This is a genomic window from Nocardioides sp. LML1-1-1.1 (assembly GCF_040676175.1).
Lineage (GTDB): Bacteria > Actinomycetota > Actinomycetes > Propionibacteriales > Nocardioidaceae > Nocardioides.
The window spans coordinates 720,575-775,825 of the sequence record NZ_JBEGHK010000002.1 but is presented as its reverse complement, the minus strand read 5'-3'; the positions used below and the strand labels follow the sequence as shown (position 1 = coordinate 775,825).

The 55,251-nt window shown below is 71.8% G+C and carries 56 protein-coding genes (2 of these 56 only partly in view); 35 read left to right on the top strand and 21 right to left on the bottom strand.

Features of this window, described 5'->3' with window-relative positions; translation table 11 throughout:
- Positions 1–291: the end of a tRNA (adenosine(37)-N6)-dimethylallyltransferase MiaA gene (miaA, locus tag MRBLML1_RS10540; protein WP_364515313.1), read on the top strand. Its footprint begins 645 nt before the window's first position; the window shows 291 of its 936 coding nt (coding positions 646–936); its start codon lies beyond the left edge, outside the window; it ends in the stop codon at positions 289–291.
- Here the strand turns inward: miaA and MRBLML1_RS10535 are convergent.
- A complete protein-coding gene (locus MRBLML1_RS10535) occupies positions 288–1,715 on the bottom strand; it encodes a phytoene desaturase family protein (protein WP_364515310.1) in 1,428 nt (475 codons plus the stop codon). The two genes, miaA and MRBLML1_RS10535, sit on opposite strands and share 4 nt — an antisense overlap.
- Before the next feature lie 30 nt (positions 1,716–1,745).
- A complete protein-coding gene (locus MRBLML1_RS10530) occupies positions 1,746–3,080 on the bottom strand; it encodes a hypothetical protein (protein ID WP_364515307.1) in 1,335 nt (444 codons plus the stop codon).
- 97 nt (positions 3,081–3,177) lie between these two features.
- Here MRBLML1_RS10530 and MRBLML1_RS10525 point away from each other — a divergent pair, with 97 nt between their 5' ends.
- From MRBLML1_RS10525 to MRBLML1_RS10510, 4 genes are read left to right on the top strand one after another with little or no spacing between them, the layout of a single operon-like run.
- Positions 3,178–4,092, top strand: a complete 915-nt coding sequence (locus MRBLML1_RS10525) for a helix-turn-helix domain-containing protein (RefSeq protein ID WP_364515304.1) — start codon at positions 3,178–3,180, stop codon at positions 4,090–4,092.
- On the top strand, positions 4,089–4,646 hold the full coding sequence (locus tag MRBLML1_RS10520) for a dihydrofolate reductase family protein (protein WP_364515301.1): 558 nt from the start codon (positions 4,089–4,091) through the stop codon (positions 4,644–4,646). Before MRBLML1_RS10525 ends, MRBLML1_RS10520 begins: the two co-directional genes overlap by 4 nt.
- 45 nt (positions 4,647–4,691) lie before the next feature.
- Positions 4,692–6,515 carry a gamma-glutamyltransferase gene (gene ggt, locus MRBLML1_RS10515; protein WP_364515299.1) on the top strand — a complete coding sequence of 608 codons (1,824 nt, stop codon included), beginning with the start codon at positions 4,692–4,694 and terminating at the stop codon, positions 6,513–6,515.
- The gene (locus tag MRBLML1_RS10510) at positions 6,512–7,138 is read left to right on the top strand and encodes an MSMEG_1061 family FMN-dependent PPOX-type flavoprotein (protein WP_364515297.1); all 627 of its coding nucleotides are present in this window, start codon (positions 6,512–6,514) and stop codon (positions 7,136–7,138) included. Before ggt ends, MRBLML1_RS10510 begins: the two co-directional genes overlap by 4 nt.
- Here the strand turns inward: MRBLML1_RS10510 and MRBLML1_RS10505 are convergent.
- Positions 7,129–7,758, bottom strand: a complete 630-nt coding sequence (locus tag MRBLML1_RS10505; protein WP_364515295.1) for a hypothetical protein — start codon at positions 7,756–7,758, stop codon at positions 7,129–7,131. The two genes, MRBLML1_RS10510 and MRBLML1_RS10505, sit on opposite strands and share 10 nt — an antisense overlap.
- 91 nt (positions 7,759–7,849) lie before the next feature.
- Here MRBLML1_RS10505 and dapF point away from each other — a divergent pair, with 91 nt between their 5' ends.
- The 4 genes from dapF to MRBLML1_RS10485 all read left to right on the top strand — a co-directional run bounded on the left by dapF (position 7,850) and on the right by MRBLML1_RS10485 (position 12,313).
- A complete protein-coding gene (gene dapF, locus MRBLML1_RS10500; protein WP_364515292.1) occupies positions 7,850–8,677 on the top strand; it encodes a diaminopimelate epimerase in 828 nt (275 codons plus the stop codon).
- A 50-nt stretch (positions 8,678–8,727) separates the two neighbouring features.
- Complete coding sequence (locus tag MRBLML1_RS10495) at positions 8,728–9,504, top strand: SDR family NAD(P)-dependent oxidoreductase (protein ID WP_364515289.1); 777 nt, start codon at positions 8,728–8,730, stop codon at positions 9,502–9,504.
- Positions 9,505–9,586: 82 nt separating this feature from the next.
- Positions 9,587–11,197 (top strand): alkaline phosphatase D family protein, encoded by a 1,611-nt coding sequence (locus MRBLML1_RS10490; protein WP_364515286.1) that lies wholly within the window; start codon positions 9,587–9,589, stop codon positions 11,195–11,197.
- Positions 11,198–11,647: 450 nt separating this feature from the next.
- Entirely contained in the window at positions 11,648–12,313 is a 666-nt protein-coding gene (locus MRBLML1_RS10485; protein WP_364515283.1) for a hypothetical protein, read from the top strand.
- An 11-nt stretch (positions 12,314–12,324) separates the two neighbouring features.
- Here MRBLML1_RS10485 and MRBLML1_RS10480 read toward each other — a convergent pair whose 3' ends face one another.
- Positions 12,325–12,918 (bottom strand): hypothetical protein, encoded by a 594-nt coding sequence (locus tag MRBLML1_RS10480; protein WP_364515281.1) that lies wholly within the window; start codon positions 12,916–12,918, stop codon positions 12,325–12,327.
- Between the two features lie 93 nt (positions 12,919–13,011).
- Between MRBLML1_RS10480 and hflX the strand changes: the two genes are divergently transcribed.
- Positions 13,012–14,532: a GTPase HflX gene (gene hflX / locus MRBLML1_RS10475; RefSeq protein WP_364515278.1), complete on the top strand. Its 1,521-nt coding sequence runs from the start codon at positions 13,012–13,014 to the stop codon at positions 14,530–14,532.
- Between the two features lie 49 nt (positions 14,533–14,581).
- Entirely contained in the window at positions 14,582–15,283 is a 702-nt protein-coding gene (locus MRBLML1_RS10470; RefSeq protein ID WP_364515275.1) for an SGNH/GDSL hydrolase family protein, read from the top strand.
- Here the strand turns inward: MRBLML1_RS10470 and MRBLML1_RS10465 are convergent.
- Entirely contained in the window at positions 15,255–16,157 is a 903-nt protein-coding gene (locus MRBLML1_RS10465; protein WP_364515272.1) for a LysR family transcriptional regulator, read from the bottom strand. The two genes, MRBLML1_RS10470 and MRBLML1_RS10465, sit on opposite strands and share 29 nt — an antisense overlap.
- Positions 16,158–16,228: 71 nt before the next feature.
- On the opposite strand from MRBLML1_RS10465, the gene MRBLML1_RS10460 reads away from it, so the two are divergent.
- The 3 genes from MRBLML1_RS10460 (at position 16,229) to MRBLML1_RS10450 (ending at position 19,894) form a co-directional block, all read left to right on the top strand.
- Positions 16,229–17,047 (top strand): alpha/beta fold hydrolase, encoded by an 819-nt coding sequence (locus MRBLML1_RS10460; RefSeq protein WP_364515269.1) that lies wholly within the window; start codon positions 16,229–16,231, stop codon positions 17,045–17,047.
- On the top strand, positions 17,044–17,847 hold the full coding sequence (locus tag MRBLML1_RS10455) for an LLM class flavin-dependent oxidoreductase (protein ID WP_364515266.1): 804 nt from the start codon (positions 17,044–17,046) through the stop codon (positions 17,845–17,847). The genes MRBLML1_RS10460 and MRBLML1_RS10455 overlap by 4 nt, the downstream gene beginning before the upstream one ends.
- An 82-nt stretch (positions 17,848–17,929) precedes the next feature.
- Positions 17,930–19,894, top strand: a complete 1,965-nt coding sequence (locus MRBLML1_RS10450; protein ID WP_364515263.1) for an ATP-dependent DNA helicase — start codon at positions 17,930–17,932, stop codon at positions 19,892–19,894.
- Here the strand turns inward: MRBLML1_RS10450 and MRBLML1_RS10445 are convergent.
- Together MRBLML1_RS10445 and lexA are read right to left on the bottom strand one after the other, a co-directional pair.
- Entirely contained in the window at positions 19,875–21,503 is a 1,629-nt protein-coding gene (locus MRBLML1_RS10445; RefSeq protein ID WP_364515260.1) for an MXAN_6640 family putative metalloprotease, read from the bottom strand. The two genes, MRBLML1_RS10450 and MRBLML1_RS10445, sit on opposite strands and share 20 nt — an antisense overlap.
- A 70-nt stretch (positions 21,504–21,573) precedes the next feature.
- Positions 21,574–22,299, bottom strand: coding sequence for a transcriptional repressor LexA (gene lexA / locus MRBLML1_RS10440; protein WP_364515257.1), 726 nt, complete (start codon positions 22,297–22,299; stop codon positions 21,574–21,576).
- 283 nt (positions 22,300–22,582) lie between these two features.
- Between lexA and MRBLML1_RS10435 the strand changes: the two genes are divergently transcribed.
- Complete coding sequence (locus MRBLML1_RS10435; protein WP_364515254.1) at positions 22,583–22,969, top strand: LysM peptidoglycan-binding domain-containing protein; 387 nt, start codon at positions 22,583–22,585, stop codon at positions 22,967–22,969.
- 154 nt (positions 22,970–23,123) lie between these two features.
- Here MRBLML1_RS10435 and MRBLML1_RS10430 read toward each other — a convergent pair whose 3' ends face one another.
- The gene (locus MRBLML1_RS10430) at positions 23,124–23,453 is read right to left on the bottom strand and encodes a hypothetical protein (RefSeq protein WP_364515251.1); all 330 of its coding nucleotides are present in this window, start codon (positions 23,451–23,453) and stop codon (positions 23,124–23,126) included.
- A gap of 389 nt (positions 23,454–23,842) precedes the next feature.
- On the opposite strand from MRBLML1_RS10430, the gene nrdR reads away from it, so the two are divergent.
- The 4 genes from nrdR to MRBLML1_RS10410 all read left to right on the top strand — a co-directional run bounded on the left by nrdR (position 23,843) and on the right by MRBLML1_RS10410 (position 30,385).
- On the top strand, positions 23,843–24,325 hold the full coding sequence (gene nrdR / locus MRBLML1_RS10425; protein WP_364515248.1) for a transcriptional regulator NrdR: 483 nt from the start codon (positions 23,843–23,845) through the stop codon (positions 24,323–24,325).
- 124 nt (positions 24,326–24,449) lie between these two features.
- Complete coding sequence (locus tag MRBLML1_RS10420; protein ID WP_364515246.1) at positions 24,450–27,338, top strand: vitamin B12-dependent ribonucleotide reductase; 2,889 nt, start codon at positions 24,450–24,452, stop codon at positions 27,336–27,338.
- A gap of 103 nt (positions 27,339–27,441) precedes the next feature.
- Positions 27,442–28,884, top strand: coding sequence for a DNA (cytosine-5-)-methyltransferase (gene dcm / locus MRBLML1_RS10415; RefSeq protein ID WP_364515243.1), 1,443 nt, complete (start codon positions 27,442–27,444; stop codon positions 28,882–28,884).
- A 34-nt stretch (positions 28,885–28,918) separates the two neighbouring features.
- Positions 28,919–30,385: a hypothetical protein gene (locus tag MRBLML1_RS10410; RefSeq protein ID WP_364515240.1), complete on the top strand. Its 1,467-nt coding sequence runs from the start codon at positions 28,919–28,921 to the stop codon at positions 30,383–30,385.
- A gap of 5 nt (positions 30,386–30,390) precedes the next feature.
- Here MRBLML1_RS10410 and MRBLML1_RS10405 read toward each other — a convergent pair whose 3' ends face one another.
- The 4 genes from MRBLML1_RS10405 to MRBLML1_RS10390 form a co-directional block, all read right to left on the bottom strand.
- Positions 30,391–30,828, bottom strand: coding sequence for a very short patch repair endonuclease (locus tag MRBLML1_RS10405; protein WP_364515237.1), 438 nt, complete (start codon positions 30,826–30,828; stop codon positions 30,391–30,393).
- A gap of 53 nt (positions 30,829–30,881) precedes the next feature.
- Positions 30,882–31,997, bottom strand: coding sequence for a hypothetical protein (locus tag MRBLML1_RS10400; protein ID WP_364515234.1), 1,116 nt, complete (start codon positions 31,995–31,997; stop codon positions 30,882–30,884).
- Positions 31,998–32,095: 98 nt separating this feature from the next.
- Positions 32,096–32,512, bottom strand: a complete 417-nt coding sequence (locus MRBLML1_RS10395) for a (deoxy)nucleoside triphosphate pyrophosphohydrolase (RefSeq protein ID WP_364515231.1) — start codon at positions 32,510–32,512, stop codon at positions 32,096–32,098.
- 23 nt (positions 32,513–32,535) lie between these two features.
- Positions 32,536–34,749, bottom strand: a complete 2,214-nt coding sequence (locus MRBLML1_RS10390; RefSeq protein WP_364515228.1) for a hypothetical protein — start codon at positions 34,747–34,749, stop codon at positions 32,536–32,538.
- 155 nt (positions 34,750–34,904) lie between these two features.
- Here MRBLML1_RS10390 and MRBLML1_RS10385 point away from each other — a divergent pair, with 155 nt between their 5' ends.
- The 3 genes from MRBLML1_RS10385 to MRBLML1_RS10375 are packed head-to-tail and all read left to right on the top strand — an operon-like array spanning position 34,905 to position 35,855.
- On the top strand, positions 34,905–35,534 hold the full coding sequence (locus tag MRBLML1_RS10385) for a DNA-3-methyladenine glycosylase (protein ID WP_364515225.1): 630 nt from the start codon (positions 34,905–34,907) through the stop codon (positions 35,532–35,534).
- Positions 35,524–35,658: a hypothetical protein gene (locus MRBLML1_RS10380; RefSeq protein WP_364515223.1), complete on the top strand. Its 135-nt coding sequence runs from the start codon at positions 35,524–35,526 to the stop codon at positions 35,656–35,658. The genes MRBLML1_RS10385 and MRBLML1_RS10380 overlap by 11 nt, the downstream gene beginning before the upstream one ends.
- Positions 35,655–35,855 carry a pyrimidine/purine nucleoside phosphorylase gene (locus tag MRBLML1_RS10375; protein ID WP_364515220.1) on the top strand — a complete coding sequence of 67 codons (201 nt, stop codon included), beginning with the start codon at positions 35,655–35,657 and terminating at the stop codon, positions 35,853–35,855. Before MRBLML1_RS10380 ends, MRBLML1_RS10375 begins: the two co-directional genes overlap by 4 nt.
- Positions 35,856–35,873: 18 nt before the next feature.
- On the opposite strand, the gene MRBLML1_RS10370 is transcribed toward MRBLML1_RS10375, so the two are convergent.
- Positions 35,874–37,322 carry an MFS transporter gene (locus tag MRBLML1_RS10370; RefSeq protein WP_364515217.1) on the bottom strand — a complete coding sequence of 483 codons (1,449 nt, stop codon included), beginning with the start codon at positions 37,320–37,322 and terminating at the stop codon, positions 35,874–35,876.
- A gap of 86 nt (positions 37,323–37,408) precedes the next feature.
- Here MRBLML1_RS10370 and MRBLML1_RS10365 point away from each other — a divergent pair, with 86 nt between their 5' ends.
- On the top strand, positions 37,409–37,792 hold the full coding sequence (locus MRBLML1_RS10365) for a MarR family winged helix-turn-helix transcriptional regulator (RefSeq protein WP_364515215.1): 384 nt from the start codon (positions 37,409–37,411) through the stop codon (positions 37,790–37,792).
- A gap of 9 nt (positions 37,793–37,801) precedes the next feature.
- Here MRBLML1_RS10365 and MRBLML1_RS10360 read toward each other — a convergent pair whose 3' ends face one another.
- From MRBLML1_RS10360 to MRBLML1_RS10340, 5 genes are all read right to left on the bottom strand, one after another.
- The gene (locus MRBLML1_RS10360) at positions 37,802–38,587 is read right to left on the bottom strand and encodes a cutinase family protein (protein WP_364515212.1); all 786 of its coding nucleotides are present in this window, start codon (positions 38,585–38,587) and stop codon (positions 37,802–37,804) included.
- Positions 38,588–38,628: 41 nt separating this feature from the next.
- Positions 38,629–39,024 (bottom strand): DUF2237 family protein, encoded by a 396-nt coding sequence (locus MRBLML1_RS10355; RefSeq protein WP_364515209.1) that lies wholly within the window; start codon positions 39,022–39,024, stop codon positions 38,629–38,631.
- Between the two features lie 3 nt (positions 39,025–39,027).
- The gene (locus MRBLML1_RS10350) at positions 39,028–40,116 is read right to left on the bottom strand and encodes an ABC transporter permease (RefSeq protein ID WP_364515206.1); all 1,089 of its coding nucleotides are present in this window, start codon (positions 40,114–40,116) and stop codon (positions 39,028–39,030) included.
- A 93-nt stretch (positions 40,117–40,209) separates the two neighbouring features.
- Positions 40,210–40,827: a hypothetical protein gene (locus tag MRBLML1_RS10345; protein ID WP_364515203.1), complete on the bottom strand. Its 618-nt coding sequence runs from the start codon at positions 40,825–40,827 to the stop codon at positions 40,210–40,212.
- A gap of 2 nt (positions 40,828–40,829) precedes the next feature.
- On the bottom strand, positions 40,830–41,534 hold the full coding sequence (locus tag MRBLML1_RS10340; RefSeq protein WP_364515200.1) for a FadR/GntR family transcriptional regulator: 705 nt from the start codon (positions 41,532–41,534) through the stop codon (positions 40,830–40,832).
- Between the two features lie 98 nt (positions 41,535–41,632).
- On the opposite strand from MRBLML1_RS10340, the gene MRBLML1_RS10335 reads away from it, so the two are divergent.
- Positions 41,633–42,151 (top strand): gluconokinase, encoded by a 519-nt coding sequence (locus tag MRBLML1_RS10335; protein ID WP_364515197.1) that lies wholly within the window; start codon positions 41,633–41,635, stop codon positions 42,149–42,151.
- Positions 42,152–42,161: 10 nt separating this feature from the next.
- A complete protein-coding gene (locus MRBLML1_RS10330) occupies positions 42,162–43,538 on the top strand; it encodes a GntP family permease (RefSeq protein ID WP_364515194.1) in 1,377 nt (458 codons plus the stop codon).
- Between the two features lie 18 nt (positions 43,539–43,556).
- Here the strand turns inward: MRBLML1_RS10330 and MRBLML1_RS10325 are convergent, their stop codons facing one another.
- Complete coding sequence (locus tag MRBLML1_RS10325) at positions 43,557–43,925, bottom strand: DUF427 domain-containing protein (protein WP_364515191.1); 369 nt, start codon at positions 43,923–43,925, stop codon at positions 43,557–43,559.
- Positions 43,926–43,972: 47 nt separating this feature from the next.
- On the opposite strand from MRBLML1_RS10325, the gene MRBLML1_RS10320 reads away from it, so the two are divergent.
- From MRBLML1_RS10320 to MRBLML1_RS10310, 3 genes are read left to right on the top strand one after another with little or no spacing between them, the layout of a single operon-like run.
- Entirely contained in the window at positions 43,973–45,685 is a 1,713-nt protein-coding gene (locus MRBLML1_RS10320; RefSeq protein WP_364515189.1) for an FAD-dependent oxidoreductase, read from the top strand.
- A complete protein-coding gene (locus tag MRBLML1_RS10315) occupies positions 45,682–46,233 on the top strand; it encodes a hemerythrin domain-containing protein (protein ID WP_364515186.1) in 552 nt (183 codons plus the stop codon). The genes MRBLML1_RS10320 and MRBLML1_RS10315 overlap by 4 nt, the downstream gene beginning before the upstream one ends.
- Before the next feature lie 51 nt (positions 46,234–46,284).
- Positions 46,285–47,166: an SCO6745 family protein gene (locus tag MRBLML1_RS10310; RefSeq protein ID WP_364515183.1), complete on the top strand. Its 882-nt coding sequence runs from the start codon at positions 46,285–46,287 to the stop codon at positions 47,164–47,166.
- Here MRBLML1_RS10310 and MRBLML1_RS10305 read toward each other — a convergent pair.
- Positions 47,141–48,139 carry an HAD family hydrolase gene (locus MRBLML1_RS10305; protein WP_364515180.1) on the bottom strand — a complete coding sequence of 333 codons (999 nt, stop codon included), beginning with the start codon at positions 48,137–48,139 and terminating at the stop codon, positions 47,141–47,143. The genes MRBLML1_RS10310 and MRBLML1_RS10305 overlap by 26 nt on opposite strands.
- Positions 48,139–49,323, bottom strand: coding sequence for a helix-turn-helix domain-containing protein (locus MRBLML1_RS10300; protein ID WP_364515178.1), 1,185 nt, complete (start codon positions 49,321–49,323; stop codon positions 48,139–48,141). The genes MRBLML1_RS10305 and MRBLML1_RS10300 overlap by 1 nt, the downstream gene beginning before the upstream one ends.
- A gap of 450 nt (positions 49,324–49,773) precedes the next feature.
- Here MRBLML1_RS10300 and MRBLML1_RS10295 point away from each other — a divergent pair, with 450 nt between their 5' ends.
- The 7 genes from MRBLML1_RS10295 to MRBLML1_RS10265 all read left to right on the top strand — a co-directional run.
- The gene (locus tag MRBLML1_RS10295) at positions 49,774–50,901 is read left to right on the top strand and encodes a helix-turn-helix domain-containing protein (RefSeq protein WP_364515175.1); all 1,128 of its coding nucleotides are present in this window, start codon (positions 49,774–49,776) and stop codon (positions 50,899–50,901) included.
- Positions 50,902–51,063: 162 nt separating this feature from the next.
- Positions 51,064–51,810, top strand: coding sequence for a hypothetical protein (locus MRBLML1_RS10290; protein WP_364515173.1), 747 nt, complete (start codon positions 51,064–51,066; stop codon positions 51,808–51,810).
- Between the two features lie 74 nt (positions 51,811–51,884).
- A complete protein-coding gene (locus MRBLML1_RS10285; RefSeq protein ID WP_364515170.1) occupies positions 51,885–52,523 on the top strand; it encodes a hypothetical protein in 639 nt (212 codons plus the stop codon).
- Between the two features lie 170 nt (positions 52,524–52,693).
- The gene (locus MRBLML1_RS10280; protein ID WP_364515168.1) at positions 52,694–53,770 is read left to right on the top strand and encodes a hypothetical protein; all 1,077 of its coding nucleotides are present in this window, start codon (positions 52,694–52,696) and stop codon (positions 53,768–53,770) included.
- Entirely contained in the window at positions 53,767–54,408 is a 642-nt protein-coding gene (locus MRBLML1_RS10275) for a hypothetical protein (RefSeq protein ID WP_364515165.1), read from the top strand. Before MRBLML1_RS10280 ends, MRBLML1_RS10275 begins: the two co-directional genes overlap by 4 nt.
- Before the next feature lie 134 nt (positions 54,409–54,542).
- Complete coding sequence (locus MRBLML1_RS10270) at positions 54,543–55,214, top strand: hypothetical protein (protein ID WP_364515162.1); 672 nt, start codon at positions 54,543–54,545, stop codon at positions 55,212–55,214.
- Positions 55,215–55,233: 19 nt separating this feature from the next.
- Positions 55,234–55,251: the 5' portion of a hypothetical protein gene (locus tag MRBLML1_RS10265; RefSeq protein WP_364515160.1), read on the top strand. It continues 594 nt past the right edge of the window; 18 of the gene's 612 nt are visible here — the first part of the coding sequence; its start codon is at positions 55,234–55,236; its stop codon lies beyond the right edge, outside the window.

Below are 55,251 nucleotides of genomic sequence, written 5' to 3'. Positions count from 1 at the left end.
CGGCAGATGTTCGACGGCGGGCTGCTCGACGAGGTGGTGGCGCTGCGCGCCGACGGCCTCGCCGAGGGGCGCACGGCGTCCGCCGCGATCGGCTACCGCCAGGCCGCGGCGGTGCTCGACGGCGAGATGACCGTGGCCGAGGCGATCGAGCGGACGGTGATCGCGACCCGACAGTTCGCCCGGCGCCAGATGGCGTGGTGGAAGGACGACCCCCGCATCACCTGGGTGCGGTACGACGACCCGGACCGGGTCGCGCAGGCGCTGGCCGCGGTCGGACGGGTCGCCGGCTAGCGCAGCCGGCGGAGGGCTGCCTCCGCGGCATGGAAACCGCCCATCCCGTGCACGCCCGCGCCGGGCGGGGTCGCCGCCGAGCAGAGGTAGACCCCGTCGACGCCGAGCGCGTAGGGATCCAGCGCCGGACGCGGCCGGAAGGCGACCTGCAGCGCGGTGTTGGCGCCGGCGGCGATGTCGCCACCGACGTAGTTGGGGTTGTAGGCCTCCCAGTCGCCGGGCCGGCGGGTGGAGACGGCGAGGATCCGGTCGCGGAAGCCGGGGGCGAAGCGCTCGACCTGGTCGACCACGGCGTCGGTGGCGTCGCCGTCGTAGCCGCGGGGCACGTGCGCGTAGGCGTAGACCGGGTTGGCAGCCGCGGAGGAGCGGGTCGGGTCGGCGAGGTACTGCTGCCCGAGCAGGACGAAGGGTCGCTCGGGCATCTGCCCGCGGTAGGTCGCGAGCTCGACCGCGGCGACCTGTGCGGCGGTGCCGCCGAGGTGGACGGTGCCGGCGCGGCCGACGTCCGGGTTGGTCCACGGGATGTCGCCCTCGATGGCGAGGTCGACCTTGAACGCGGCGGGTCCGTAGGAGTAGCGCTCCAGCGCCCGTCGTACCCGCGCGGGCAGACGGTCGCCGACGATCTGCAGCGCGCCCTTCGGTGCGGTGTCGAGGAGCACCACGTCCGGGGCGCCTCCGACGTGCTCGCGCAGCTCGTCGAGCGAGCGCACGTGGACCCCCGTGCGCACGGTGCCGCCGTGCTCGGCGAGCTCGGCCACCAGGGCCCGGGTGATCGACTCCGAGCCACCCTCGGCGACCGGCCAGCCGACGGCGTGCGCGGTGCCGGTGAGCATCAGCCCGACCGCGCTGCTGAGCGGGGTGTCGAGGCGGTGGAAGGCGTGCGCGGCGACGCCGGTGAAGAGCGCGCGGGCCGGGTCGTCGTGGAAGCGGAGCGCGCCCCAGGTGGCGGGCAGCAGTGCCTTCACCCCGAACCGGCCGAGAACGAGCGGGTGCCGCGGCAGGTGGACGACGGGCTGGAGGACCTCGTCCATGAGCTCGTCGAAGCGCCGCACGATCGGGGAGAAGATCCGCTCCCAGCGCGCCCCGTCGCGGCCGAGGGAGGCCACGGTGGCGGCCATGTCGCGGGTGGCGACCCCGGCCCGGCCGTCGTCCAGCGGATGGGCGAGGTCGATCTCGGGCCAGCGCCAGTGCAGGCCGTGCCGCTCCAGCCCGAGCGCGGCGAACCACGGCGAGGCGACGCCGGTCGGGTGGAAGGCGGCGCAGTCGTCGTGGAGCACGCCGGGCAGCGTGAGCTCACTGGTGCGGGTGCCGCCGCCGGGCCGGTCGTAGGCCTCCAGGACGGTCACCTCGAGCCCGGCTCGGGCGAGCCGGATGGCCCCGGCGAGTCCGTTGGGGCCGCTGCCGACGACGACGGCGGTGGTCACGCCAGCGACGTTACCCGGCGGGTCGGGTCCTCAACGCTTGACCTGGGTCGACCACAGCTGCGTCTCGTACGGCATGCCGCCGCCCTCCTGCTCGGGCTGGTTGGCATGCGGGCTGTAGGTCACCAGGAGCTGGTGCCCGTCGGTGGCGTTCCAGCCGTCCCACCAGATGCCGAGACCCTCCTCCGGGTAGCCCGCGGGCTCGCCGGCGACCCGGAACGGCGCCCGCATCCCGGAGTCGGTGAACGAGCGGGCCCACACGGTGTCGATGTCGTCCAGCGGCTGACCCGGCTCGACCCGGTCGTCGCGCCCGGAGAGGATCACCCCGCGGCCGTGGGCGTCCATGAAGGGCCGGGCCACGTAGACCTCGCCCAGTGCGACGGCCGGCCCGGGCCGGGGGCGCACCACCTGGGTCCACGCCGCGCTGGTGCCGCTCTCGGTCCACCTCTGCCGCACCAGACGGAGGCGACCGCCGCCGACGGCCGCGCGGACCCAGGCGTACGGCTCGCTCCAGACCGTGACGAGCGGCCCGCCGAGTGTCTCCTGGCGCAGCACCCGCGCCGGCCGCTCGTGGTCGTTGACGACCAGGGTCTGCCGGCCGGTCCGCTCGACGAGGTAGGTCCAGTACCGGGACCCCCGGGTGGGCAGGACCACCGCCGCGCCGGGCGCCCGCCCGGGACGCTTGACCCTGCGCACGACCGACGTGGGGTCGTTCCCGGGCCCGTACTCGCGGGCGACGTAGACGGCCCCGCTGGCGTCCATCGCCGCGGTGAAGCCGCCCACCAGCGGCCCGAGCGACGTCGTGCGCCAGCGGTCGCCGCGCAGGCGGATGGAGGTGTGGAGCTGCGGGCGGGAGAGGTCCGACCGGGCCCACACCACGGCGTGGTCGCCGTCCTCGTTGCTGAGGACCTGGACGTCGAAGCGGGCGCCAGAGGCCGGCTTCGTCAGTGCGTACGGCGCGGACCAGGTCCGGCTCGGGCCGCGCACCTGCGCGAGCAGGGCCCGCGGCTTGCCGTAGCCCGAGGTGCGGACGTACGCCGCGAGCGCGGTGCCGGGCCGGCCGGACGCCACCTGGAGGTCGGCGATCGTGCCGGCTCCGGGCAGAGCCCGCGGCGCGCTCCACGACCCGCCGGCGCGGCGCTCCTGGATCCGGCCGTCCTGCGAGGCGACGATCCGGGTGCCGGCGGTGTCGACGGCGACGACGCTGGGCCCGGACTCGTAGAAGCTGTTGAAGCCGGCGTCGACGAGCGTGCCGGAGCGCGCCAGCGGGACACCCGGCCCGGGCACGATGGGCTCGGCGACCGCCGGCGCCCCTCCCAGCACGAGCGCGCCCGCCAGCGGCAGGGCGAGGAGTCCGAGACGTCTCATGGTGTTCCTCCCTCGATGAGCCTTCCTGACTGTAGGACGGGTCGAGAGGCCAAGAAGGGTCAAGCGACATCGCGGCGAATCACGCGAGGATGACGTCATGACCGGCCGTGACCGCCTCCGCGAGCTCCTCGACGCGGTGCTCGCCGAGGACAACCACACGCTGGGCGCGATGGCGCAGGACGCCTACGCCTCGCCGTACCACCTGTCCCGGGTGCTCTCCCGCGACGCCGGCGAGGCGCCGGTGGCGCTACGGCGGCGGGTGCTGCTGGAACGGGCGGCGTGGCGGCTGCGCCAGGGCACGAGCGTGACGGATGCCGCCTGGGAGGCGGGCTACGAGTCCCTCGAAGGCTTCAGCCGCGCGTTCAGCCGGGCCTACGGGCACCCGCCGAGCGAGACGTCGGGCCAGGACACGCACACCTGGCTGCCGGCCGCGAACGGCATCCACTTCCATCCGCCCACCAGCCTGTGGGTGCACAGCACGGAGCAGACGATGAGCCCGCTGACCGACCAGCTCGTCCGGCACGACCTCGACGACACCCGGGTCCTGCTGGACCTGGCGAAAGGGCTCAGCCGCGAGGACTTCCTCGCGCCCCGGCTGCCCGGGCACGAGGTGACTTCCTGGGAGGGGCCCGAGGAGTCCGTGGCCGCGGTCCTGGAGCACCACGTCGGCACCAAGGAGGTGTGGCTCGCGGCGATCGAGGGCGGGGCCGCCCCCGAGCGCCCGGCGGACGTGACGGTCGCCGACCTCGTCGCCCGGCACGAGGCGGTCGCGCCGCGCTGGCTGGCGTTCGTGCGCGACGTGGACCGCCGCGGTGGCTGGGACGACCTGCTCGTCGACGCGCTGTGCGAGCCGCCGGAGAGCTTCCAGCTCGGCAGCGTGATCACCCACGTGCTGACCTACGCCGCCCACCGGCGCCAGCTCGCCCGCCACCTGCTGCGCCTGGCCGGCGTGAGTGCCGACGACGGCGACCCGATCAACTGGCTGCACGAGCAACGAGGAGAGGCCCGATGACCACGACCTACTACACCGCGACCACGCTCGACGGCTTCATCGCCGACCCCGACGACTCGCTCGCCTGGCTGCTGCGCCAGCCCCAGGACAAGGGCGGGGCGCAGGACTACGACGCCTTCTACGGCGGCATCGGCGCGCTGGTGATGGGCTCGACCACCTACGAGTGGGTGCTCGCGCACCTCGCGGAGACCGGCGAGGCCTGGTTCTACGACGTGCCGACCTGGGTGCTGACCACCCGCACCCTCCCGTCGTACGACGGCGCGGACGTCCGCTTCGCCACGGGCCCGGTCGCCGACCTCGCCCCGGAGCTGACGGCTGCGGCGGGGGAACGGGGCCTGTGGGTGGTCGGTGGCGGCGACCTCGCCGGGCAGTTCGCCGACGCGGGCCTGCTCGACGAGGTGGTCGTCTCGATCGCCCCGGTCACCCTGGGCGCCGGCCGCCCGCTGCTGCCGCGCCGTCTGGAGCTGCGGCTGCTGGAGACCGCGCCCAACGGCGCCTTCGTGACCGCGCGCTACGCCGTGGACGGACCGTTGCTGGAGGATCGGATCGCTTGACAGGGGGTACAGGGTGGAGGAATCGGACTGTCTCGGGAGGACATCGTGCGCCGTACCCTCACCCTCGTCGTGGTCGCCACGACCGCCACCGCGCTGACCGCGGGACCCGCTCCCGCGAAGCCCCGCCCCCACCCGCACGGCCCGCCGGCGAAGACCGCCACCGCGACCGGCTACGGCGGCGCCGTCACCTCGGTCGACGCGGACGCGACCGCGGTCGGCCTCGAGGTGCTGCGCCGTGGCGGCAACGCGGTGGACGCGGCGGTCGCGACGGGCGCTGCCCTCGGCGTGACCGAGCCCTACAGCGCGGGCGTGGGGGGTGGCGGCTACTTCGTCGTCTACGACGCCCGCAGCCGCAAGGTGAGCACCATCGACGGCCGCGAGACCGCGCCGGCGGGCGTCACCCCCGACTCCTTCGTCGACCCGGCGACCGGCAAGCCCTACCCCTTCACACCGGACCTGGTCACCAGCGGCGTCTCCGTCGGCGTCCCCGGCACGCCGGCCACCTGGGAGACCGCGCTCGACCGCTGGGGCACGCTCTCGCTCGCCGAGGCCCTGCGGCCGGCCGCGCGGCTGGCCCAGCGCGGCTTCCGCGTCGACGACACGTTCGCCCTGCAGACCCGGGAGAACGCCGAACGGTTCCGCACCTTCACCAGCTCCGCCGACCTGTTCCTGCGCGGCGGTGTGCCGGCCGTCGGCAGCACCTTCCGCAACCCGGACCTGGCCCGCACCTACCGCCAGCTCGGGGCGCGTGGCACCGGCTGGCTCTACCGCGGCCGGCTCGGCGCGGAGGTCGCCGCGACCGTCCAGCGCCCGCCGCTGAGCGGTGCCACCGACCTGCCGGTGCCGGTCGGCACGATGACCACCGCCGACCTCGCGCGCTACCGCGCGCTCGTGCAGAAGCCGACCCGTACGGGCTACCGCGGCTACGACGTCTACGGCATGGCACCCTCGTCCTCCGGCGGCACGACGGTCGGGGAGGCGCTCAACATCCTCGAGCAGCTGCCGGCGGCGGCCACGCCGATCGCCGCGCTGCACCAGTACCTCGAGGCCTCCGCGCTCGCCTTCGCCGACCGGGGCGCGTACGTCGGTGACCCCGCCTTCACCGACGTGCCGGTGCGGGCCCTGCTCGACGACACCTTCGCCAAGGAGCGGGCCTGCCTCGTCGACCCGGCGAAGGCCGCGACCAAGCCGCTCGCACCCGGCGACGTGTCGTCGTACGACGGGGCGTGCGACGCCGCTCCCGCGCCCGGGAAGGCCGACAGCGACACCGAGAACCTCTCCACGACGCACCTGACGACGGCCGACCGCTGGGGCAACGTGGTGTCCTACACGCTGACCATCGAGCAGACCGGTGGCTCGGGCATCGTCGTCCCGGACCGGGGGTTCCTGCTCAACAACGAGCTCACCGACTTCACCACCGTCTACGACCCCGCCGACCCGAACCGGATCGAGCCGGGCAAGCGTCCGCGCAGCTCGATGTCGCCGACGATCCTGCTGCGCGGCGGCAAGCCGGTGCTGGCGCTCGGCTCGCCCGGTGGCTCCACGATCATCACCACGGTGCTGCAGGTGCTGCGCAACCGGCTCGACGGCGGCATGTCCCTGCCCGCCGCCGTGGCCGCGCCCCGCGCGTCGCAGCGCAACACCGCCGCGGTGTCGGCGGAGCAGGCGTTCATCGACACCTACGGCGCCGCGCTGGCGGCGTACGGGCACACGCTCAGCGCCGCCGGGGCGCCCGGCACGAGCGCCGCCGAGATCGGCGCGGTCGAGGCGATCGAGATCGGGCCGGGCGGCCGGCTCACGGCCGTGGCGGAGCCCACGCGCCGCGGGGGCGGCGCGGCCGGGGTGGTGCGGCCTACCCTGAGACGGTGACCTGGACCGAGATCGCCGACGAGGAGACCCTGACCGCCCTGCTCGGGGAGCCGACCGCCGCGGCGGCCGCGAAGGAGCGCGCCGCGCTCACCGACGTCGACCGCGACTGGCTCGCGGCCTCGCCGTTCTGCTTCCTCGGGACCGCCGACGCCGACGGGCGCTGCGACGTCTCCCCGAAGGGCGACCCCGCCGGGAGCCTGGTCCACGTCATCGACGAGCACACCCTCGCGATCGCCGAGCGGCCCGGCAACCGGCGAGCCGACGGCTACCGCAACATCCTCGCCAACCCCCAGGTCGGGCTGAACTTCCTCATCCCCGGCCGGGGCGACACCCTGCGCGTCAACGGCCGGGCCCGGCTGGTCAGCGACGCGCCCTTCTTCGACGCGATGGTCGTCAAGGGCCACCGGCCGCTGCTGGCGGTCGTGGTGGAGATCGAGACCGTCTTCTTCCACTGCGCGAAGGCCTTCCTGCGCTCGCAGCTGTGGCAGCCGGAGACCTGGGACCCCGACGGCCGGGTCCCGCGCCGCGCGGTGCTCGCCCACCGGCTGGAGCGGCCGGAGACGCCGGTCGAGGAGCTGGACGACTACTACGGCCCGTCCTACGCCGAGCGCCTCTACGGCTGAGCGGCGAGGAAGGCCCGCAGCGCCGGCCCCGGGTCGGCGACCGTGGTGATGTTGGCGTAGGTCACCACGACGAGCACCAGTGCGGCCACCGCGGGCACCCAGCGCCGGGTGCGCACCGCCAGCGCCGCCAGGGCGAGCGCGCTCAGGCCGGCGAGCACCACCATCGCGAGGTGGTACGTCGCGAAGTCGTCCACCAGCGCCGCGAACTCCGGCGTCCCGTCGCTCGCCAGCACGGCCCGGGCCGCCTCGCCCGGCAGCATCGAGAGCAGCGACGAGACCGGCGCGACCAGGCCCTGCAGGTTGGCGAGGACGACCACCAGCGCGAGCCCGGCGAGACCGAGGACCGCGCCGCGCGGCAGGCCGCGGGTGCGCCGGGCCGCCACCACGAGCACGGCCAGCAGGATCGCCGCGAGGAGCGCTTTCGTGCCGTGGAAGGCGGCCCACCAGTCGGCCGAGCGGTCCAGCGTCCCGTCGTGGGCGAAGGCGCCGGGCAGGCCCTCGCGCAGGGCGCCGACACCGTCGTACCCGGGGACGAGGAGGCGGGCCAGCAGGCTCGGGGCGAGGAGCACGGCGGCGATCAGGACGGTCGTGGCGGCGGCGAGGCGGCGGTGCGTGGTCATGGTCCCGACGCTAGGCGCGCGGCGGCGCGAGGGCGTCCGCCCGGCGGTTGATCCGGCCGTCCGCCCGCGGGTGGATGCGTAGGCTGGAGGTGTGTACGCCTTCCTCAAGGGCCACGGCACCGAGAACGACTTCGTCCTGCTGCCCGACCACGACGGCGCGGTCCACGGCGACCTCGGCGCCGAGCGGGTGCGCGCGCTGTGCGACCGTCGCGCCGGCATCGGTGCCGACGGCGTGCTCCGGGTGGTCCGCACCGCCGCGATCGGCGCGGGGGCGGGGCAGGACGCGGAGTGGTTCATGGACTACCGCAACGCCGACGGCTCGGTCTCGGAGATGTGCGGCAACGGCGTGCGCGTCTTCGGGCGTCACCTCGCCCAGCAGGGGCTGGTCGACGTCTCCGCGCCGGTGCCGGTCGCGACCCGCGCCGGGGTGAAGGTGCTGACCTTCGCCGGCGGCGCCGTGGACGGCGAGATCACCGTCGACATGGGCATCCCGAAGGTGCTGGAGCGGACCGAGGTCGCGGTGGGGGAGCGGACCTGGCCGGCCCTGCACGTGGACATGGGCAACCCGCACGCGGTGGCCTTCGTCGACGACCTCGCCGACGCCGGGCACCTCTACGACGCGCCCACGCACGACCCGGTGGTCTACCCGCACGGGGTCAACGTCGAGTTCGTCGTACGACGCGGGCCGCGCCACGTCGCGATGCGGGTCCATGAGCGCGGCTCCGGCGAGACCCGCTCCTGCGGCACCGGTGCCTGCGCGGTGATGGTGGCCAGCGCGCTGGCGGACGAGGCGGCGCGGGACACCGACTACCGCGTCGACCTGCCGGGCGGCACCCTGCGGATCACCTGGACGACCGACGACCGGATCCTGATGGCCGGCCCCGCCGTGGTCGTCGCGGAGGGCACCACGGATCTCTGACAGTGACACCGATGCTGTCACGGTCGGCCCCGGCGCCCTATGCTCCGAGCATGGAACTCACCGGATCCTCCGCCATCGTCACCGGCGCGGCCTCGGGCATCGGCGCCGCCGTCGCCCGCCAGCTCGCCGCCAAGGGTGCAACCGTCGTCGTCGCCGACCTCCAGGCCGACAAGGGCGAGGCCCTTGCCGCCGAGATCAACGGCGTCTTCGCCCAGGTCGACGTCACCAACACCGAGCAGATCGCCGGCGCCGTCAAGGCCGCCGCCGAGATCGCCCCGCTGCGCGCGGTCGTCAACTCCGCCGGCATCGGCTGGGCCCAGCGCACCATCGGCCGCGACGGCCAGCTCGAGTCCGCCCACTCGCTGGAGGCCTTCACCAAGGTCATCGCGATCAACCTGATCGGCACCTTCGACGTCGTCCGCCAGGCCGCCACCGTGATGAGCCAGAACGAGCCCGACGAGGACGGCGCCCGCGGTGCCATCGTCAACCTCGCCAGCGTGGCCGCCTTCGACGGCCAGATCGGCCAGGCGTCGTACTCCGCGTCCAAGGGCGGCGTCGTCGGGATGACCCTCCCGGTCGCCCGCGACCTCTCCGCCTCCGGCATCCGGCTCAACACCGTGGCCCCGGGCCTGATCGACACCCCGATCTACGGCGAGGGCGAGGCCTCGGAGGCGTTCAAGGCCAACCTCGGCCAGAACGTGCTCTTCCCCAAGCGCCTCGGCACCGGCGCCGAGCTGGCCTCGATGGTGATCGAGTGCCTGACCAACTCCTACATGAACGGCGAGGTCATCCGCGTCGACGGCGGCATCCGGATGCCCCCGAAGTAGGCAGCGAACTCGTCGCGATCGGTTCACCCGCGCGTCGACCGGCGATCCCTCGCCGGTCGGCGCGCGGCGCTTTTCTGGGGCTGTGACGCTGCTCTGGGACGACCAGACCCGGCTCGGTGAGCTCCGCGTGGGCCGCCGCTCCACCATCGTCGCCGGCCTCGCCGGCGCCTCGATCCCGGCGCTCGGGGTGATGCGCGGCTTCCCCGGCCTCGTCGAGCGGCGCCGCGACCTGACCAGCGGCGTGCGCAGCGGCGAGGTGACGACCAGCTCGGCCGTGCTGTGGTCGCGCGCCGTCGTACCGAGCCGGATGATGGTCAGCCTGCGCACCGGGCCCCGCGTGCAGGTGCTGCGCGGTCCCTGGGCGGACCCGCGCACCGACCTCACCGCACGGATGCGGCTGACCGGCCTCGGCCCGGGGCGGGAGTACGCCGCCGAGGTCTGGTTCGAGACACCGGAGGGCGAGCGCAGCGCACCCCAGTCGCTCACCTTCAGCACCGCGCCGATCCACGCGGCGGCCCAGTCGATCGTGTGGTCCGGCGACGTCAACGGCCAGGGCTGGGGGATCGACCGCTCCCGCGGCGGGATGACGGCCTTCCGGACCATGCTGGACCTGCGGCCGGACCTGTTCGTCCACGTCGGCGACACGATCTACGCCGACGAGCCGATGCCGGAGTCCCACCTGGTCGTCGAGGACGGCACCACCTGGCGCAACGAGGTCACCGAGGACGTCGTCACCCCGGCCCTCTCGCTCGCGAACTTCCGCGGCCGGCACCGCTACTCGCTGCGTGACGACAACGTGCGCGACTTCCACGCCGCCGTACCGTCGGTGGTGCAGTGGGACGACCACGAGACCTGCAACAACTGGTACCCCGGCGAGGTGGTCGACGACGACCACTACAGCGGGCAGCCGGCCGACCAGCTGGCGGTGCGCGGGCGCCGGGCCTGGCAGGAGTACCAGCCGGTGCCGGTCGAGCGGTTGGTGCCCGCCGACGGCGACGGCTTCGCACCCCTGCGGATCTACCGCAAGGTGCCCCGCGGCCAGCACCTCGACCTGTTCCTGATGGACATGCGCAGCTGGCGCGGCCCCAACCCGGACGCCGACCCCGCGCGGCGCAAGGGCGAGGCCGGGCTGCTCGGACCCACCCAGGAGGCGTGGCTGATCGAGGGCCTGCGCCGCTCGACGGCGACCTGGAAGGTGATCTCCATCGACCAGCCGTTGTCCGCCCCGGCCAGCCGGACCTTCGACCTCGACGGCGTCGCCAACGGCGACGACGGTCCGCCGCTGGGCCGCGAGCCGGAGATCGCCCGGGTGCTCTCGGCCATCAAGCGGCACCGCATCCGCAACGTCGTGTGGATCACCGCGGACGTGCACTACACCGCGGCCAACCACTACTCACCGGACCGGGCGACGTACACCGACTTCGACCCGTTCTGGGAGTTCGTCTCCGGGCCGCTGCACTGCTCGCCGTTCACGCCCAAGCCGACCGAGCTCGACCGCACCTTCGGTCCGCTCGTGCACTTCACCCACGGCAAGGACGAGCCGCTGGCGGTCAAGATCGCGCCGCGGCCCGACAACCAGCACATCGGCCAGCTCGACATCGCCGCCACCGGCCAGCTCACCGTCCGGCTGTACGACGGCCGCGGCCTCGTGCTGTGGCACACGACCCTCGAGCCGGACGAGGTGGCGGTCTAGGTCGTATGCCTCCGATCGGCGGACTGCTTTCCGCGTGTGGTCCGAAAGTCGAGGTCGAAGCCTGTGCAGGATTCGCTGACTACGTCCACGGCTCGCACCATGTCCGTGGTCGAATGAACGCGGTAGCGGCGCCGACTTGGAACAAGCCCATCTACCGAGTCGATGTCTTCGCCTCGCTCGAGAAGCGGGTCAACGGATCGTGGGTCACCGTCCCTGGGTCTCCCGCGGCGAGTGCGTTCGACAACGTCAAGCCCGGTCGCAAGCTCACCGTCTCGACAAGCGCGCCGTGCGCCAGCGAGGACTACAGGATGAAGGCGATCGTTAAGGTGAAGTCGCGATCAGGAGCCGGTCTCCAGATCTCCCCCGCTGGTTACAGCGGGAAGCTCACTCGTGATCCTTGCGGGGCTGAACAGTTCGTCGATTACTGATCGTGTGGGGGACGGTGGCTTGATGCTCGAATCGACCATTGACACCGCAGCTGCTGACTGGCTCGTGTCCTCGGCGTCCACCACCTCGGGACCGGGGCTTCGCCGGTTGGTACCGGCGCGATTCGAAGCGATCCTGCGTGTCTTTCATCCTTTCGGTAATGGCGCCGAGCCGGTCTCGTGGGAGACCCAGGCGAGCGAGCGAGACATCGACCTCCAGTGGAACACGCCCAGTGCTTCGCTGCGTGACGGCATCCTCGTGCCACCGGGCCGTCAGCTCGATGTCGAGCAGGTCAAGGTCCTCGCCGAGACACTGCCCGTCGGTCGTGCTGATGGTCCTGCCGCTGGATCGATCTATATCGGTGCGTGGGTCGGGTGGGGGGACTATCGGGTCTTTGATGGCTTGCCTACCTATCGAGGGCCGCGCGAGTGCTTCCTCTTCCGGGGAACCATGGAAGACCTCGTCGCGGAGGCGATGGCTGACGCGCGGGGGGTATCGGAAGGGCGTCCGCCCTTGCGTCCGTATCAGTGGTGGCCTGAGGACCGGAGCTGGTACGGCCTGTCCGACATTGACCTCGACAGCACCTTGCTGGCGGGCAACAGGGCTCTGCTCGAGTCGGTTGCTGACAGGGTCGAGTCACGCTTCCTGCCCGACGATCCTGATCCAGACCTAGCGCCGCTCAGCGGCTGAGGTCGCGGCCATCAGCCCTGGCACCACATCGCGCCCTGCGGCCCGATGATCGTGCGCCGCTCGGTCTCCCGGCCCCCGACGGTGATCACGCAGGTCACCTTGACCCCCGGCCAGAACGCCTGCACGAAGACCGCCGCGTAGTCCGGCTTCCCCCAAACCCGGGTGGTGTGCGACCAGGAGCTGCCGACGCCGTCGTCCTGCCCGTAGCGCTGGTCGTCGCTGGTCGGGATGATGTAGGAGACCCGGTAGAGCGGCTCGGTGGAGAACACCCGGATCTTCAAGGTGGTGCGCGGCAGGGAGCGCCCGCTGCCGCTGCCCCCGAGACCGGCGGGCAGCGCGACGCCGTCCGGCAGGCCCAGCGACGCCGCGTCGGGCTGCGTCGCCTCGACCGGCTCGACGCTCGGCGAGGTGTCCTGCGTGGGCCGCTCGCTCGGCCGCGGGCTGGGCGAGGGCATGGCGGTCGCTGCCGGGCGGTCCGTCGGGTCGGTGGCGGAGTCAGGGGTGGGTCCGGGGCGGGTGATGAAGGCGAAGATGCCCAACCCGACCGCGATGATCGTGATGAACCAGATCCACCTGCTCTCGCCCCCCGGCTTCAGAGCACGCATGCCCTCACAACGACGGCAGGGGCGCCGGGGCTACCCCCCGGCGTGAAAACGGGAAGCATCCGTCGGTGCGGGTGGTTAGGCTGGACGACGCTCATGACGAACTCCGCTGAAGACTTCTCGCTCGCTGCCGCCCTCCGTGCCACCGAGGGCTGGGACGACCCCGACGACCTCGTCGACGACCTCGAGGACCCTGCTGACGACGAGGCCGCCGACGACGGCTTCGTGTCCGGGTACGCCGACGCCGACCCCACCACCGGCGACCTCGACCTCGTCGAGCGCCACGAGCTGCGCCGGGTCGCCGGCCTGCGCACCGAGCTCGAGGACATCACCGAGGTCGAGTACCGCCAGCTCCGCCTGGAGCGGGTCGTGCTCGTCGGGGTGTGGACCGAGGGCAGCCAGCAGGACGTCGAGAACGCCATGGCCGAGCTGGCCCTGCTCGCCGAGACGGCGGGCTCGGAGGTGCTCGACGCGATCTACCAGCGCCGGCAGTCGCCCGACCCGGCGACGTACATCGGCCGCGGCAAGGTGGAGGGCCTGCGCGAGATCGTGGAGGCGACCGGCGCCGACACCGTGATCTGCGACGGCGAGCTCGCGCCGAGCCAGCTGCGCAACCTGGAGGACCGGGTCAAGGTCAAGGTGGTCGACCGGACCGCGCTGATCCTCGACATCTTCGCCCAGCACGCGAAGTCCAAGGAGGGCCAGGCGCAGGTCGAGCTGGCCCAGCTGAGCTACATGAAGCAGCGCCTGCGCGGCTGGGGTGGCAACCTCTCCCGCCAGGCCGGCGGCCGCGTCGGCGCCGACGGCGGCGGCATCGGTGGTCGTGGTCCCGGTGAGACCAAGATCGAGACCGACCGGCGCCGGATCAACGACAAGATCGCCAAGCTCCGCCGCGAGCTCAAGGTGATGAAGGGCACCCGCGACACCAAGCGCCAGGAGCGCCGTCGCAACGAGGTGCCCTCGGTCGCGATCGCGGGCTACACCAACGCCGGCAAGTCCTCCCTGCTCAACCGGCTCACCGGCGCGGGCGTGCTCGTCGAGGACGCGCTGTTCGCGACGCTCGACCCGACCACCCGCCGCACCCAGACCGGCGACGGGCGCGTCTACACCATGAGCGACACCGTCGGCTTCGTCCGGCACCTGCCGCACCAGCTGGTCGAGGCGTTCCGCTCGACGCTGGAGGAGGTCGCGGACGCCGACCTGATCGTGCACGTCGTCGACGGCTCGCACCCCGACCCCGAGGGCCAGCTCAACGCGGTGCGCGAGGTGCTTGCCGACATCGAGGCCGGCTCGATCCCCGAGCTCGTGGTGATCAACAAGGTCGACGCCGCCGACCCGCTCGTCGTCGACCGGGTGCTGCGCCGCGAGCCGCACGCGGTGGCGGTCTCCGCCCGCACCGGCCAGGGCATCGCCGAGGCGCTCGCCGCGATCGAGGCCGACCTGCCGCGCCCGCGGGTGGAGTTCACGGTGCTGGTGCCCTACGCGCGCGGCGACCTCATCGACCGGATCCACAAGGACGGCGAGATCACCACGCTGGAGCACACCGCCGAGGGCACCCACGTCACCGGCCGCGCGACCGAGGCGCTGGCGGGCGACCTCGCGGTCTACGCCGTGTGAGTTCCGCGGTTTTTCGGCGAATCCTCTCCGGAGGACGGATGATCTCCCCGTGACTCGGCACCGCCTCGTTCTCGCTGCCCTCGTCGTGCTCCTCGCCGCCACGGTGACGGGCACGATCTGGGCGCGCGCCGGCGCGCGCACCGACCACTGCGGGCTCACCGCCGAGCGCGCCGACGCCCGCGCGGCCCTGGTCACCGGCCGCGGCCCCGAGGTGCTCGTCGTGGGCGACTCCTACTCGGTCGGCGCCGGCCTGCCCTACGCCGACTCCTGGCCGACCCGGCTGCCCGGCCGGGTCCGCGTCGACGGCTTCTCCGGCAGCGGGTTCAGCGTCGGCGCGAGCGCGTGCGGCGACCGGTCGTACGCGACCCGCCTGCCGCGCTCCCTGCGCCCCGGCACCCGGCTCGTCGTCGTCGAGGGCGGCCTCAACGACTTCGACCAGCCGGTCGCGGACGTCGAGGCGGGCTACCGCCGGCTGCTCGCCGCGCTCGGCGGCACGCCCGCGCTCGTGGTCGGCCCGCCCGTGGTGCCGCACCGGCCGGACGGCACCGGGGTGGCGGTGGACGCGGCCCTGGCCCGGCTCACGGCGGAGTCCGGGACGCCGTACCTGTCGATGGTGGGGGTGGACCTCAGCCTCCTCGACGACGGCGTGCACCCCGACGCGGCGGGCCAGCGGGCCTTCGGCGACGTGGTCGCGGCGAAGGTCGAGGAGCTGCTCGGCGCGGCTACGGGCGACACCCGCCGGCGGCCCTGACCTCCCGCGCCACCGCGCGGGCGGTGGCGACGACCTCCCGGGCCAGCGGGGAGAGGCTGCCGCGGGTCAGCGCGTGGATCCGGCGAGGCGGCAGGGCCGGGTGCAGGCGGTGCAGCGCGATGCCCGGCGGCCGCTCCGGCCAGCCCAGCGACAGCGCCGGCATGATCGCGCTGCCCAGGCCGGCACGGACCATCGACAGCACGGCCTGGTTGTCCGCGGTGCGGAACACCACCTGGGGGCGTACGCCGTGCGCTGCGAGGTGGGCCTCGACGACGAGTGCCTGGTCGCAGATCGGCGGCAGGGCGACCAGGGGCGCGCCGTCGAGCAGCTCGACCGGCACCCGGCGGCCGGCGAAGTCGCCGGGGCGGGCGACCAGGACGTGCTCGTCCTCGACGACCAGCGTGCTGTCGACGTCCTCGGGCCCCGGCCGGTCGAAGAAGAGCACGTCCAGGTCGCCGAGGTCGGGGTCGGCCGCCTCGTCCTCCACCAACCGGATGTCGCAGCCCGGGTGGTCCTGTCGCAGGCGCCGCACGACGCCGGGCAGGAGCACGTTGGTCACCGTCTGGAAGGTGCCGACGTCGACCCGGCCCTCGCCGGCGTGGAAGCGCTCGACGGCCTGCGCCGCCTCCTCGACGCGGCCGAGGACCTCGCGTCCGGAGGAGAGCACGAGCCGGCCCAACGGCGTCAGCCGGACCGGGCGCGGCCCACCGGGCCGGTCGAAGACCGCACCGCCGACGGCGCGCTCCAGCGCGGCGACCTGCTGGCTCAGGGTGGACTGGGTGTAGCCGAGCCGCGCCGCGGCGCGGGCGAAGGTGCCCTCCGCGGCGATGGCGTCGAGGGCTCTGAGGTGGCGCAGCTCGTACACGAGAGTCATCGTAGAACCCGAACACCTTGATCAGTAACAATCGTTTTTCACGATGAACTGCGCGATCTAGCGTCATCGTCATGAACTCCGAGACCTGCTACGACGTCAACGGCATCACCCTCTGCGCCCAGACCTTCGGCGACCCCGCCGACCCCGCCGTCCTGCTCATCCACGGCGCCTCCGCCTCGATGCTGTGGTGGGAGGAGGAGCTGTGCCGCCGCATCGCCGGCGAGGGCCGGTACGTCATCCGCTACGACCAGCGCGACACGGGCCGCTCCACCACCTTCCCGGTCGGGGAGCCCGGCTACGGCCTGCGCGACCTCGCCGCCGACGCCGTGGGCCTCCTCGACGCCCTCGGCGTCGACCGCGCCCACGTGGTGGGCCGCTCGATGTCGGGCGGCGTCGCGCTCGTCCTCGCCGTCGACCACCCCGGCCGGGTCGCCTCGCTCACCCTGGTCAGCACGACCACCGGCGAGCTGCCGATGGGGGAGCCGGTCTTCCCCGACGAGCCGGACCCCGCCGACCACGCCGCCGTCGTCGAGTACGTCGTCGCCGCCACCCGCGCCTACGCCGGCGCCTCGCCGCACTTCGACGAGGACGCCGTGCGGGCGCTCGCCACCGCGGACATCGCCCGCTCCAGCGACATCGCCGCCAGCTTGGTCAACCACTTCGCCCAGGACTTCTCCGGGCCCGAGCACGGCGGGTTCGCCGACGTCCGGGTCCCGACCCTGGTGGTGCAGGGCGAGCTGGACCCGGCGTTCCCCCCGGCCCACGGCGAGGCGCTGCGCGACGCGATCCCCGGCGCGCGCCTGGTCGTCCTCCCGCAGTCCGGGCACGACGTCGCGCCGCCGGTGTGGGACCTGTTCGTCGGCGCGCTCACGGAGCTGAGCGCGCCGTGAGGTCCGCGATCTGGGTGCCCCTCTTCGACGAGCTGGCCGACCCCGCCGCGGTGGTGCGCCTCGCGGTCGAGGCCGAGGAGCACGGCTGGGACGGTTTCTTCGTGTGGGACCACCTGCGCTGGCGCGCGCCGGTCGAGGCGCTCGCGGACCCGTGGGTGACGCTGTCGGCGGTCGCTGCCGCGACCTCGACGATCCGGATCGGGCCGATGGTGAGCGCGCTCGCGCGGCGGCGGCCCCACGTCCTCGCCCGGCAGACGGCCTCGCTCGACCGGTTGAGCGCGGGACGCCTGGTGCTCGGGGCGGGGCTCGGCAGCGACCGCTTCGGCGAGGAGCTCTCACGCTTCGGCGAGCAGACCGACGACCGGGCCCGCGCCGCGATGCTCGACGAGAGCCTCGCCGTCCTCGCCGCTGCGTGGTCCGGGGAGGAGGTCCGCCACCGCGGCGAGCACCACACGGTCGACGGCGTCCGTTTCCTGCCGCGCCCGGTCCACGGCACGGTGCCGGTCTGGGTCGCGGGCTTCCCCGGCTACCAGCGCCCGCTGCGCCGCGCCGCACGGCACGACGGCTTCGTGCCGGTCAACCTCGAGCACCCGGACCAGCTGGCCGAGGCGGTCGCCACGATCGACGGGCTGCGTGCGGACCCGACGGCGCCGTACGACGTCGCGGTGCCGCTCGCCCCGTCGGCCGACCTGGCGGCGTTCGCGGCCGCGGGGACGACCTGGTGGCTCACGGACGTGGACCCCGAGGGGATCACCGCGGACGAGGTCCGCGGGATCGTGCGAGCCGGCCCGTACCGCTGATCCGGGCGCGCCGGGAGGGCCGCGCGGGCGTGGCCTGTGGAGGGCGCGGCGCGGCGTCGGCAGGGCCGTCTAGGGTTTCCCGGTGACCACCCGAGCCGCCGCCGACCCCACGCCCGTCCGCGACCTCCTCGCGACCGCGGTGGCCGCCCTCGGCGGCCAGGAGCGCGCCGGCCAGGTGACGATGGCCGAGGCGGTCGGGCAGGCCTTCGCCGACCGGGAGCACCTGCTCGTCCAGGCCGGCACCGGCACCGGCAAGTCGCTGGGCTACCTCGTCCCGGCGCTGCTCCACGACAAGCGGGTCGTGGTCGCCACCGCGACCCTCGCGCTCCAGCACCAGCTCGTCGAGCGGGACCTGCCCCGCCTGGTCAAGGCGGTCGGCACCACCCCGGGCCTCGACGCGTCGTACGCCGTGCTCAAGGGGCGCTCCAACTACGCCTGCCTCCACCGCATCCGCGAGGGGGCCCCCGACGAGCAGGGCGAGCTGATCCAGGTCCCCGAGGGCTCGATGGGCGCGAAGGTGATCGAGCTGCGGAAGTGGGCGGAGGCGGCCGCGGAGAACGGCGGCAGCGGCGAGCGCGACGACGCCCCGCGGCACACCGAGAAGGAGTGGCGCCAGGTCAGTGTCTCCGCGCGCGAGTGCCTGGGTGCCAGCAAGTGCCGCTTCGGCCAGGAGTGCTTCGCCGAGCGCGCCAAGGAGAAGGCGCACAAGTCGCACCTCATCGTCACCAACCACTCGCTGCTCGCGATCGACGCGATCGAGGGCATCCCGATGATCCCGGAGTACGACGCCGTCGTCATCGACGAGGCGCATGAGCTCGCCGCCCGGGTCACCCAGGCCGCCACCGACGAGCTGTGGGCCGCCGAGGTCGAGCGGGCCGCGCGGCGCAGCGTGCGCCACGTCGAGGGCAACGAGGCCGACGACCTCGCCGACGCGGGTGATGCGCTGCGGGCCGCGGTCGCCGACGCACCGGCCGGCCGCTTCGAGCGGCTGCCGGAGGACCTGGCCGACGCGCTGGCGCTGGTCCGCGACGCGGCCCGGGCCTGCATCTCGGCGTTCCCCAAGGCCGACGCGAAGTCCGGGCAGGAGCCCGATCCCGCGATGACCCAGGCCAAGGGCATGGTGCAGGAGGTGTTCGCGACCGCCGAGCGGATGGCCGCCAGCTCCGAGCACGACGTGCTCTGGCGCACCGAGGGCAGCGACCGGATGCCGCCGACGCTGGCGATCGCGCCGCTGCAGGTGTGGGGGCAGGTGCGCGACAAGCTGCTCGCCGACAACACCGTGGTGATGACCTCGGCCACGCTCATGCTCGGCGGCGACTTCAACGCCGTCGCCCGCACCGTCGGCCTCAAGCCGATGCCCGACGAGGAGCAGCCGTGGCGCGGCATCGACGTCGGCAGCCCCTTCGACTACGGCAAGCAGGGCATCCTCTACGTCGCCCGCCACCTGCCGCCACCCGGGCGCGACGGCCTCGGCCCGGCCCAGCTCGACGAGATCACCGAGCTGGTCGACGCCGCCGACGGCCGGACCCTCGGGCTCTTCTCCAGCCGCCGGGCCGCGGAGGCCGCCGCCGAGCACGTCCGCAAGGCGCTGCCGCACCTGACCACGCTGGCCCAGGGCGAGGCGCAGCTGCCCGAGCTGGCCCGGCAGTTCGTCGAGGACCCGCACACCTGCCTGTTCGGCACGCTCGGCCTCTGGCAGGGGCTCGACGTGCCGGGCGACACCTGTCAGCTGGTCATCATCGACCGGATCCCGTTCCCGCGCCCCGACGACCCGCTGATGAGCGCGCGCCAGAAGGCCGCCGACCAGGCCGGCGGCAACGGCTTCATGCAGGTCGCCGCGACGCACTCGGCGCTGCTGCTCGCGCAGGGCGCCGGGCGGCTGATCCGGACCACGAGCGACCGTGGGGTGGTCGCCGTCCTCGACCCGAGGCTGGCGACCGCCCGCTACGGCTCGTTCCTCAAGGCCAGCCTGCCGCCCATGTGGACGACGACCGACCCGCAGGTGGTCCGCCAGGCGCTGAGCCGGCTCAGCTCGCCTTCGCGGTGACCACCTGGCGCAGCGCGCTCGCCACCGGCGTGCCCTGGCAGGTGTGCTGGTAGTCCTGGCCCTGCCAGCAGCGGTAGCGGGTGTCGCCGCTGACCACGGTGACCTCGATCCACTGGGTGGTGCTGCCGAAGGCGTAGCTCAGCGTCCGGTCGCCGTTGGCGTTCAGCGTCAGGTACGTCGACGTGGGGTTGCGGTTCTTGCGCTTGATCGTGACGATCGCGGCCCCGCCGATGGCCTTGCTGTTGACGTTGATGCCGAAGGTGATCTTGGAGCCCGCGCCCTTGCCGCGGTTCCAGCGGTAGGTGCCCGCGGACAGGCGCGGCAGCGAGAAGACCGCGTTCGCGGTGCGGGTCGCCGACGTCAGCGAGAACGAGCGCCGCACCGGAGCCGGGCGGTAGGCCGAGCCCTCCTCGTAGACACCCGGCCGGCGGTTCCACACCGCGAACCACGCCAGCTGCGCGGTGATGTTGGTGCCGCGCGCGGCGAGCGCGCCGCTCAGGCCCTGCAGGGAGTAGACGTTGCCGGTGTCGGTCGAGCCACCGGAGCCGAGCCGGCGCCAGATGTCGAGCACGATCGTCGGCAGTCCCGCGGTGGAGGCGGGGAAGCGCTCGCTGAGGTAGCGGAAGAAGATCCAGCTGCCGTAGGGCTCCGCGCCCTGGTCGCTGAACGCGTCGAGCGCCTGCGAGGGCCGGCCCAGCGGACCGTAGGGCAGGTAGGAGCGGTTGTCGTTGATGCCGTCGTACATCTCGTCCTCGACCCAGCTGGCCGTGGCCTCCATGATCCAGGCGTCCTCGTTGACGTCGTAGGCGAACTGGACCGCGTGGAAGTACTCGTGGGCCGCCGTCACCCGCAGCGCCGAGCGCGGGGCGATGCCGAACTCGGCGTAGTTGTTGTCGAGCACGCAGTAGGCCGGGGCCGCGACGTGGCCCTTCACCTCGCGGTCGGTCGTGCAGTAGCCGTAGACGCCGGCGTTGCCGACGTTGCCGAGGTAGACGTCGGGCAGCGAGGAGCCGCCCGCGGTGCCGTCGGAGACCGGCTTCTTGTAGCCCGCGCGGGCGTAGGTGACCGCGATCTGGGTCATCGTGGTGAGGGTGAACTCGACGTAGTCCGGCAGGCCGCCCCTGGTGCCGGGGAAGGCGCCGCCGGCGCCGTCGTTCTCGGTCGGGATGGCGTTGGTGCCGGCGCTCACCCAGTGCACGCAGACGAAGGCGTTGCAGGTGCGCTTGGTCGGGTGCGCGCCGTAGCAGGCGAGGTCGCCGTCGGCGAAGCACTCGCTGGCCGAGTCGTCGGGGCGCGCGAGCAGGCGCGCGGCGACGGTGCGCTTGGACTTGGGCAGGGCGTGCTGGGCCACCGCCAGGTCGCGCAGGGCCAGCGTCAGGTCCTTGCCGTCGACCGGGCTGCCCGTCGCCGGGTCGGCCGGGGTGACCGGCGCCTCGACGAGGTCCTGCACGGTCTCCAGGGCCTGCTCGGCGACCTCGCGCGGGCTGTCCGCGTCGGCGTCGGGGTCACCACCCACCGCCTGGGCGGGGACGGCGAGCGCCGGCGCGACCAGGAGAGCCGCGAGCAGGGACAGGAACAGCGCGGCCCAGCGGGCGCGGCGTGACGTCATGGGGAAGCCCTTACGAACGATCGGTGGGGGGCGAACCCCCCGACCATACGTCAGACCCCCGACGAAACTCTCAGACCCGGCGCAGGACGGCGGTGACCTTGCCGAGGATCGTGGCGTGGGTGCCGTCGATCGGCTCGAACGCCGGGTTGTGCGGGAGCAGCCAGGTCCGGCCGTCCTTGCGCTGGAAGGTCTTCACCGTGGCCTCGCCGTCGATCATCGCGGCGACGATCTCACCGTTCTCGGCGGTCGGCTGCTGGCGGATCACGACGTAGTCGCCGTTGCAGATCGCGGCGTCGATCATCGACTCGCCGCTGACCTCGAGGAGGAACAGCTGGCCGTCGCCCACGAGCTGGCGGGGGAGCGGGAAGACGTCCTCGACGCGCTCCTCGGCGAGGATCGGGCCACCGGCGGCGATCCGCCCGACGACCGGCACGTTGGCCGGGACCGGGGCCGCGTCGCCGATGCCGGTCTCGTCGTACGTCGTCTCCTCGGCGGAGCCCATCGCCTTGCGGGCCGCCATCACCTCGGGCAGGAACACCTCCAGCGCACGCGGCCGGTTGGGGTCGCGCTTGAGGTAGCCCTTCTCCTCCAGCACGCGCAGCTGGTGGGCCACGCTGGAGGTGCTGGTGAGGCCGACGGCCTGGCCGATCTCGCGCATGCTCGGCGGGTAGCCCCGCTTCTCGATGCTGTCCTTGATGTGGGCCAGGACCCGCTGCTGGCGCGGCGTCAGGCCGGTCGCGTCCGGGGGGCCGTCCGGCAGCTCGGTGACGCCGCGGCCTGCCTTGCGCTCCGCCATGGGGTGCCTCCACTTCGCATCGGGTCGCCGTCCGCCCCGTGCAGGGTGGCCGAGCTCGTGCCCCGACGCTAACCGATCCCGGCGCGGGGTTTCAAACACCTGTTCGAACGGCGTGTCGGCGACACGCCGTCGAACAGGATTTCGAACCGGTGCTGGATTTGTTCGAACACCTGATCTAACCTCGTACACATGTTCGATCGAACGTCTGGTCGAACCCTTTGTGTCGGACCCCCTCGATAGACAGCTCCTCGACAGGTTCCGTCCCCTTCCCCCGGAGGTCACCATGAGCACGATCAGCATCGCCCCGCACCGCGTCGCCGCCCCCCGCGCCACCGCGCGTCCGGTCGCCACGCCAGCCCGGCGTTCGAGCTCGGTCCGGCTCACCCGCCGAGGCCGCCTGGTCGTGTTCCTGCTCGCCTCCGTCGTGGTCGCCGCCGTCGCCGTGTGGCTGGCCGCCGGCTCGGCCGCCACCCACGAGGCCGGCGACGCCACCGCCGTCACCGTCGTCACCGTCGCCCCCGGTGAGACCCTGTGGGACATCGCCAGCGACGTGGCTGCCGGCAGTGACGACGACGTGCGCGGGGCCATGGAGCGGATCCAGGACCTCAACACCCTCGACGGCTCGGTGGTCTACGCCGGCCAGCAGCTCCGGGTGCCCACCACCGACTGATCCGTCGCCGACGGACGTCGGCCCACCAGCTCTCCGCCGCTTCGACCCCGGCGGAGTGGGGAAGACGGAGGGCGGGACCCGGCTGCGGCCGGCTCCCGCCCTTCGCGCTTTCCGGGCCCGGCTCTGGTCGGCGCGGTGTTCTGCCGGGGGAGTCTCAGCGCGCGGCGCGCTTGCCGCCCTTGGGGGCGTGCGGATCGCGCTTGGGCTTCGGCTCGGGTGCCGCGCTCAGCCCGATGGCGCGCGAGAGCCGGACGGCCAGCATGAACGCCAGGAAGAGGCACAGCATGCCGCCGATGGCCGCGATCGCGAGGAACGCCCAGGCGCTCGCCTTGCCGTCGTGGCGGGCGGTGGCGCCGAAGTCGATGGCGGCGAGGACGAGGTACCCCCACGCCACGAGGGCGAGGGTGATGCCGACCGCGAGGGCGAGCAGGTCAGGACGGAATCGCGCCTTGGTGCGATCGCCTGCGCGCTTTCCTCCTGTCACGGCGGTCATTGTGGCCGATGGGTGGTTGCGGCGTGCGGGCAACCCGGCAATCCGCCGGCGATCTGCCGGCGACCGATGCGTGGGCCGAGGTTTCCGGCGGGTGGGCGGAAGGCCTCGACACGCCGCGTTGTTGACCTCTTCGGAAGCAGTTCTGGGCCGGTGACCTGCGCAAACGTGCCCGGAGTGGGACCTACCGAGATCTGCCCGGATCCCGGTCTTGCACCTGTGGTGGTCGCGGCGTACGGTTACCACTACATCTAGTAGTTACAAGGATGTAGTTCTCCACATCTAGTCCACAGGACTGGGGGTGGCGTTGCACAGATCACCACCCCGCTCTCCACAGCCAGCTCCCGGTTGTGCACAGCGGGACCGCCCCGGAAGGAGGAACCATGCACTGTCCGTACTGCAAGCACAACGACACCAAGGTCCTCGACTCCCGGGTCGCCGAGGACGGCTGCTCGATCCGTCGCCGCCGGGTGTGCCAGTCGGCCGCCTGCGAGAAGCGGTTCACCACGGTGGAGCTGATGCAGCTCACCGTGCTGAAGCGTTCCGGTGCGACCGAGCCGTTCACGCGTGAGAAGGCCGTGTCCGGCGTGCGGAAGGCCTGCAAGGGCCGCCCCGTCGACGAGGACGACCTGGCCCGCCTGGGCCAGGAGGTCGAGGACCAGCTCCGGCTGGCCGGCAGCCCCGAGATCGCCGCCCACGAGGTGGGCCTGGCGATCCTCCCGCCCCTGCGACGCCTCGACGAGGTCGCCTACCTCCGCTTCGCCTCGGTCTACCGCGGGTTCGACTCCGCGGCGGACTTCGAGAACGAGATCGCTCTCCTGCGCGCCGAGCGCCAGCTGCAGAGCGAACCAGCCCCGACGGGCTGACCACGAACGCCCGGCAGGTAGTGGGGAAGCTGCCTGCCGGGCCACCAACCTTCCCCGGCACGCTCCGGCGTGCGTCGTACGACCGCCGACATCCGCACCGCACCGCACCGACACCAGGAGAGTCATGACCGAGACGGCCAGCAACCCGACGGCCACGCAGAAGGGGCTGAAGATCGAGCGCATCTTCAGCACCGACGGCGTGCACCCCTACGACGAGATCACCTGGGAGCGGCGCGACGTCGTCCAGACCAACTGGAAGACCGGCGAGACCGTCTTCGAGCAGCTCGGCGTGGAGTTCCCGGACTTCTGGTCGCTGAACGCCTCCACCATCGTCACCACCAAGTACTTCCGCGGCGCCGTCGGTACGCCGGAGCGGGAGACCGGCCTGCGCCAGCTCATCGACCGGGTCGTCTCGCGCTACGTCCAGGCGGGCATCGACCACGACTACTTCGCGACCTCGGCGGACGCGGAGGTCTTCGAGCAGGAGCTGACCTGGCTGCTCGCCCACCAGTACTTCTCGTTCAACTCCCCGGTGTGGTTCAACGTCGGCACGCAGTCCCCCCAGCAGGTGTCGGCCTGCTTCATCCTGTCGGTGGATGACTCGATGGACTCGATCCTCAACTGGTACAAGGAGGAGGGCTTCATCTTCAAGGGCGGCTCCGGTGCCGGTCTGAACCTCTCCCGGATCCGCTCCTCCAAGGAGCTGCTGTCCTCCGGTGGCACCGCGTCGGGCCCGGTCTCCTTCATGCGGGGTGCGGACGCCTCGGCCGGCACCATCAAGTCCGGCGGCGCCACGCGTCGTGCGGCCAAGATGGTCGTGCTCGACGTCAACCACCCCGACATCGAGGAGTTCGTCGAGACGAAGTGGCGCGAGGAGGACAAGATCCGCGCCCTGCGCGACGCCGGCTTCGACATGGACCTCGGCGGCAAGGACATCACCTCGGTCCAGTACCAGAACGCCAACAACTCCGTGCGCGTCAACGACGAGTTCATGCGCGCGGTGGAGAACGGCACCGAGTTCGGCCTGACCTCGCGCAAGGACGGCTCGGTCATCGAGACCGTCGACGCGCGCAGCCTGTTCCGCAAGATCAGCGAGGCCGCCTGGGCCTGCGCCGACCCGGGCCTGCAGTACGACGACACGATCAACGACTGGCACACCAATCCCGAGACCGGCCGGATCACCGCGTCCAACCCGTGCTCGGAGTACATGTCGCTCGACAACTCCTCGTGCAACCTGGCCTCGCTCAACCTGCTCAAGTTCCTGCGCGACGACGACACCTTCGACGCCCCGCTCTTCGCCAAGGCCGTCGAGCTGATCATCACCGCGATGGACATCTCGATCTGCTTCGCCGACTTCCCGACCGAGCCGATCGGCCAGACCACCCGCGACTACCGCCAGCTCGGCATCGGCTACGCCAACCTCGGCGCGCTGCTCATGGCGATGGGCCTGGGCTACGACTCCGACGGCGGTCGCGCGATGGCGGCCACCATCACCTCGCTGATGACCGGCACGTCGTACCGTCGCTCGGCGGAGCTGGCCTCCATCGTCGGCCCGTACGCCGGCTACGCCCGCAACGCCGAGGCGCACAACCGCGTGATGCGCAAGCACCAGGCGGCCAACGACGACGTGCGCACCCTGCACATCGCCGACGCCGAGGTGCACAAGCTCGCCACCGAGGAGTGGGCCCAGGTCGTCGAGCTCGGCAAGACCAACGGATTCCGCAACGCGCAGGCCTCGGTGCTCGCGCCGACCGGCACCATCGGCTTCATGATGGACTGCGACACCACCGGCATCGAGCCCGACTTCTCCCTGGTGAAGTTCAAGAAGCTCGTCGGCGGCGGTTCGCTGCAGATCGTCAACCAGACCATCCCGCGCGCGCTGAAGAAGCTCGGCTACGACGCCGAGAAGGTCGAGGCGATCGTCGCCTACATCGGTGAGCACGGCCACGTCGTCGACGCCCCCGGTCTCAAGCCGGAGCACTACGAGGTCTTCGACACCGCGATGGGTGAGCGGGCCCTCAAGCCGATGGGCCACGTCAAGATGATGGCTGCCTGCCAGCCGTTCCTCTCCGGCGCCATCTCCAAGACCGTCAACCTGCCGGAGTCGGCGACGGTCGAGGAGATCGAGCAGATCTACATGGAGTCGTGGAAGCTCGGCCTCAAGGCCACCGCGATCTACCGCGACAACTGCAAGGTCGGCCAGCCCCTCGCCGACGGTGGCGGCAAGGCCAAGAAGGACGCCGCTGCCGCGGACGCCGCCGCCGAGGCCGAGACCAAGGTCGTCGAGAAGGTCGTGGAGAAGGTCGTCTACGCCCCGACCCGCAAGCGCCTGCCGAAGTCCCGCCTGGCCCGCACCACCTCCTTCACGGTCGCCGGTGCCGAGGGCTATATGACCTCCGGTGCTCACGACGACAAGACGCTCGGCGAGATCTTCCTCAAGCTCGGCAAGCAGGGCTCGACCCTGGCCGGTGTGATGGACGCCTTCTCGATCGCGGTCTCGATCGGCCTGCAGTACGGCGTCCCGCTGGAGACCTACGTCTCGAAGTTCACCAACCTGCGCTTCGAGCCCGCCGGCCTCACCGACGACCCGGACGTCCGGATGGCGCAGTCGATCATGGACTACGTCTTCCGCCGCCTGGCCCTGGACTACCTGTCCTTCGACGAGCGCTCCGCCCTCGGCATCTACTCCGCCGAGGAGCGCCAGCGCCACCTCGAGACCGGCTCCTACGAGCCCGTCGAGGAGACCGGCTCGGCCTCCGAGCTCGTCGAGACCGCCCCGGTCGCCAAGGCCCCCGCGGTCGAGGACGTCGTCGAGGTCGTCGAGGACGAGGACCCGCTCGCCGGCGTACCGGTGGTGGAGGCGAAGACCGCCAAGACCACCGCCGAGCTGCTCGAGCAGATCACCGGCCACGCGGTCGACAGCCCGCTGTGCATGACCTGCGGCACGAAGATGCGTCCGGCTGGCTCGTGCTACGTGTGCGAGGGCTGCGGCAGCACCAGCGGCTGCAGCTGATCAAGCAGGCAAGATGAGGGCGGGCCGCAACGCGGCCCGCCCTCGTCCACAACACGCGGCACCACGTTGCTTCCCCCTGGCTCGATTGGCGTAGATTTCGAACATGAGCTCGAGCTCTGAAGCCTCCTCGTTCACCTTCTCTGACCTCTTCGCCGGCATCGGCGGTTTCCATGCGGCCCTGCATGCTGCTGGCGGACGCTGGGCGTTCGCCAGCGAGATCGACACCGACGCCGCCCGGGTCTACGACCACAACTGGCTGCGCCCGCTGCGCGAGTCCGGTGCACCACTCCCGCCAGGTGTGTCGGAGTTCAAGGTCGATGGCGACATCGTCGCGTTGACCGACCCCGAGGTGGTCGTCCCGCACTCGGACGTGCTCGCCGCAGGGTTCCCCTGCCAGCCTTTCTCCAAGAGCGGCTTCCAGCGCGGCATGGACGAGACGCGCGGCACCCTGTTCTGGAACATCGCCCGGATCCTGGCCGAGCCGTCGGTGCGGCCCTCTGTCGTGCTGCTGGAGAACGTGCGCAACCTTGCTGGCCCGCGGCACCGCGACACCACTTTCCGCACGATCGTCCGGACGTTGCGAGAGCTCGGATACCGCACGGCGGACGAACCCGCCATCTTCTCCCCCCACCTCCTGCCGCGTGAGCTCGGTGGTCGACCGCAGGTACGAGAGCGGGTCTTCATCCTCGCTCACTACGTCGGGCCCGAGGTTGCTCAGGACCCGGCGAGCTTCGACGACCCGATCGTGTCGCCCAAGACCCTCGACCTCGACTGGTCGAAGGAGCAGTGGGACCTCGAGCGGCACCTACCTCTCGAGAAGGACGTCGAGGTGGACAACAAGTACCTGCTCGAGTCCGCCGAGCTCAAGATGATCGACACCTGGGACCGGCTGCTGACGGATGTAGCCGAGCGGCTGGGGCCCGGCGAGCGGTTGCCGGGCTTCCCGATCTGGTACGACGAGTTCCGCTCACTCGCCGACGCGGAGGACATCATCGAGGCAGCCTCTTTGGGCGGCGCCCCGATTCCACGGTGGAAGCAGGACTTCCTCCGCAAGAACGCGGTCTTCTGGCAGCGTCACCGAGAGGTCATCGCGCGCTACGAGCACCTCCTCGACGCGTTCCCGCGCTCGCGCCGCAAGTTCGAGTGGCAGGCCGGGGAGCACCGGCCGCTCGCTGAGACGATCATGCACTTTCGGCCCTCGGGGATCCGAGCGAAGCGACCTGACTACGTCCCTGCACTGGTGGCCATCACGCAGACCTCGATCCTGGGCAACCGTCGGCGGCTCACGCCGCGCGAGACGGCGCGGCTCCAGGGGCTCCCCGACACCTTCGAGTTTCGGCGGTCGGTGCCCGGCTCGGAGGACGGAGAGCCGCAGAAGGACTCGGCCTCCTACAAGCAGATGGGCAACGGCGTCAACGTCGGTGCTGCCTACTACGTGTTCCGTCAGTACGTGCTCCGTCATGCTGAAGAGATCCGATCGGAGGCGCCCCATGTCGTTGACGCGGTGACCGCCGCGCCGGACAACCCGGACGATCGGCTGCACTGACAACTGGCTCGGCGTCCTGCCGGAGGGTCTGGACATGCCTGATATCAGTAGCGATGTGAGTCCCCACTCCATGGATCGCGAGTTCTTCATCCCAGCGGCATCGACTGGTGAGGCGATCTCGCGCATCTACTCGTTGACGGGAGCGCCGCCGGCCAACCGAGGAGAGAAGCGTGCCCTGGTCGCGCTGCGTGACGCGCTGGGGATCGACGTGGACGTGGTCAGGACCAACGCGATCCTGGGTGAGCACCTGGCGGAGGCGCTCGGTGTCGAGTGGGCTGCTGACCGGCACACGATGCGCAACAAGGTGAACCTCGCAGGGCTGAACCTTCTCCTCGAAGGCGCGACCGAGGCCTATCAGCAAGGTGCGCTCCGTCGTATTGCGTCGGCGGCACCAGCCTCGCTCTCCTCACCCGCATGGTCCGACTTCCAGCCAGCAGTCTCCAAGATCGAGGCGGTCACGCGTATCGCCCGGTTGACCAACTCCCCGGCCGAGTGGCTCGGACCGGGGAGCAAGGAGCACAAGTCCGTCCTGGTGAATCTGGCCGACCAGCTCCTTCCCGACGTCGCGCTCGACCGAAGCAGCAAGACCCGGCTTGGGAGGGACATTGCCCGAGCGCTCGACGTGGCCTGGACGGACACCTGCTACTCGACGGGCGAGACCATCTCGCTCGAGGGCCTGAACGTGATCCTGGCGGGCGCTGAGCGGAGGCTCGGTCGACTCGGAAGCACGGCCGCAGAACTGCTCGGCACCCCAGAGGAGGAGGGTGAGGCGCTGGTGGCAGCCCTGTACGACGGTTGGCCGGCCCGCCCCTGGGACGGGAGGAAGTCCGTGGAGTGGCTTGCCGCAAGCGGCGCCCGGGGAGCCAACGAGAACGAGTGGCAGGGGTGGTACTTCGAGGCTCGCGGGCGTGAGCTGCTCAATGCAGCGTTTCCGCCTTCCGCCGAGCCTCCGCGGGTGCGCTATGGCAACACTGTCTTCGACTACGCGCTCAACCACGTGTGGGACCTCAAGGCACACACCGACCGGCAGAGTGTTCCCAGCAAGGGTGCCAGGTCAGTGACCGGCACAGTGATCCTCAACGATGAAGAGGCGATTCGCGCGTGTGTGGCAGAGCAGGGCCTCGGCTTCTTGATCCTGAGTGGCGACGCGCTGATGGACGAGGACGGCTCATTCGTCGCTTGGCATCGCGACTTCAAGTCGGTCAACGGGCGGAGGAAGGTCGCTCCGTCCAACTCGGGGCTCTCCCGTACCCGCAAGTCAGCCTTTGCCCCGCTTCACGTTGAGGCCTTCTGGATCGCCAACACCCCTTCCCTGGACGCCGCCACCGCCGCCGGCTGGATGAAGGTCGCCAAACAAGGTAGGCAGGCTCCGAAATCGGCTGGGGAGCTGGGCGCCGACCGACGGACGAAGATGCACATGAACGTCCGCTCAGCCAGGAGCCGCTTGGCAGTGGCTCGGCGCGAGTGGCAGCACGCCCGTGCTGACTGGATCTGGCCCTGACGAGCTCAGGCGAGGCGGGCCAGTAGCTCTCGGTAAGAAGTCTCGGCGAGGTCTGCTGCCTGCTCAGGCGGCACGTGCTCCCAGACGCGCAGCACCTGCCAGCCGAGGTCCGCGAGCTGGCGATTCGTATCAGCATCGCGCGCGCGATTCCGCGCGACCTTCCACGCCCACCAATCAGCATTGGCCCGTGGCGGGTGGTAGTGCTCCGGGCAGCCGTGCCAGAAACACCCATCGACGTAGACCGCAAGACGGGCTCGAGGAAATGCGATATCGATCGTCCGTCGTCTATTTCCGGGGACCTTCATCTGCACCCTGTAGCGCATGCCCCGGCGGTGCAGCTCGCTTCTCAACGCCACCTCAGGTGCCGTGTGACGCCGAGCGAGGCGGGACATCTTGAGCGAGGTCGCACCTCCGGGACTCACGCGATCGGGCTCGTCACCCATGGCACCAGTAGAGCACGCCGGGTGTCAGTGGTGCTCGCGGCGAGGAGCGTTCCTCACCATCCGCCCACCCAGTTGAAGCGCGAGCCTGACTGACCTCCGTGGTAGAAATTCGCATTCAACGCCGACTCGGCTCCGAGGATCTGCTCAGCAGCCGCCGCAGGGTCATCCTTGGCCTTCAAGACACCGTCAGGACCGGCTGCTGTGTAGTAGACGGTGGCGCTGCCGGACCTCGGGATCGAGAGCCATTCGTCGAGGTCGTCGATGCTGCCTCGTAGAGGGACCCGCCATCCGGTCAGCTCTGTGAGCCAGGAGAGCGTGTCCTTCAACACCTGGGTCGACTGGCTGAGGAGCGTCCACTTGTCCGTCAGCCACCGTCGTCTGTCAGACGCCTGCCGTTCTCTGTCGAGCCGATGCACAGCATCGAGGAAATCGTGAGGACGGGCGCGGTCCACCAGTTCGAAGACTTGCTCGGTGAGACTGCCCGGCCCCACCGCTCCGGCCATCACCGGCCACCACACCCGAGCATTGTCCGCGTACTTGGTGTAGCTCGTGACACCACCATCGCAGTTGGCGACGAGCCACGGGAGATAGGTCCGGTCGAAGAACCTCGGCGGCCGCCCGGCCGCCTCTAGCATCGCAAGAAGGATCTGAGCTGTCCCGAACGGGTACTTGTACGTCGCGGAGTCTGGTCGTCCGGCGTCTTCGTAGCCGCCCTGGGTCTGCGCCCACAGCGACGGCACGGCGTGGAGCATCTGCGTGCTCATGAGATCGACCAAGGCATCCCACGTCACGAAAGCCTCGCGCACTGGGGCCATCTGGATCTTTTTCTGGCCCCATTTCACGACATGGTTGCTGACATTGTCGTGGTGAACAGAGAACAGGTCGACTCCGAAAAGGTCCGTTGGCGGCTCGAGCTGCACACTTGGGTGGACCAGCCACGACGTGGAGCTGACCGAGAACGCCACGATCTCGAACTGAGGGGCCACGGAGCCAAGCATCGTTGCAGCGACCAGCCCATCAATGTCGGCGCTGACCATCATTGGTCGGGGTTGGTCCAGCATGGACGCCAAGCGCATCGACGCCGACGATGGCTCTTGCGAGAGTTCTCGCGAGAGGGCGTCGATCGCGATGCGGCGTCGAGCTTGCGCGGTTGAGTGCGCGTCTGCCATGCAGACAGCCTGCCAGAGGGCCGTTGGCCTGACGACTACGTCACGCGTCGCGCGCAGGAGGTGATTCGGCCATCGTCATCCCGGATGTGCTGAGGCGACTACTCGCGCCGGAGCGCGGCGGTGACCACCTCCACCGCCGGTACGTCGGCCGGAGCCCAGTCCAGATCACCCAGCTCCTCCGGGACGACCCAGCGCAGCTCGGCGTGCTCGGTGCGCTGCGGTTCGCCGGAGGTGAGCGTGCACCAGTAGGTGGTCAGCACGACGACGACACGGCCGTCGTCGTAGCGGGTGGTGGCGATGGGGTCGCCGACGTCGACGGTGCAGCGCAGCTCCTCGTCGATCTCGCGGGCGAGGGCGTCGGGAGCGGACTCACCGTCCTCGACCTTGCCGCCGGGGAACTCCCAGCGGCCCGCGAGGGAGCCGTCGGGACCGCGCTGGGCGCACAGGACGCGGGCGTCGCGGACGATGACGGCGCCGACGACCTCGAGCTGCGGGCGGCTCGGGCGGTCGTCCATGCCGGCAGCCTAGAGGGGCGGGATCAATAGGTCTCGAAGCTGACCACCGGCTTGTCGTCGACGAGGTCGACGGTGACGCGGACGTAGAGGTCGGCCTCGTCGGACTCCGTCGTCCACTCCGGTGTCCCGAAGCCGTACGACGCGTCGTACTCGTAGGTCACCGTGGCCTTGCCGGTCTCGTCGGAGGAGAGCTCGGTCGGGAAGGTGCCGTCGAAGCCTTCCCAGGACACGGTCGGCGCGGTGACCAGCGTCCACACGACCTTGCGCTGGCGGTCGCCGGAGCCGTAGGCCTCCTGGGGGCAGTCGTCGGGGTCGAGCACGGTGGCGGCCATGCACGTGGTCGTCCAGTCGGAGATGGCGCTCTCGACCTCCTGGCGCAGTGCGTCGGAGGGCCCGGGCCGGCCGGTCTCGGCGTAGAGGCCGAAGGACTCCGCGGCGGGCACGGCGGTCGGCTCGTCGCTGGGCTCCAGCCACGGGCTGTCGCCGAACGGGTTGAAGACGTAGGAGCCGGGGAGCGCCCAGAAGTCGGCCTCGTCGTCGCCGGCGGTCTCGACGGCGACGCCGTTGGCCTCGATCGAGGTGCTCGACTCCGGCACGGAGACGGTCACCTCGCGGGCCAGACCGCCGTCGTCGACCTTCCAGTCGTCGAAGAAGAGTGCCCGCTTGCCGTCGGTGACCAGGGTCAGCTCGACGTCGTCGCCGTCCTCGGGCCCCTCGAGGTCGACGGTCACCGTCACGGTGTCGCCGGACTCCTCGACGTCGGTGATCTCGTAGCCGGTGATGCGGTCCTGTGCCTCGGCGTAGACCGCGTCGGTCAGCAGCGCCGTCGATGCCTCGTCCTCGTCGACCGGGGCGAGGGCGAGCGCTTCCTCGACGTCGCCGTCGACGATCGCGTCGAGGTACTCCTCCGCACGCTTCTCGGGGTCGGAGAGGGTGGAGCCGACGATGCTGAGGACGATGACGCCGAGCAGGCCCACCCCGCCGACGACGGCCGCGCCGATCAAGCCCTTCTTCGCGCGGGCCCGGTCGGCGGGGGCCATCGGGACGCGCTGGGGCGGAGCGCTCGCCACCGGCTGCGGGTGCGCCGGCCCGGTGCCCAGCCGCCGGGCGAGGCCCGACGGCAGGGACCCGACGAGGGCCGGGGCGAGGAAGCGCGACGCGGCCTCGGTCGCCGCGCCCCACACGGCGAGCACGGGGACCAGCCAGTAGGCCCCGTGGTAAGAGATGCCGCCGCCGATGCCGAGGAGCTCGCCGCTCAACCGGATCGTCGAGACCAGGCACACCAGCAGCCCCGCGGCGGCGTAGGCCGCCGGCAGCGCCACCCACGAGGCGGGGTGGGCGAGCCAGGCGCGGTCGTGACCGCGGCGCAGGTGCCAGGCGAGGGAGGCGACGATGGTGAACAGCACGGCGAGGAGCGGCAGCACGATCCCGGCGAACCAGCCGAGGTCCCAGGCGAAGGCGTGCTCGCCGACAGCGGTCACCGCACCGAGGTGACCCATGGCGAACGTGCCGAGGGCGAGGGTGGGCGCCCAGACCAGGGCGTAGAGCGCCGCCTCGACGCCGCTGTCGACGAGCATCCAGACCACGACGACCGGGACGAGCAGCACGACCCAGGCCAGCACGTGCTGGGTGACCAGGTGCGCGGCCCGGCGGGCGTCGGGGAGCACCCACCTCGGCCACAGCGAGGCGTGCACGGACTGGCGACCCATGAAGGCGGCCACGCCGGTCAGGAGCAGGGCTCCGAAGAACAGCCCGACGGTCGCCGCGTGCATGGCGACGTCGTCGTCCCGCATCGCCAGCACCCGGGTCGCGACCAGGGCGAGCAGCGCGGTCACGAGCGCTCCGCCACCGGCGAGGACCACCCGTTCGGCGGTGCTGCTCGCCGGGTGCGCGCGCTCGTCGCGTCGGGACAGGCGCAGCACCGCGAACGCGAAGACGGCGGTGATGAACAGCGGTGGCGCGAACAGGTGGACGGCGAAGTCGTCGTCGCCCAGGCCGACGGATCCACCGAGCGCCATCGCGGTGATCTGGAACGGGATGCCGACCAGCGTCCCGATCGCCTTGATGTCGATGTCGCCGGAGGGGTCACCGTCGCCGCCGCTGTCTCCCTGCAGTGCGATGGCGAGCACGACGATGCCCATCAGCACCAGCGAGGCGCCCAGCGCGACGGCGTAGCCCAGGAGCGGCGCGGCGCACGAGCGGACCAGCGCGCGCAGGGTCGGGACCGTCGTCGTCACGGCACGCGGCGGGACGACGGGCGGCGGTGGCGGCGGAGGCGGAAGGTGACCCGGGGAGCCTGGGGTGTCCATGCGGGCATCTTGGCGGGAGGGTCCGGCGGAAACAGGAGATTGCCGGAAATCGCCCACACCGTGGGGTTGCTAGCGTCGGAGCCGTGCCCGCCCGAGACCGCGCCGACGTCGTACGACGCGCGAAGGAGCTGCTCGGCCGGACGATCACCGGGCACGGCGTGAGCGTGCGGATCACCGAGGTCGAGGCGTACGGCGGCCGGGAGGACCCGGCGTCGCACGCGTTCACCCGCACGGCGCGCTCGGAGATCATGTACGGCCCGGCGTACCGGCTCTACGTCTACCGCTCCTACGGCATCCACTTCTGCGCGAACGTCGTGACCGGCCCGACCGAGATCGGGGCGGCGGTGCTGCTGCGCTCCGGCGAGGTGGTCGAGGGCGTCGACCTGGCCCGGCTCCGTCGCAACCACCCGGCCAGGGACGTGCAGCTCGCGCGCGGGCCGGGCAACCTCGCGCAGGCGCTGGGCATCACGCTCGACGACCTCGGCACCGACCTGCTCGCCGAGCACCCGGCCGCCGAGGAGCTCACCGGCGTCCGGCTCGACCGGCCACGGCGCACCCGCCCGCGGATCGAGGCCGGCCCGCGGGTCGGGGTGTCGAAGGCGGCGGACGTGCCGTGGCGGTTCTGGGTGGCGGGGGACCCGACAGTCTCGGCGTACCGCCGCAGCCCGCGGGCGCCGGCGCCCGGCACTACGCTTCCGGCCCGTGAGCACTGAGCCGACGAACGAGCCGACGTACGACAACGTCACCCTGGACCCGCGCGCCAACGTCTACTTCGACGGGCGTGCGTCAGCCACACCTTCTTCCTCGCCGACGGGACCCGGAAGTCGGCGGGCGTGATCTTCCCGGCGAGCCTGACCTTCGGCACCGCCGCGCCCGAGGTGATGGAGCTCAACGCCGGTGCCTGCCGGATCAGGCTGGCGGGCACCGAGGAGTGGACGTCGTACGCCGCGGGGGAGTCCTTCAGCGTCCCGGGCGACTCGTCCTTCGACATCGAGGTGACCGAGACCCTCGGGTACGTCTGCCACTACGGCTGACGCACCCGAGGGATCGGGTCAGGCGGCGCCGGCCAGCTCGAGCTCGCCGGCGTCCGCGGTCTCCGGAGCAGGACGGCTGCGCCGCTCCCACACCAGTCCCGCGATCGCGGCGATCGCGCCGAACACGGAGGCCGCCGTCGCGAACGCCAGGCCCGGCCGGAAGCCGTCGAGCATCGCCGCGGGGGTCGTCGCCTCGGCGGTGCCGGAGGTGATGATCGCGGTGGTGATCGCCAGGACGATCGCGGCGCCGACCTGCATCGAGGTCTGCAGCACGCCGGCGGCCAGGCCCTGCTCGTCGTCGTCGATCCCGCTCGTGGCCTGGATGTTGATGGCCGGGAAGCCGACCCAGCCGATGCCGATGAGGACCAGTGCGGGCAGCACCATGCCGACGTACGACGGGTCGGTGCTCAGCGTGAGCGTGAAGAGCAGGTAGCCCACGGCCATCACCGTGGTGGTGACGGCGATGATCGGCCCGGTGCCGACCCGGTCGACGAGCTTGTCGGAGAAGATCGCCGAGGTGGTGACCATCAGGCCGATCGGCAGCAGGGCGAGCGCCAGGTGCAGCGGTGACCAGCCGAGGCCGTCCTGCAGGAAGAGCGTCACGATGAACTGCCAGCTGAAGTAGGAGCCGGCGAGGGCCACGATGACGACGCTGGCGCGGACCAGCGTGGCCTTGCGCAGGATGCCGAGCCGGACCAGCGGGTGCGCGATCCGGCGCTCGATGGTGATGAAGGCGGCGAAGAGCGCGGCCACGCCGGCGAAGGACAGCACCGTGCGCGCCGAGCCCCAGCCGGCCTCGGGTGCGGAGACCACGGTGTAGACGAGCAGCAGCATCGCGGCGCCGGAGGTCAGCGCCCCGAGCAGGTCGTGACCACCTTCCTCGGCCGGCTCGTCGCGCGGCACCAGCGCCCAGGCGGCGACCAGGGCGATCAGCGCGATGGGCACGGGGAGCAGGAAGGTCCAGCGCCAGCCGACGCCGGTCATCAGGCCGCCGAAGAGCAGGCCGGAGGAGTAGCCGCCCGCGCCGAAGACGGTGTAGATCGACAACGCCTTGTTGCGGGCCGGGCCCTCGGCGAAGTTGGTGGTGATGATGGAGAGCCCGGTCGGGGCGGTGAACGCGGCGGCGAGGCCCTTGATGAAGCGGGTCGCGATGAGCAGCGGGCCCGAGCTGACGAGGCCGCCGAGCAGCGAGGCGACGGCGAAGACGGCGAGCGCGACGAGGAAGACCCGGCGCCGGCCCAGCAGGTCGGCGGTGCGCCCGCCGACGAGCAGCAGGCCGCCGTAGCCGAGGACGTAGCCGCTGATCAGCCACTGCAGCGAGGAGGTGGACAGGTCGAGCTCGGCACCGATCGAGGGCAGCGCGACGCCGATCATCGAGACGTCGAGGCCGTCGAGGAAGAGGACCACGCACAGCGTGATCAGCAGGCCCCAGGTGCGAGCGGACCAGGTAGCGGAGGAGAGGGACATGTCCGCTACGGTTTCATGCACGCGCATTCAATGCAAGAGCAAATAATGCGGTTGCATGAAATTCACGTGACGGCTAGGATGCGAGCGTGTCCAAGGCTCCCGTCTCCACCCCGCTGGTCGCCGAGTGGCGCCAGCTGCTGGACCGGCACGCCGTCGTCAGCTGCGCACTGGAGAAGGCGCTGCAGGACGAGCACGGGATCGGGCTGAGCGAGTTCGAGACCCTCGACCGGATCGTCGACGCCAACTGCGGCAAGTACCGCATGGCCGAGCTCGCCGGCGACATCCACCTCAGCCAGAGCGCGCTCTCCCGCGCGATCACTCGGCTGGAGAAGGACGGGCTCGTCGAGCGCTCCGCGTGCGAGAGCGACCGGCGCAGCGTGTTCGTCTGCCTGACGCCCCAGGGCCGGCAGGTCTACGACGCCGCGCTGCCCACGCACCGCGCGGTGCTCGAAGGCACCTGGGACGAGTGAGCTCGCGGCTCAGCGGAAGCCGTTGTTGACCAGGCGCGTGTAGAGACCGAAGCCGATCGTGCGTGCCGAGCTGTCCCAGTTGTAGAAGCCGGTGTGCCAGTCGGTGGCCCAGCCCTGGCCCCAGGTGGTGCCGACGGTGTCGTTGCAGATCCAGTCGCCCTTCACGCAGAAGCTCGCGACCTTGGTGGCCTTGAGCAGGCCCTCGAAGGTGCGCCCGGCGCCGAGCTTGCCGCTGCCGGCGAGCGTGCCCCGGTCGAAGTTCTCGTTGTAGCCGATCTCGGCGGGCCGCTGGTCGTAGCCACGTCGCTTCGGGTCGCCGATCAGGCCGACGGCGACGATCTGCGCGCGCACCGGCTGCTCCAGCTTCGCCACCGACTCGCGCACGACCTGCGCGCCCTGGCTGTAGCCGATCAGTGCGAACTTGGTCCCGGTCCCGCAGCTCTTCTTGATCGAGCGCAGCACGCCGGTCAGCAGCTTCACGCCGTCCGCGACGCTGGCGCCGTAGGTCACCGGGTTGACCCGCTTGGCGTCGTAGGGGATGCCGGCGTAGCGGTAGGTCCCGCTGCGCTTGATCCGCGACACCATGTTCTTCGCGGCCTTCGACGCGGGCTGGCCGAAGTAGCGGATCGAGCCGGAGTCCGCGGCCTCGCCGGAGCCGCGCAGGCCCACCACGACGAGCGAGGTGCAGGCCCGGGAGGCCTTCGTCAGGCCGGCGTGCGCGGGCGAGGCGGGCGCGAGAGCGACGGCCAGGAGTGCGGCGAGGGTCACGGCGAGCAGGCGGACGGAGCGCGTCATGGACGCGACTGTAGGGACGAACCGGTGCCGGCGCTGGCTTTTCAGCCAGAGGTGAGCCCGCCCGGGTCGTCCGGTACGTCGACCGAGTGCTCCTGCAGCAGCTCCAGCGGGATCAGCTCCAGGGCCCGCTCGTTGGTCGAGGCCAGCACGACCGGAGCGGCCGCTCCCTCGGCGTACGACTGCAACCAGCGCGCCGCCACCACGCACCACCGGTCACCCGGGTGCAGCCCGGGGAAGGCCCACTCCGGGCGCGGGGTGGACAGGTCGTTGCCGACCGAGCGCTGGTGGGCGAGGAACTCCTCGGTCATCACCGCGCAGACCGCGTGCAGCCCGACGTCCTGAGGCCCGCACGTGCAGGTGCCGTCACGGTGGAAGCCCGTCATCGGGTCGGTGCCGCAGGGCTGCAGCGCGTCCCCGAGGACGTTGCGCTCGGCCACGGCTCAGGCCTCGTCGCGGAGCAGGGCGTGGGCGGAGCGGGTCCGGTTGGCGGCCGCGTTGACGAGCAGGACGACGGCGAGGCCGACGACGGCGTACAGGCCCAGCACGACGAAGGCGCCGGCGGTCTTCGCGTCGGGGAAGTACATCGCGTCCCGGGCCACCGTCGCGCCCGCGCCGGGCGGCAGCAGCTGGCCGATCGCGTGCCCCACCTTCGGCAGCATCTCGGGTGCGATCGAGGAGCCGGAGATGATCAGGCCGACAGTGAAGTACAGGCCGCCGATCAGCGATCCCGCCGGGCCGATCAGCGCCACGAACGCCGCCGTCGAGGCCGTGACCGCGAGCGAGATCAGCGCCAGCCCCCAGAACAGCGTGAAGTGGTCCGCGCCGTCGCCGACACCGAAGAGCGCCATCGCCAGCAGGGCCACTGCCGAGGAGCCGATCGCGTAGACCACGAGCAGCGCGGCGTGCCCGAGGCCCCGCAGGGCCGAGCGCTCGGTCAGCCCGCGCAGCCGGCCCAGCGCCAGCGACGCGATCGACCCGCCCAGGCACAGCGCCTGGATCACGAAGCCCAGCGAGCTGCCGGCGCTGTCGTCCTTCGGCAGCGGTACGACGTCGGTGACCGGCGGCGGGGTGGTGAGCGCCGCCAGCGTCGCCACCGGGACCGGCTGCTTCGCCGCGGTGAGCTGCTGGACCTGCTGCTGCACCTGCTGCTGGTAGACCTTCGTGTACTCCGCCTTGAACAGGTTGGCCACCGACGGCGAGGCCGCCGAGGCGACGTACAGGGTCGGGGTGTTGCCCTCGAACGCGACGCCGCCGTAGGCCTTGCGCTCGCGGATCGCCTGCTGGAGGGCGGCCGCGTCGTCGTACGACTCGACCTGGAACTCGCCGTCCTCCTCCAGCTGCTGGGCCTGGGCCTGCTGCTCGGCGTTGCCGACGACGCCGACCGGGAGGTCGTGCGGGGAGGGGGAGTGCGCCATCGCGAGGTAGTAGACCGCCAGCACCAGCTGGATGAGGGCGCCGGCCAGGGCGATCGCGAGGCCCAGCCTCGACAGCGTGCGCATCCCGAGGGGAGCGGAGGTGGAGTCGCTCATGGGCTCAGCATCCCACCGGACGCCGTCCGGAGGCGGGTCGGCGTGCGCGTCACTCGCGTCACAGGATCCACCGGGTGATCGGTGGATCCACGCTCAGCCGCAGTTGTCGCACACACCCGTCGCGGGCAGCGCCATGAAGCACGTCGGACAGACCGCGACGACCGGCTCCGGCTTCGCGGGCTTGGCGGGGGCCTTGGGTGCGCGCGGTGCGGCGACCCGCTTGGCCTTGGCGACTGGCACGGTCGACTCGCGCACGACCGGCGCCTCGACGACGGGCGGCACCCAGCCGGGCGGCGGCGGGTCCTCGATGCCGAACGCGGTGAGCAGCGCGCGGGCGGCGTCCGTGGGCTGGTGCTTGGGGCGGGTGACCTTGTCGAAGGGGGAGGAGGCGCCCTCGAGGAAGGTCTGCGCGTCCGGGCGCAGGGTGGCCGGGAGCGTGCGGTGCCGCCAGCGCTGGGGGGTGGCGCCCTTCTGGGTGATCGTCACCAGCTCGGGCCGGTCCCACACCACCAGCGCCCAGTCGTCGTGGTGGCTGGTCGCCCAGACCGCGACGGCGTGGTCGCCGGCGTCGGCGGCGGCGCGCAGCGCGATCCGCTCCGGGTTGGAGAAGCGGCCGCGGACGTGGAGGACCCCGGGGAGGGGCTCGGTGACGTCGTACTCCTCGCCCTGGAGCCGGTCGATCAGGGGGCTGAGCTCAGGCGTGCTGTCCATCGTCAACCGAGCGTAGTCGAGTCCTCCGCGACCGCATCGGTCGCCTCCGCGATGATCGCGCCCATCGCGGCACGCGCGGCGCCGGCATCGCCGGAGCGTACGGCGCGGGCGACCTCCACGTGCAGGTCGACGGCCTCCTGCTTGGGGTGGGCCGGCATCAGGTCGTGGTGGGTGCGCCCGGCCAGCACCTCGGCGACGACCTCGTCGAGCGCGGCGAGCATCTCGTTGCCGGACGCCTCCAGCAGCACCCGGTGGAAGACGACGTCGGCGGCGAGGAAGGACTCCAGGTCGCCGGAGCGGGCGTGCACGACCATGTCGTTGACGGCGGCGGTCAGGGCCGCGCACTGCTCGGGCGTCGCGCGCCCGGCGGCCAGGCCGGCGGCGACCGGCTCGAAGCCGCTGCGCAGCTCGCCGAGCGAGCGCAGCTGGGCCGCGCGGTCGCCGGAGTCGAGGCGCCAGCGGATCAGCCGCGGGTCGAAGACGTGCCAGGAGGTGCGCGGCTGCACGGTCACCCCGACCCGGCGCCGCGAGGTGACCATGCCCATCGACTCCAGCACCCGCACGGCCTCGCGCGAGACCGAGCGGCTGACGTCGTGCTCGGTGTCGATCGCGTCGAGCGTCAGCACCGCGCCGGCCGCGAGCGCACCGTCGACGATCCGCCGGCCGAGCGCCTCGAGGACGTCGTCGTGGAGCGCGGTGCGGGGCACGTCGTACCTCCAAAGATCAGATTTATCGAGAGAAAGGCTTGTTAAAAGCAGATTAATGGTTGCAGACGGTGATGGCCACCACAGCAGCAGGAGGATCCATGAGCAGCACGATGCCGTACGACGGGGCCGGGCCCCTGCTCGTCGTCATGGGCGTGTCGGGCTCGGGCAAGTCGACCGTGGGCGCCGCGCTCGCGCAGCGCCTCGGCGTCCCCTTCGCCGACGCCGACGACTTCCACCCGCCGGCCAACATCGCCAAGATGTCGGCCGGCCACCCGCTCGACGACGAGGACCGCCGGCCCTGGCTGGAGGCGATCGGGGAGTGGCTCGCGGGCCAGGAGGTGCGAGGTGGCGTGATCAGCTGCTCGGCGCTCAAGCACGCCTACCGCGACCGGATCCGCGCGCACGCGCCGCGTGCCTTCTTCATCCACCTGCACGGCACCCGCGAGGTGATCGCCCGCCGTCAGGCCAGCCGCCCCGGCCACTTCATGCCCGCCTCGCTGCTCGACTCGCAGTTCGCCACGCTCGAGCCGCTCGCCGAGGACGAGGCCGGTGTCGTCCTCGACGTCGACCAGTCGGTCGACGCCCTCGTCCAGCAGTACGTCGACCTCCACGCCTGAGGAGCCCGTCATGTCCGCACAGCTCGTCCTCGCCGGTACCGACCTCGTCGAGCCGGTCGCCTCCGAGGGCCGCCTGGTCCTCGCCGCCCTGCTCGGCATCGGCGTCATCGTCGCGCTCATCATCGGCGCCCGGCTGCACCCCTTCCTCGCCCTGACCGCCGGCGCGCTGACCGTCGGCGTCACGGCCGGCGTCAGCATGGAGACCGCGCTCACCAGCTACACCACCGGCTTCGGCACCACCGCCGCCGGTGTGGGCATCCTGATCGCGCTCGGCGCCATGTTCGGCAAGCTGCTCGCCGACAGCGGCGGCGCCGACCAGATCGTCGACACCATCATCGGCGCCGCGTCGCCGCGGATGCTGCCGTGGGCGATGGCCGTCGTCGGCGCGATCATCGGCCTGCCGATGTTCTTCGAGATCGGCCTCGTGCTGCTGATGCCGGTGATCTACCTCGTCGCGCGCCGCTCCGGGCAGTCCCTGGTCACCATCGGCATCCCCGCCCTGGCGGGCCTCTCGGCCATGCACGGCCTGGTCCCGCCGCACCCGGGCCCGCTCACCGCGATCGACTACCTGCACGCCGACCTCGGCACCACGCTCGCGCTCGGCGTCGCCGTCGCGATCCCCACCGTCATCATCGCCGGCCCGGTCTTCGGCCTCGTCGGGCGCTACGTCGACGTGCCGGTCCCCGAGCGCTTCGAGGTCGCCGGCGACGAGGAGTTCTCCCGCCGGCCCTCCTTCGCGATCACCCTCGCCTCCGTGCTGCTGCCGGTGGTGCTGATGATGGGCAAGGCGCTGGCCGACATCTTCATCGACGACGCGGGCGACCCGCTGCGCCGTACCCTCGACGTCCTCGGCACCCCGCTGATCGCGCTGCTGATCGCCGTCGTGGTCGGCATGTTCACCCTCGGCCACGGCCTGGGCCGCGACGGTGTCGCGAAGTCCCTGGAGTCCTCGCTGCCCGGCGTCGCCGGCATCCTGCTCATCGTCGCCGCCGGCGGTGGCTTCAAGCAGTCCCTCGTCGACACCGGGATCGGCACCATCGTCGCCGAGCGGGTCGCCGACTCGAACGTCTCGGTGCTGCTGCTCGCGTGGTTCGTCGCGGTGCTGATCCGCCTCGCCACCGGCTCCGCGACGGTCGCGACCGTGACCGCCGCCGGCCTGCTCGCCCCGCTCACCGAGCAGCTCTCCAGCGGCGAGGTCTCCTTGATGGTGCTCGCCATCGGCGCCGGCTCGGTCTTCTTCTCCCACGTCAACGACGCCGGCTTCTGGCTGGTGAAGGAGTACTTCGGGATGAGCGTCGGGCAGACCCTCAAGACCTGGTCGGCGATGGAGACGCTGCTCTCGGTGACCGGCCTGGTCTTCGTGATGGCGCTGAACCTGGTGATCTGACCCGCGGGTCAGCCCGGCTCAGGCGACGTCGATCGTCACCTTGTCGGGGTAGAACGCGAGGTGCCCGGCGATCGGCGCCACGGCGTCGTAGGGATCCTCGTAGGTCCACACCGCGCCGGTCACCTCGCCGTCCTCGCCCCGGATCGCGGGGTACGACGCGTCCCCCTTGTAGGGGCAGTAGGTCTGCTTCGTGCTCGCCGTGAACGCCTCGGCATCGGCATCCTCGCGCGGCACGTAGAGGACCGGCGGGTACGACGCCTCGCGCAGCTCCAGGGCCCGCTCGGTGACGGCCAGCACCCGGTCGCCGAGCCGGACGGTGACCCGGCCGTCGTACGGCGTGATGGTGATGGGGTGCGTGCGGCCGGGGGTCAGGTGGGGACGGGCCATGGTTTTCACGCTACGCGGGTGGGGAAGGCGGTGCCAGACTTGCCGTCATGAACGCCCCGGCGCCCGTGATCCTGCTGGTCTCCGCCGACGAGATCGCCACCCTCACCGACCAGTTCCGCCGCTACGAGCACGACTACGACGTCCGCACGGCCACCAGTGCCGCCGCGGCGACCGCGATCCTCAAGCAGGCGCGCACGGTGGGCCAGCCGGTCGCGATGATCGTCACCGACTCCCAGCTGCCCGACGAGAACGTGCTGCTCGCCATGCACGACTGGCGCACCCTGGTGCCCACCGCGCGCCGGATCGTGGCGATCCCGATCAGCCGGTTCGCCGAGGAGACCGCCGCCCTGCGGCCCTACCTGGCCAAGGGCAAGTTCGACACCTACCTGGTGCTGCCGCAGGGGCGGCGCGACGAGGAGTTCCACTACGCCGTGGTCGAGCTGCTCAGCGACTGGGGCGCCACGGTCGCCGCGTCCGTGATCGACACCGTCCGGATCATCACACCTGGCGCCACGCCGCTCTCGCTCGCCGTGCGCGACTTCCTGGACCGGATCGGCTTCCCGCACCGCACCTATGCGCCGGACTCGCCCCAGGGGGAGGAGGCGCTGGCCCTGCACGCCGAGCGGGTCGGGGGCGCCGCGTCGTACCCGTTGGTGCACCTGACCTCCAAGCCGTTCGCGGACCGGCCGATCATCGCGCCGACGTCGGTGCGCGAGCTGTCCGCGCTGATGTACGGCCGGCCCTCCGACGTCGACGTCGACACCGTGGTCGACCTGGCGGTCGTGGGCGCGGGGCCGGCCGGCCTCGCCGCGGCGGTCTACGGCGCGTCCGAGGGGCTGAGCACCGTGGTGCTGGAGTCCGAGGTGATCGGCGGGCAGGCCGGCACCAGCTCGATGATCCGCAACTACCTGGGCTTCCCGCGCGGCATCTCCGGCATGCGCCTGGGGCAGCGCGCGCGGACCCAGGCCATCCGCTTCGGCGCACGCTTCTTCACCGGCTGGCCGGTCGTCGAGCTGCGCCCCGGGACGGGAGGAGCGCCGCACGTGCTGGTCACCGACGGCGGCGAGGTGCACGCCCGGTCCGTGCTGGTCGCCTCCGGCGTCGCCTACCGCCGGCTCGGCGTCCAGGCGCTGGAGGACCTGGTCGGCGCGGGCGTCAACTACGGCGCCGCGATGACCGCCGCGCGCGAGATGGAGGACCGCGACGTCTACGTCGTCGGCGGCGGCAACTCCGCCGGCCAGGCGGCCGTGCACCTGGCCCGCTTCGCGCGCTCGGTCACGATCCTGATCCGGCGCGAGGACCTGGCGGCGACCATGTCGACGTACCTCATCGACGAGATCTCTTGGAACCCGCGGATCACCGTGCGCCCGTGCACCGAGATCGTCGACGGCGGTGCCGACGAGGGCGGCCAGCTCGGCTGGCTGCAGCTGTGCGACGTACGCACCCGCGAGGAGGAGCGGGTGCTCGCCGGCGGGCTGTTCCTGCTGATCGGCGCCGCGCCGCACTGCGACTGGCTCGGCGAGGACGTGCTGCGCGACGAGCACGGCTTCGTGCTGACCGGGCGCGACGTGCCGACGGAGTGCTGGATCGACGGCCTGCCGCCGGAGAACCTCGCCACCTGCGTGCCCGGCATCTTCGCCGCAGGCGACATCCGCTCGGGCTCGATGAAGCGGGTGGCGGCGGCCAGCGGAGAGGGCGCGTCCGCGGTGTCCCTGGTCCACGGTTACCTGGAGGGGCTGCGGGTACCAGCCGCGACATGACGACGGGAATCGACCTGGGCCGCCCCACCTCCGGCGATGTCATCGACCTCATCACCGAGGACCACCGCCGCTTCGAGCACCTGCTGTCGCAGCTGCGGCTCGCGACGGCCGACCGCGACAACGTGCGCCGTGCGTTCGCCGACGTGCTGATCGCCCACGGGGAGGCGGAGGAGGAGCTCGTCTACCCGGTGCTGCGTCGTACGGCCGAGGACGTCGACGCCCACGACGTCGAGCACGGCAAGGAGGAGCACGCCGAGGGCAACCAGGCGCTGCTCGACCTGCTCGAGCTGAAGGGCACCGACACCCAGGCGTTCACCGACGCGGCGGAGAAGCTCAGCAACCTCATCGCCCACCACATCGCGGAGGAGGAGCTGAGCATCCTCGAGCCGGCGCGGACCGAGACCTCGATCAAGGTCCGCTTCGACCTCGGCGCCAAGTGGGCGGCACGTCGCAACGAGCTGATCGACGAGGGCTGCGGCGCGATCGAGAACGTCCGGCGCGTCGTCGCCGAGGCCGAGGCGGAGGGCCTGCTCGACGAGGAGGAGTGACCTCCACCTCATCGGGTGGACGCGGGTACGACGGGGGAGTAGACCCGGTGCATGGCGCATCCCCGAGCCGCGGCGGCCCGTGAGGTCTGGACCCTCGCCGAACCGCTCCACGCGGTCACGTACTTCTCACCGGAGCCGCTCGCGGCCCTGAGGTCCGCGGGCTGCCGCGGCTTCTGGATGGGCTACTTCGCTGGTCGCGCCGCACCTCTCGGCGCCGCGTCGCCCGAGCTGGTGCACGCCCTGTTCCACAACTTCGCCTTCGCGCAGGTGGCCCGGGCGCTGCCGGACGCCTGGTCCTTCGCCACGCCCGCGGCGGCGCTGGAGGCGCGGCTGACCGGGTCCGTCGCGACCCTGGCCCGGGTGCTCGGCGACGCCGACGTCTCGCGCGCCGCCGACCTCGCCGCCCGCGCCGGCACCACCGCGCCGCTGGAGGGCCGCGCGCTGTACGCCGCCAACCGCGCCCTGCCCGTCCCCGACGCACCGCTCGCCCGGCTCTGGCACGCGGTCACCTTGCTGCGTGAGCACCGGGGCGACGGCCACGTCGCCGCGCTGACCGTCGCCGGCGTCGGCGGCCGCGAGGCGCACGTGCTGCACGCCCTCGCCACCGGCACGCCCGTCGCGGTCTACGAGACCGCCCGCAGCTTCACCGCCGAGGAGTGGACCTCGGTGCTCGACGGCTTCCGCTCCCGCGGCCTCGTCGATACCTCCGACGCGCTGACCACGACCGGCCGCACCCTCAAGCGCACGGTGGAGGAGCAGACGGACGAGCTCGCCGCCCCCGCGCTCGACGCGCTCACCGACGACGAGGTCGCCGAGCTGGTCGCGCTGCTGCGCCCGCTCGCGGCCGCGGTGGTCGCCGCGGGGGAGATCCCGGCACAGTCGCCGATGGGGCTCGACCTGACGAAGGTCAGCCCCGCGCCGCCACCAGCGTGACCAGCGCGCAGGCCACCAGCAGGTAGCCCGCGGCGGCCGGCAGCGGCAGCAGGTTGGCTGCCGCCAGGCCGATCCCGAGCACCCCCAGCACCAGCCCGGTACGACGACTCCGGGTCGCCCGCGTGGCCGCGGCGCGCAGCAGGCTGAGCGCGGTCGCGACCCGGCCGACGTCGAGGTCGGCGAGCCGGATGGCCCGCACCTGCGCGGACTCGGGCCTCGTCTCGGCGAACGTGAGGTCGGCGGAGGTGCTGCTCACGGGGCCGGCCACGGCGACGACCCGGCCCCGGCCGCGGTAGTCGGAGACGAGTCGCTCGCGCGCGTCGGGTGCGGCGTCGGCGTGCCACTGCTCGATGCCGCAGGTCTCCGCGAGCTGGCGGGTGTTGCGCTCGGTGTCCTCCGAGACGAGGACCGGCTCCACGCCGTCGGAGCGCAGCCGTCGTACGCCGTCGGCGGCGGAGGGGCGGACGTCGTCGGCGACGGTGATGTAGCCGATGGGCCGGGAGTCGACCTGGACCCCGACGGTCACGCCGACGTCGTCACGGGCGGCCATGCCGAGCCAGTCCGGGCGTCCGACCCGGACCGGGTGGCGGTCGACCGATCCGCTGATGCCGCCGCCGGCGTGCTGCTGCACCTGGCTGAGCTTGCCGCGGGCGGAGAGTCGCGCGATGGCGCGGCTGACGGGGTCGTCGGCGGCGTGGCCGAGCGCGCCGGCGAACCACCGCAGGTTGCGCTCGTGGTCGGGCTCGACCGGCTCGACGTTGACGACCCGCAGCTGGCCGGTGGTGACGGTGCCCCACCGGTCGAGCAGGACGGTGTCGACCCGCGGGCCGACCGCGAGTGCCCCACGGTCGTCGAGGAAGATCCCCGCCGCCCGCGCGCGGGCGCGGGCGAACCACAAGGAGAGCGGCGTCGCGTAGGCGAAGAGTGCCGGGAGCGCGGCGATGAGCACGCAGACGACGGTCTCCAGCGACATCAACCAGCCTCCTGCTCTCGGTAGCGCTGGAAGTCGCTCTGGTCGCCGGCGATCCACAGCGGGACGCTGGCCTTGAGCAGCAGGGTGAGCTGGATGACGAAGTCCGGGTCGTGCAACGACTCCCCGAACAGCTCGTTGATCCGTTTCCACCGGTACCGCACGGTCTGCGGGTGCACGCCGAGCCGTGCCGCGATGGCCGGTGCGCTGTCGCGGGTCTCCAGCCAGACGAGCAGCGTCTCGGACAGGATCTCCCGCGAGTTCTCCGTCTCGCCGAAGAGCGGCTGGAGCAGCTCCTGGGCGAGCTGGCGGCGCAGCACCGGCTCCGCGTGCAGCCAGATCTCGGTCCGGAAGCGCACGCAGTCGATGACCGGCCGGGCCGGGATCACCTTCGCGGTGACCAGGTCCAGTGCCCGGTTGGCCCACGTCCACGCGACGGGCGCGTCTGCCCGCGGGACCGGCCAGCAGACCGCGATCCGGGTCTTCGGCACGGCGGCGCGGATCGCCGCCACGACGTCGTCGGCGTCCGCGGTGGCACACACCACCGGCTGCGGCTCGCGACCGGGCCGGGTCAGCGCCTCGGGGCCGAGCGCCTCGGCCGTCAGGGTCTCGTCGGTGCGGGTCTCGACCGCGATCACGGTGACCGAGTCCGGCACCTCCCAGCCCGCGATGGCGGCCTGGTTCTCGATCTCGTCGTCCGGTCCACCGGTGAGCAGCGCGGTGATCAACCGGGCCCGGGCCAGGCCGGTGTCGGTGCTGCGCGCCTCCGCGCCGGCCCGGTAACCGACGCCGATCTGCCGGGTGAGGTGGCCGACGAAGGCGGCGACCGCCTCGTTGATCGCGTTGAGCGCGCCCGCCGAGAGCTCGTTCTCCGCGGCCCGCGCACCGAGCTCGTTGGAGAGCGCGGCGACGGCGACCGTCATGCCCTGGTCGATCAGCTCCTGGTCGCGACCGCGCACGCCGACGCGGTAGCCGACCTTGCGGAACATGTCCTCCACGGGCATGTAGGAGACCTCGCGGCCCAGCGCCTCGTCGACGAACAGGTGCATCGCGTTGTGGATCGCGGTGAAGACGAGCTGGCGCAGACGACCGTCTCCGGGCGCGTCGAGCTCCGGCACGGCAGTCCGCACCTGCTCGCTGACCCGTTCGGCGACCGGCCGGACCTCGCTCTCGAGGCTGCTGATCATCCACTGGGCAGAGCCCGGTAAGGACACCCGCGCTGGCGCCGGTGCCCCCTTCATGTCGTCCTGTCCTGCCTCGTCGCTGGCGCGCCCACCTCGCTGCGTCCGGTTCACCGCCTCGAGCTCGTCGTGAATGTGATGCCCACGTGTCCCACGTGCATCGTGAATCCCTCCCCTCACCGGCACACCGGTGTGAGGTGGAACATACCTCCGGAGCGGGAACAACGGGGAAATTTGTCACCCAGGTGATAAGTACCGGCCTCTCGGCAGGCCCGTGCGCCCGTCGGCCCGGACCCGCCCTCGCGGGTCTCGGGCCCTTTGTGACGGCGTTGTCACCCGGCTGACAAGGCAGCACCGGTTTTGATCACGCCTCGCCGAAGGCTCTTGCGACACGTCGTCACGGTGTGAGGTCCTCATGTGGCGGCCGTCACTATCGGTCGCCAGGGAGGGGAGGTCGTGGTGCTCGTGAGCGCGATCCGCGGGTGGGCAGGAGTCGCTGACGGCGACGCCCTGGTCGCCGAGCTGTGCCGCGACCTCGACGCTGCCGCCGTGCTCCCGCCCGCCGTCGCCCACTCCGTGCTCGTCGCGACCCGCGCCTTCGTGGCCGCCGAGGGGCGCTCGGAGGACGCCGCCCGGCAGGCCGGCCCGACCCTGATGCGGCTGGGCCGCCGGGCCGCGGTGCGCGGCCACAGCGCAGGACAGCTCAGCTCCGACCTGCAACGGGTCGTCGAGGACCGCGCCCGGCTCGCCGACCCGGTCATCGCCCGGGTCCGGCCGGCGGAGCAGCGCGACGCGATCCGATGTCGCCTGCGCCAGTTCCTCCACCAGGTCCACCACGCCGCGCTCGCCGGCCACCGCCAGGCGCACACCATGATGGCGCTGGCCCCGAAGGCCCGCCGGGACATGGTCGCCCGGGCCCTCTTCGCCTCCGAGTCCGTCCCCGAGGAGCTGCTCGCGCTCGGCGGGGTCGACGCCGAGACCCGCTACACGCCGGTGGTCTGGGTCGACGGCAGCGCCGCCCGTGCGGTCGCCGACCTGCCCGACGCCCTCGTCGACGGGACCGGACGGATCGCGCTGGTGCCCACCGCGCGGCTGCCCGAGCTGACGGTCCTGCCGGAGGAGCGTGCGATCAGCGGGCCCTCCCGGCCGGCGTACGACGTCGGGGACGCGCTGGCGCTGTGCCGCCAGGCGGCGGCCTCCGTGCGGGCGGGGATCATCGCGGTCGACGTACCGCTGACGTCGTGCGCGGACGTCGCCGGGGAGCTGCTGCTGGCCGGGCGCCCCGCGCTGACCGAGCTGCTGGTGGACAAGTACCTCGCCGCGCTGCGCGACCTGCGCCCCACCCGCCGGGTCGAGGTCGGCGAGGTGCTGCTGACCTGGCTGGAGTCACGTGAGCCGCTGTCGGTGATCGCCCAGCGCCACCACGTCGCGCGGCAGACCGCGCACGACCGGCTGCGCGTCGGCAAGCAGCTGCTCGGAGAGGCGCTCGACGAGCCCGCCGCGCACGCCGCGATCGTCGTCGCCCTGCACGCCAGCCTTCCGGGCTGGCGCGAGGAGGTGGCTGCTCGTGCGGCCCGCTCCTGACCTTGTTCTCCGGACGGACGTCCGGATTTCGGGCCCCCGCCCGGCTCTTCCGTTGACCCTGGAAGTCGCTCGCTTCCACGGTGGCGGTGATCACAACACGACGGCTCGGGACAGTCGCGGTTCACGCCACGACGCCATCCGTCTTCACCCCCAGGAGGCACTGTGAACATCCTTTCCAAGACGCGCCGGAGGTCCGCGCTGGTGCTGAGCGCCTTCGCGCTCGTCGCCGGTTCTGCCGCCGCCGTGCAGCCGGCCGCCAACGCGGTCGACCCCGACCCGAACCACCTCACCGTCGTGTACGACGCCGTGGGCACCACCCACGTCGGCAACCAGGTCGACGCCGACATGGCAATCGGCCCCACCACGATCTCGGTCACCATCGACACGATCGCCCCGGTGCCGACGCCGATCATCGACGGCACCATGGTGATCCCGCCGCAGACGATGAACTTCGACATCCTCGGCATCCCGGCCCGGGCCAAGGTCACCATGACCCAGGTCGGCAAGATCACCGGCACGCTCACCAAGCTGCCCTCGCCGCGCCAGGCGCTCGACCTCAAGTCGCAGGTCAAGTACGACATCAAGCTCAGCAACGTCGAGGCCCGCGTGTTCGGCGTCTGGTGGCCGCTGGCCGTCGGCAGCAACTGCCACACCGTCAACCCGGTCACGATCAACGCCGACAGCGTGATCGACAACAGCACCACCCCGCCGACCGGCTACTTCACCATCAACGGCGGCGGCACGCTGAAGGACACCTACACGATCGGCAACTTCACCGGCTGCACGCCGCTGAACTTCTTCGACATCCCCGGTTTCTTCCCCACCTTCGGCTCGATCCCGATCAACGCCCTGGTGCCGGGCAGCGACAACACCCTGTCGCTGACGCTCAGCAACCCGCGCCAGCCGTGACGAGGCCCACCCGGTCTCACCGAACTGCTCTCACCTCAACCCGCAACACCCCAACCCCCATGAAGGAGATTCGAATGAACAAGCGCATCAACCGTCTGACCGGTGGCCTCGTGGCGACGGGTGCCGCCTCGGCTGCCATCCTCGCGATGACGGCGACCGGCGCGCAGGCCGCGACGACGTACACCCCCACGGGTGGCTCGGCCAACTTCGTCGGCTCCAGCGTCAGCTTCACCGACATCGAGGCCGGCCAGACGCTGACCTGTTCCACGTTCAACCTCAGCGGCTCCGTCACCAGCTCGGGCACCAGCCGGGCCTACGGCGCCGACGCGGGCTCGCTCGGCACGCTCACCTCCAGCGGCTGCACGAACCCGATCGCCGGTGCCACCACGGTCACCCCGTCGGGCACCTGGACCGTCGCCATCACCGGTGACAAGACCGGCACCGTGTGGCCGGCCCGCCTGAAGAACGTCGTCGCCAACGTCAGCGCCGTGAACTGCACCTTCACCGCCTCCGGTGTCGTCAACGGCAAGTTCGACACGGCCACCCAGAAGTTCACGCCGAACTCGGGTGCGTCGGGCCTGACCATCAACAGCGGCGCGGGTGCTCCGAGCGGCTCGATGTGCGTCACGCTCGACCTGCAGCCGGGCGACAACGTCGCGGTCGGCGGCAGCTGGACCAACACCGGCACCGCCGTGGCGATCACCAACCCGTGATCGTTTGACCGTCGCGCCGGCGGCACGGACCTCGGGGTCCGTGCCGCCGGCTGTGGCGGTCCTCCTGCACTAACGTCTCTCTCCAGCCGACTCGGAGGTCACCCGTCCCCATGCGATCACGACACCTGCGCAACGCCACGCCGATGAGGCGGGTCGCTGTCGTCACGTCCATGGTGGCCGTCGTCATCGCGCTGCTCTCGATGCCCAGCAGCAGCGCGCCGGGAGACCCCGTGCCTGGATCTGAAGACTTGCCATCAACACCGTTCAGCCTCGCGCAGGGCATCGTCACCGCTTCGCAGGGCACGGTCGTTCGGCGCTCGAAGACCTACATCACCATCGGCAACCCGGAGCCGATCTGGGGCGTGTTCTACACCAACCTCTACAACACCCCGGTCGACAACCCGACGACCTACGCCGCGCTGTGCGCCCGAGGACGGCCCTGCATCTCCGATCCCTTCGTACAACCGTCGTGCGCAACGGATGACCAGGAGACGCAGGAGCGCGGGTTCTATCTTCAGAGCCACCTTTACCCCTACGTGAGGCTCAAGGGTGGAGGGATCGATGTGGGCCGCCTGGCGACGACCCGGGTGAACCTCGTCGCCTTCGGCTCCATCCCGGCGTCGGTTGTCATGACGCTGCGGCTGGCGCGGGCCGGCGGCAAGGTACGCCCGATCCGCGCGCACAACTGGGTGGTGACCAGGGCCGGCTGTGACCCGTCGTTCACGGCACGGGATCACAACCTCTTGGTAGGAGAGGTGGAGGTCACCCTCAGCGACCTGCGCGTCGACGGCGTCCCGGTGAACCTGGGGAAATCATGCCGGACGGTGCGGCCGGCGCAGCTTCAGATGTGGGGCACCGACGGGCCGACGACCGATGGCTACACCGCGGGCGGTGGGGGAACGATCGAGGCGCGCGAGGGCGTCCACATCGCCGCGCGTGCGCCCTTGGACTCGCCGTACTACGGGACTGACCGAGGCTTGGTCGTGCACGCATCGTCAGGGATCGACATTCCCCGGTTCGTGGGGTGCGGGAGCAACGGTGACGATCTCAGTCCCCTGGTGACAGCCATGGCGTCCGGGCCCAACAACCCGGTGGTCGTGAACCAGAAGTCGATCATCCCTCACGAAGGCGGACTCGACCTCGCGAACATGGAGAAGTGCCAGAACGACGGCATCCACTGCCCGCTTCCCGCCCCGCCGCTCCTTCCTCGCCCGCCGTTGCCGGATGGCGACACCGCGAGCCGATGAAGATCTTCACCCAGGCCGTCGGTGTTCTCCTCGTCGCCACGGCGCTCCTGCTCGCGACAGCGATGCCGCCTGCCACGGCGGCCACGACGTACACCCCGACGGGTGGGCCGGCCGCCAGCTTCGCGGCGACCGGGCTGAGCATCACGCTCGTCGAGCCTGAGCAGACGATCACCTGCACCAAGATGTCGTTGGGCGGCTCGGTGCTGAGCCCCGGCACCAGCAGGGCCTACGGTGCCGACGGTGTCTCGCTGGGCTCGTTCGGCACGACCGGCTGCAACCACCACATCCTGGGGCCGACGGCGGTCACCGCGCTGACGACCCCCACCTTCGCCGTCGTGGGTGACTCCACCGGCGGTACGTGGCCGGCCCGGATGAAGAACGTCGTGTGGGCCGTCCACTGGCCCAACTGCGACTTGTACATCAGCGGCGTCATCAACGGCAGGTTCGACCCCGCGGCGCACTCGTTCTTGCCGAACACGGGCGCCGTCGGGCTCACGATCGCCAGCACGCCGGCACCGCCGACAGGCTCGTTCTGCGTGACCTTCGACTTCCAGGCGGGTGACACGGTCGCGCTCAGTGGGTCCTTCCTGAGCACGCCGCCCGCAGGCAGCACCAACCTGTCGATCGCCAACCCCTGAGCTCGGTCACGGTCGCCTGCTCCTTCGTACCGCTCAGGCACCTCATCCGAAGTGAGAACACAAGCAAGGAGTAGCCGGACATGTTGCAGATTCGTCGTCGAGGTCTCCGCAGCCGCCGTGCCCTCCTGAGGATCGTGACGGTTGCGGCCGCGCTCCTGCTGGCGAGCGTGACCACCGAGGCGGTCGCCGCGACGACCTACACCCCGACGGGTGGTCCGGCCGTGAGCTTCGTCGCCAGCGTCAAGCGGTCAAGCACACAGCCCCCCAGCGCGGGTGCCTACCTCGAGCTCATCGAGTCCGCGCAGTGGATCGACTGCAAGGGCTTCTCCCTCGGCGGTTCCGTGGCCAGTCCCGGGATCAGCCGAGCCTACGGCAGCAACGCGGCCAGCCTGGGCGCCCTCACCACGACCGGGTGCACCAACGGGATCATGGGGCCGACGACGTTCACGGCCCTCACCACCCCCGGCTTCGCGATCACGGGCGACCGCACTGCCGGGGGTCAGTGGCCAGCCCGCATCAACAACGTCCGCTGGGCGGTGCACTGGGCGAACTGCGACTTCTACATCAGCGGCTTCATCAACGGGAAGCTCGATCCGGTGACCGGGGTGTTCACCCCGCTCGGCAACCCCCGGCCCCCTGGTGAGGGAGTCGCCGTCGGGTTGATGATCTCGGACACTCCGGCGCCACCGACCGGCTCGATGTGCGTGACGGTGGACGTCCAGGCTGGCGACACCGTCGGACTCACCGGGACCTTCGCCAACGTCCCGCCGAGCCCGAGCACTGGCCTCACCATCGCCAACCCCTGAGATCTCCGAGGAGCACATCATGACGTTGCATCCCACG

Bases quoted from the DNA above. Each gene is read 5' to 3' on its own strand.
- MRBLML1_RS10395 (WP_364515231.1), bottom strand. From the start codon at position 32,512: ATGGACGACCGCCCGAGCCGCCCGCAGCTCGAGGTCGTCGGCGCCGTC.
- MRBLML1_RS10520 (WP_364515301.1), top strand. From the start codon at position 4,089: ATGACCACGACCTACTACACCGCGACCACGCTCGACGGCTTCATCGCC.
- nrdR (WP_364515248.1), top strand. From the start codon at position 23,843: ATGCACTGTCCGTACTGCAAGCACAACGACACCAAGGTCCTCGACTCC.
- MRBLML1_RS10345 (WP_364515203.1), bottom strand. From the start codon at position 40,827: ATGGACAGCACGCCTGAGCTCAGCCCCCTGATCGACCGGCTCCAGGGC.
- MRBLML1_RS10485 (WP_364515283.1), top strand. From the start codon at position 11,648: ATGCTCGAATCGACCATTGACACCGCAGCTGCTGACTGGCTCGTGTCC.
- lexA (WP_364515257.1), bottom strand. From the start codon at position 22,299: ATGGCGGAGCGCAAGGCAGGCCGCGGCGTCACCGAGCTGCCGGACGGC.
- MRBLML1_RS10435 (WP_364515254.1), top strand. From the start codon at position 22,583: ATGAGCACGATCAGCATCGCCCCGCACCGCGTCGCCGCCCCCCGCGCC.
- MRBLML1_RS10400 (WP_364515234.1), bottom strand. From the start codon at position 31,997: ATGGCAGACGCGCACTCAACCGCGCAAGCTCGACGCCGCATCGCGATC.
- MRBLML1_RS10350 (WP_364515206.1), bottom strand. From the start codon at position 40,116: ATGAGCGACTCCACCTCCGCTCCCCTCGGGATGCGCACGCTGTCGAGG.
- MRBLML1_RS10330 (WP_364515194.1), top strand. From the start codon at position 42,162: ATGTCCGCACAGCTCGTCCTCGCCGGTACCGACCTCGTCGAGCCGGTC.
- MRBLML1_RS10300 (WP_364515178.1), bottom strand. From the start codon at position 49,323: ATGATCAGCAGCCTCGAGAGCGAGGTCCGGCCGGTCGCCGAACGGGTC.
- MRBLML1_RS10315 (WP_364515186.1), top strand. From the start codon at position 45,682: ATGACGACGGGAATCGACCTGGGCCGCCCCACCTCCGGCGATGTCATC.
- MRBLML1_RS10335 (WP_364515197.1), top strand. From the start codon at position 41,633: ATGAGCAGCACGATGCCGTACGACGGGGCCGGGCCCCTGCTCGTCGTC.
- MRBLML1_RS10310 (WP_364515183.1), top strand. From the start codon at position 46,285: ATGGCGCATCCCCGAGCCGCGGCGGCCCGTGAGGTCTGGACCCTCGCC.
- hflX (WP_364515278.1), top strand. From the start codon at position 13,012: ATGACGAACTCCGCTGAAGACTTCTCGCTCGCTGCCGCCCTCCGTGCC.
- MRBLML1_RS10275 (WP_364515165.1), top strand. From the start codon at position 53,767: ATGAAGATCTTCACCCAGGCCGTCGGTGTTCTCCTCGTCGCCACGGCG.
- MRBLML1_RS10405 (WP_364515237.1), bottom strand. From the start codon at position 30,828: ATGGGTGACGAGCCCGATCGCGTGAGTCCCGGAGGTGCGACCTCGCTC.
- MRBLML1_RS10360 (WP_364515212.1), bottom strand. From the start codon at position 38,587: ATGACGCGCTCCGTCCGCCTGCTCGCCGTGACCCTCGCCGCACTCCTG.
- MRBLML1_RS10525 (WP_364515304.1), top strand. From the start codon at position 3,178: ATGACCGGCCGTGACCGCCTCCGCGAGCTCCTCGACGCGGTGCTCGCC.
- MRBLML1_RS10505 (WP_364515295.1), bottom strand. From the start codon at position 7,758: ATGACCACGCACCGCCGCCTCGCCGCCGCCACGACCGTCCTGATCGCC.
- MRBLML1_RS10370 (WP_364515217.1), bottom strand. From the start codon at position 37,322: ATGTCCCTCTCCTCCGCTACCTGGTCCGCTCGCACCTGGGGCCTGCTG.
- MRBLML1_RS10445 (WP_364515260.1), bottom strand. From the start codon at position 21,503: ATGACGTCACGCCGCGCCCGCTGGGCCGCGCTGTTCCTGTCCCTGCTC.
- MRBLML1_RS10320 (WP_364515189.1), top strand. From the start codon at position 43,973: ATGAACGCCCCGGCGCCCGTGATCCTGCTGGTCTCCGCCGACGAGATC.
- MRBLML1_RS10305 (WP_364515180.1), bottom strand. From the start codon at position 48,139: ATGTCGCTGGAGACCGTCGTCTGCGTGCTCATCGCCGCGCTCCCGGCA.
- MRBLML1_RS10460 (WP_364515269.1), top strand. From the start codon at position 16,229: ATGAACTCCGAGACCTGCTACGACGTCAACGGCATCACCCTCTGCGCC.
- MRBLML1_RS10530 (WP_364515307.1), bottom strand. From the start codon at position 3,080: ATGAGACGTCTCGGACTCCTCGCCCTGCCGCTGGCGGGCGCGCTCGTG.
- MRBLML1_RS10480 (WP_364515281.1), bottom strand. From the start codon at position 12,918: ATGCGTGCTCTGAAGCCGGGGGGCGAGAGCAGGTGGATCTGGTTCATC.
- MRBLML1_RS10325 (WP_364515191.1), bottom strand. From the start codon at position 43,925: ATGGCCCGTCCCCACCTGACCCCCGGCCGCACGCACCCCATCACCATC.
- dcm (WP_364515243.1), top strand. From the start codon at position 27,442: ATGAGCTCGAGCTCTGAAGCCTCCTCGTTCACCTTCTCTGACCTCTTC.
- MRBLML1_RS10285 (WP_364515170.1), top strand. From the start codon at position 51,885: ATGAACAAGCGCATCAACCGTCTGACCGGTGGCCTCGTGGCGACGGGT.
- MRBLML1_RS10410 (WP_364515240.1), top strand. From the start codon at position 28,919: ATGCCTGATATCAGTAGCGATGTGAGTCCCCACTCCATGGATCGCGAG.
- MRBLML1_RS10495 (WP_364515289.1), top strand. From the start codon at position 8,728: ATGGAACTCACCGGATCCTCCGCCATCGTCACCGGCGCGGCCTCGGGC.
- MRBLML1_RS10420 (WP_364515246.1), top strand. From the start codon at position 24,450: ATGACCGAGACGGCCAGCAACCCGACGGCCACGCAGAAGGGGCTGAAG.
- MRBLML1_RS10280 (WP_364515168.1), top strand. From the start codon at position 52,694: ATGGTGGCCGTCGTCATCGCGCTGCTCTCGATGCCCAGCAGCAGCGCG.
- MRBLML1_RS10465 (WP_364515272.1), bottom strand. From the start codon at position 16,157: ATGACTCTCGTGTACGAGCTGCGCCACCTCAGAGCCCTCGACGCCATC.